The organism is Ferruginibacter sp. (assembly GCF_028288465.1).
Lineage (GTDB): Bacteria > Bacteroidota > Bacteroidia > Chitinophagales > Chitinophagaceae > Ferruginibacter.
In genome coordinates this window covers 57,672-115,342 of the sequence record NZ_JAQBNR010000050.1, presented here as the reverse complement: position 1 = coordinate 115,342, position 57,671 = coordinate 57,672, and the positions used below count along the sequence as shown (strand labels likewise).

General features: G+C 41.3%; 48 protein-coding genes and 1 pseudogene (1 of these 49 only partly in view). 24 read left to right on the top strand and 25 right to left on the bottom strand.

What is annotated here, in order from left to right; all coding sequences use genetic code 11:
* Nucleotides 1-192 precede the first annotated feature (192 nt).
* The 12 genes from JWR61_RS19115 to JWR61_RS19060 all read left to right on the top strand — a co-directional run bounded on the left by JWR61_RS19115 (nt 193) and on the right by JWR61_RS19060 (nt 10,767).
* The gene (locus JWR61_RS19115) at nt 193-1,983 is read left to right on the top strand and encodes a hypothetical protein (protein WP_301929328.1); all 1,791 of its coding nucleotides are present in this window, start codon (nt 193-195) and stop codon (nt 1,981-1,983) included.
* 54 nt (nt 1,984-2,037) lie between these two features.
* Nucleotides 2,038-2,445, top strand: coding sequence for a DUF2251 domain-containing protein (locus JWR61_RS19110; protein ID WP_301929327.1), 408 nt, complete (start codon nt 2,038-2,040; stop codon nt 2,443-2,445).
* Nucleotides 2,446-2,769: 324 nt separating this feature from the next.
* Complete coding sequence (locus JWR61_RS19105; protein ID WP_301929326.1) at nt 2,770-3,390, top strand: Crp/Fnr family transcriptional regulator; 621 nt, start codon at nt 2,770-2,772, stop codon at nt 3,388-3,390.
* A gap of 104 nt (nt 3,391-3,494) precedes the next feature.
* Nucleotides 3,495-4,154, top strand: a complete 660-nt coding sequence (locus JWR61_RS19100) for an NADPH-dependent F420 reductase (RefSeq protein WP_301929325.1) — start codon at nt 3,495-3,497, stop codon at nt 4,152-4,154.
* Nucleotides 4,155-4,517: 363 nt separating this feature from the next.
* Entirely contained in the window at nt 4,518-5,105 is a 588-nt protein-coding gene (locus JWR61_RS19095; RefSeq protein ID WP_301929324.1) for an ester cyclase, read from the top strand.
* Nucleotides 5,106-5,220: 115 nt separating this feature from the next.
* Nucleotides 5,221-6,135 (top strand): pirin family protein, encoded by a 915-nt coding sequence (locus tag JWR61_RS19090; protein ID WP_301929323.1) that lies wholly within the window; start codon nt 5,221-5,223, stop codon nt 6,133-6,135.
* Nucleotides 6,136-6,247: 112 nt separating this feature from the next.
* A complete protein-coding gene (locus JWR61_RS19085; RefSeq protein WP_301929322.1) occupies nt 6,248-6,916 on the top strand; it encodes an alpha/beta hydrolase in 669 nt (222 codons plus the stop codon).
* Between the two features lie 21 nt (nt 6,917-6,937).
* Nucleotides 6,938-7,807 carry an alpha/beta fold hydrolase gene (locus JWR61_RS19080; protein WP_301929321.1) on the top strand — a complete coding sequence of 290 codons (870 nt, stop codon included), beginning with the start codon at nt 6,938-6,940 and terminating at the stop codon, nt 7,805-7,807.
* Nucleotides 7,808-7,849: 42 nt separating this feature from the next.
* Nucleotides 7,850-8,404 (top strand): PPC domain-containing DNA-binding protein, encoded by a 555-nt coding sequence (locus JWR61_RS19075; RefSeq protein ID WP_301929320.1) that lies wholly within the window; start codon nt 7,850-7,852, stop codon nt 8,402-8,404.
* 19 nt (nt 8,405-8,423) lie between these two features.
* Entirely contained in the window at nt 8,424-9,044 is a 621-nt protein-coding gene (locus tag JWR61_RS19070; protein ID WP_301929319.1) for a hypothetical protein, read from the top strand.
* Between the two features lie 193 nt (nt 9,045-9,237).
* Nucleotides 9,238-10,110, top strand: coding sequence for a hypothetical protein (locus tag JWR61_RS19065; protein ID WP_301929318.1), 873 nt, complete (start codon nt 9,238-9,240; stop codon nt 10,108-10,110).
* A gap of 408 nt (nt 10,111-10,518) precedes the next feature.
* Nucleotides 10,519-10,767, top strand: coding sequence for a YtxH domain-containing protein (locus JWR61_RS19060; protein WP_301929317.1), 249 nt, complete (start codon nt 10,519-10,521; stop codon nt 10,765-10,767).
* A 188-nt stretch (nt 10,768-10,955) separates the two neighbouring features.
* Here JWR61_RS19060 and JWR61_RS19055 read toward each other — a convergent pair whose 3' ends face one another.
* Both JWR61_RS19055 and JWR61_RS19050 read right to left on the bottom strand, forming a co-directional pair.
* Complete coding sequence (locus JWR61_RS19055) at nt 10,956-12,005, bottom strand: YncE family protein (RefSeq protein ID WP_301929316.1); 1,050 nt, start codon at nt 12,003-12,005, stop codon at nt 10,956-10,958.
* A 239-nt stretch (nt 12,006-12,244) separates the two neighbouring features.
* Nucleotides 12,245-14,716, bottom strand: coding sequence for a glycoside hydrolase N-terminal domain-containing protein (locus JWR61_RS19050; protein WP_301929315.1), 2,472 nt, complete (start codon nt 14,714-14,716; stop codon nt 12,245-12,247).
* 290 nt (nt 14,717-15,006) lie between these two features.
* On the opposite strand from JWR61_RS19050, the gene JWR61_RS19045 reads away from it, so the two are divergent.
* Both JWR61_RS19045 and JWR61_RS19040 read left to right on the top strand, forming a co-directional pair.
* Entirely contained in the window at nt 15,007-15,624 is a 618-nt protein-coding gene (locus tag JWR61_RS19045; protein ID WP_301929314.1) for a class I SAM-dependent methyltransferase, read from the top strand.
* Between the two features lie 105 nt (nt 15,625-15,729).
* Complete coding sequence (locus tag JWR61_RS19040; protein ID WP_301929313.1) at nt 15,730-16,302, top strand: AAA family ATPase; 573 nt, start codon at nt 15,730-15,732, stop codon at nt 16,300-16,302.
* Between the two features lie 221 nt (nt 16,303-16,523).
* On the opposite strand, the gene JWR61_RS19035 is transcribed toward JWR61_RS19040, so the two are convergent.
* The 7 genes and pseudogenes from JWR61_RS19035 to JWR61_RS19010 all read right to left on the bottom strand — a co-directional run bounded on the left by JWR61_RS19035 (nt 16,524) and on the right by JWR61_RS19010 (nt 21,407).
* A complete protein-coding gene (locus tag JWR61_RS19035; protein WP_301929312.1) occupies nt 16,524-17,966 on the bottom strand; it encodes an ATP-binding protein in 1,443 nt (480 codons plus the stop codon).
* A 305-nt stretch (nt 17,967-18,271) separates the two neighbouring features.
* Entirely contained in the window at nt 18,272-18,601 is a 330-nt protein-coding gene (locus tag JWR61_RS19030; protein ID WP_301929311.1) for a hypothetical protein, read from the bottom strand.
* Nucleotides 18,589-18,837 carry a hypothetical protein gene (locus JWR61_RS19025; RefSeq protein ID WP_301929310.1) on the bottom strand — a complete coding sequence of 83 codons (249 nt, stop codon included), beginning with the start codon at nt 18,835-18,837 and terminating at the stop codon, nt 18,589-18,591. The genes JWR61_RS19030 and JWR61_RS19025 overlap by 13 nt, the downstream gene beginning before the upstream one ends.
* A gap of 229 nt (nt 18,838-19,066) precedes the next feature.
* Nucleotides 19,067-19,267 carry a glycosyltransferase gene (locus JWR61_RS19020; RefSeq protein ID WP_301929405.1) on the bottom strand — a complete coding sequence of 67 codons (201 nt, stop codon included), beginning with the start codon at nt 19,265-19,267 and terminating at the stop codon, nt 19,067-19,069.
* A gap of 104 nt (nt 19,268-19,371) precedes the next feature.
* Complete coding sequence (locus tag JWR61_RS19015) at nt 19,372-20,736, bottom strand: TrpB-like pyridoxal phosphate-dependent enzyme (protein WP_301929309.1); 1,365 nt, start codon at nt 20,734-20,736, stop codon at nt 19,372-19,374.
* Nucleotides 20,737-20,933: 197 nt separating this feature from the next.
* Nucleotides 20,934-21,098 (bottom strand): annotated as a pseudogene (locus JWR61_RS28305) (hypothetical protein); the annotation flags it as partial.
* A 15-nt stretch (nt 21,099-21,113) separates the two neighbouring features.
* Nucleotides 21,114-21,407: a hypothetical protein gene (locus JWR61_RS19010; RefSeq protein WP_301929308.1), complete on the bottom strand. Its 294-nt coding sequence runs from the start codon at nt 21,405-21,407 to the stop codon at nt 21,114-21,116.
* Between the two features lie 470 nt (nt 21,408-21,877).
* Here JWR61_RS19010 and JWR61_RS19005 point away from each other — a divergent pair, with 470 nt between their 5' ends.
* Nucleotides 21,878-23,440, top strand: a complete 1,563-nt coding sequence (locus JWR61_RS19005) for a PAS domain-containing sensor histidine kinase (RefSeq protein ID WP_301929307.1) — start codon at nt 21,878-21,880, stop codon at nt 23,438-23,440.
* An 11-nt stretch (nt 23,441-23,451) separates the two neighbouring features.
* Here JWR61_RS19005 and nhaD read toward each other — a convergent pair whose 3' ends face one another.
* Together nhaD and purT are read right to left on the bottom strand one after the other, a co-directional pair.
* A complete protein-coding gene (gene nhaD / locus JWR61_RS19000; protein WP_301929306.1) occupies nt 23,452-24,723 on the bottom strand; it encodes a sodium:proton antiporter NhaD in 1,272 nt (423 codons plus the stop codon).
* 201 nt (nt 24,724-24,924) lie between these two features.
* Nucleotides 24,925-26,088, bottom strand: a complete 1,164-nt coding sequence (purT, locus tag JWR61_RS18995) for a formate-dependent phosphoribosylglycinamide formyltransferase (protein WP_301929305.1) — start codon at nt 26,086-26,088, stop codon at nt 24,925-24,927.
* Nucleotides 26,089-26,372: 284 nt separating this feature from the next.
* Here purT and JWR61_RS18990 point away from each other — a divergent pair, with 284 nt between their 5' ends.
* Both JWR61_RS18990 and JWR61_RS18985 read left to right on the top strand, forming a co-directional pair.
* The gene (locus tag JWR61_RS18990) at nt 26,373-27,779 is read left to right on the top strand and encodes a sialate O-acetylesterase (RefSeq protein ID WP_301929304.1); all 1,407 of its coding nucleotides are present in this window, start codon (nt 26,373-26,375) and stop codon (nt 27,777-27,779) included.
* 561 nt (nt 27,780-28,340) lie between these two features.
* Nucleotides 28,341-29,537 carry a hypothetical protein gene (locus tag JWR61_RS18985; RefSeq protein WP_301929303.1) on the top strand — a complete coding sequence of 399 codons (1,197 nt, stop codon included), beginning with the start codon at nt 28,341-28,343 and terminating at the stop codon, nt 29,535-29,537.
* Nucleotides 29,538-29,615: 78 nt separating this feature from the next.
* Here JWR61_RS18985 and JWR61_RS18980 read toward each other — a convergent pair whose 3' ends face one another.
* Nucleotides 29,616-30,113, bottom strand: a complete 498-nt coding sequence (locus tag JWR61_RS18980) for a DinB family protein (protein ID WP_301929302.1) — start codon at nt 30,111-30,113, stop codon at nt 29,616-29,618.
* A gap of 120 nt (nt 30,114-30,233) precedes the next feature.
* Nucleotides 30,234-31,193 (bottom strand): YafY family protein, encoded by a 960-nt coding sequence (locus JWR61_RS18975; protein ID WP_301929301.1) that lies wholly within the window; start codon nt 31,191-31,193, stop codon nt 30,234-30,236.
* Nucleotides 31,194-31,457: 264 nt separating this feature from the next.
* Between JWR61_RS18975 and JWR61_RS18970 the strand changes: the two genes are divergently transcribed.
* Nucleotides 31,458-32,549, top strand: coding sequence for a serine hydrolase (locus JWR61_RS18970; protein ID WP_301929300.1), 1,092 nt, complete (start codon nt 31,458-31,460; stop codon nt 32,547-32,549).
* Nucleotides 32,550-33,194: 645 nt separating this feature from the next.
* Here JWR61_RS18970 and JWR61_RS18965 read toward each other — a convergent pair.
* The 7 genes from JWR61_RS18965 to JWR61_RS18935 form a co-directional block, all read right to left on the bottom strand.
* Nucleotides 33,195-36,005, bottom strand: coding sequence for an SUMF1/EgtB/PvdO family nonheme iron enzyme (locus JWR61_RS18965; protein WP_301929299.1), 2,811 nt, complete (start codon nt 36,003-36,005; stop codon nt 33,195-33,197).
* 608 nt (nt 36,006-36,613) lie between these two features.
* Complete coding sequence (locus JWR61_RS18960; RefSeq protein ID WP_301929298.1) at nt 36,614-37,675, bottom strand: hypothetical protein; 1,062 nt, start codon at nt 37,673-37,675, stop codon at nt 36,614-36,616.
* Nucleotides 37,676-37,940: 265 nt separating this feature from the next.
* Nucleotides 37,941-38,720: a prolyl oligopeptidase family serine peptidase gene (locus tag JWR61_RS18955; protein WP_301929297.1), complete on the bottom strand. Its 780-nt coding sequence runs from the start codon at nt 38,718-38,720 to the stop codon at nt 37,941-37,943.
* A gap of 70 nt (nt 38,721-38,790) precedes the next feature.
* Complete coding sequence (locus tag JWR61_RS18950) at nt 38,791-39,546, bottom strand: rhomboid family intramembrane serine protease (protein ID WP_301929296.1); 756 nt, start codon at nt 39,544-39,546, stop codon at nt 38,791-38,793.
* Nucleotides 39,547-39,692: 146 nt separating this feature from the next.
* Nucleotides 39,693-42,149 carry a TonB-dependent receptor gene (locus tag JWR61_RS18945; protein WP_301929295.1) on the bottom strand — a complete coding sequence of 819 codons (2,457 nt, stop codon included), beginning with the start codon at nt 42,147-42,149 and terminating at the stop codon, nt 39,693-39,695.
* A 490-nt stretch (nt 42,150-42,639) separates the two neighbouring features.
* The gene (locus tag JWR61_RS18940) at nt 42,640-43,401 is read right to left on the bottom strand and encodes a class I SAM-dependent methyltransferase (RefSeq protein WP_301929294.1); all 762 of its coding nucleotides are present in this window, start codon (nt 43,399-43,401) and stop codon (nt 42,640-42,642) included.
* A 168-nt stretch (nt 43,402-43,569) separates the two neighbouring features.
* Nucleotides 43,570-44,265 (bottom strand): hypothetical protein, encoded by a 696-nt coding sequence (locus tag JWR61_RS18935; RefSeq protein WP_301929293.1) that lies wholly within the window; start codon nt 44,263-44,265, stop codon nt 43,570-43,572.
* Nucleotides 44,266-44,487: 222 nt separating this feature from the next.
* On the opposite strand from JWR61_RS18935, the gene JWR61_RS18930 reads away from it, so the two are divergent.
* Genes JWR61_RS18930 through JWR61_RS18920 form a run of 3 tightly spaced genes read left to right on the top strand, consistent with a single transcriptional unit; the run spans nt 44,488 to nt 48,064 of the window.
* Nucleotides 44,488-44,979 (top strand): biotin/lipoyl-containing protein, encoded by a 492-nt coding sequence (locus tag JWR61_RS18930; protein WP_301929292.1) that lies wholly within the window; start codon nt 44,488-44,490, stop codon nt 44,977-44,979.
* A gap of 33 nt (nt 44,980-45,012) precedes the next feature.
* The gene (gene accC / locus JWR61_RS18925) at nt 45,013-46,485 is read left to right on the top strand and encodes an acetyl-CoA carboxylase biotin carboxylase subunit (protein WP_301929291.1); all 1,473 of its coding nucleotides are present in this window, start codon (nt 45,013-45,015) and stop codon (nt 46,483-46,485) included.
* Between the two features lie 37 nt (nt 46,486-46,522).
* The gene (locus JWR61_RS18920) at nt 46,523-48,064 is read left to right on the top strand and encodes an acyl-CoA carboxylase subunit beta (RefSeq protein WP_301929290.1); all 1,542 of its coding nucleotides are present in this window, start codon (nt 46,523-46,525) and stop codon (nt 48,062-48,064) included.
* A 20-nt stretch (nt 48,065-48,084) separates the two neighbouring features.
* On the opposite strand, the gene JWR61_RS18915 is transcribed toward JWR61_RS18920, so the two are convergent.
* On the bottom strand, nt 48,085-49,143 hold the full coding sequence (locus tag JWR61_RS18915; RefSeq protein ID WP_301929289.1) for a trans-acting enoyl reductase family protein: 1,059 nt from the start codon (nt 49,141-49,143) through the stop codon (nt 48,085-48,087).
* Between the two features lie 208 nt (nt 49,144-49,351).
* On the opposite strand from JWR61_RS18915, the gene dctA reads away from it, so the two are divergent.
* Nucleotides 49,352-50,614, top strand: a complete 1,263-nt coding sequence (dctA, locus tag JWR61_RS18910; protein ID WP_301929288.1) for a C4-dicarboxylate transporter DctA — start codon at nt 49,352-49,354, stop codon at nt 50,612-50,614.
* 4 nt (nt 50,615-50,618) lie between these two features.
* Here the strand turns inward: dctA and JWR61_RS18905 are convergent, their stop codons facing one another.
* The gene (locus JWR61_RS18905; protein WP_301929287.1) at nt 50,619-51,707 is read right to left on the bottom strand and encodes a phosphotransferase enzyme family protein; all 1,089 of its coding nucleotides are present in this window, start codon (nt 51,705-51,707) and stop codon (nt 50,619-50,621) included.
* Nucleotides 51,708-51,795: 88 nt separating this feature from the next.
* Nucleotides 51,796-52,842, bottom strand: coding sequence for a LacI family DNA-binding transcriptional regulator (locus tag JWR61_RS18900; protein ID WP_301929286.1), 1,047 nt, complete (start codon nt 52,840-52,842; stop codon nt 51,796-51,798).
* Between the two features lie 266 nt (nt 52,843-53,108).
* Between JWR61_RS18900 and nagB the strand changes: the two genes are divergently transcribed.
* Complete coding sequence (nagB, locus tag JWR61_RS18895) at nt 53,109-55,028, top strand: glucosamine-6-phosphate deaminase (protein WP_301929285.1); 1,920 nt, start codon at nt 53,109-53,111, stop codon at nt 55,026-55,028.
* Between the two features lie 292 nt (nt 55,029-55,320).
* A complete protein-coding gene (locus JWR61_RS18890; RefSeq protein ID WP_290339575.1) occupies nt 55,321-55,581 on the top strand; it encodes a YtxH domain-containing protein in 261 nt (86 codons plus the stop codon).
* Nucleotides 55,582-55,667: 86 nt separating this feature from the next.
* Here JWR61_RS18890 and JWR61_RS18885 read toward each other — a convergent pair whose 3' ends face one another.
* Both JWR61_RS18885 and JWR61_RS18880 read right to left on the bottom strand, forming a co-directional pair.
* Nucleotides 55,668-57,449, bottom strand: coding sequence for a chloride channel protein (locus tag JWR61_RS18885; protein ID WP_301929284.1), 1,782 nt, complete (start codon nt 57,447-57,449; stop codon nt 55,668-55,670).
* A 174-nt stretch (nt 57,450-57,623) separates the two neighbouring features.
* Nucleotides 57,624-57,671, bottom strand: partial view of a hypothetical protein gene (locus JWR61_RS18880; protein ID WP_301929283.1) — the end only. Its footprint extends 654 nt past the window's final position; 48 of the gene's 702 nt are visible here — the last part of the coding sequence; the start codon falls outside the window, past its right edge; its stop codon occupies nt 57,624-57,626.

The window sequence follows — 57,671 nt, the reverse complement described above, 5'->3', positions numbered from 1 at the left end:
GTATGACAATCGCTTTTTTATTTCGGTTATAATTTAAAATGTTGATCTGACGAGGAAGAAGTCTTTTTATAAATGCAGTCACCTCCTGTACAACATGATAATCACACATTGCAGATTCATTCGATTTCGTGTTGTAGCAAGCAGCTTTTTCGTCTAAATCAATATCTTTATTTTTAGTAACCCAAACTTTCGATGAGAACAATTCTATTTTCTGTTACCTTTCTGTTTTTGACGGTCATGGTTGCTGCGCAGCCGGCCACCAACACAGATACTATTTTCAGGGCCACCGCCAACGCTTTTGATCCGCAGAAAAATCCCTTTCTGCCGTATGCAGGTAAAATCATCCGCCAGGTAAAGATTAAGAATGTAGGTTTTGAAGGCGATATCAAAGACACTACAAAAGTGAACGGCGGCTTTGGTGTTTGGATTGGTGATGCCTTGCACAAAAACACCACCCGTAAAGTAATTGGCAATAATTTACTGTTTAAAGAAGGTGACAAACTAAACCCGTACTTACTTACCGATAATGAACGTTACCTGCGGGATCTTGATTATATCCAGGATGCACTCATCATTGTGCAACCAACCAGTGATGCCTACGAAGTTGACCTGCTGGTGCTGGTTAAAGACGGGTTCTCTGTTGTACCTGGCGCTGGCATTGGCGGTACAAAAAAATATAAGCTGGAACTGAAAGAACAGAACCTGGCGGGAACCGGATCTTTGCTGGCCGTGAGTTCATTATACGATGCTGACAGAAATCCGAAATTTGGTTTTAGCGGCGATTTTTTACAACGCAATATAAGGGGTAGTTTTATCAACTGGGGCCTTGGTTTTAAAACTTATAACAAATCATTTACGAGCGGCAGGGATGAAGAAAACGTCTATTATATGCGGCTAGAGAAACCGCTTGCATCGCAGTACCTGAGCTGGTTTGGCGCCCTGGATCTTTCCTATAACCATACCACCAACGGCTACATTGCAGATGCGGCCTATAATGATTTTAACCGCTACAAATATTACAATGCAGATGGTTGGCTTGGGTATAATATCGGTGCAAAAAGGTTGTTATATAAAAACAAAAAAAGCCCGCTTCGTAAGCTGATTGCCCTGAGAGGATTGCATCAACATTTCAGTAGTATACCGGATAAGGAAACAGCCACCAGCGATGGCGTATTTGCGAACACGCTGGGCGTGCTGGGAAGCATTAGTGTATTTAAACAGAATTTTTACCGCACCAGTTATATCTATGGCTTTGGCAGAAATGAAGACGTACCACAAGGTTTCACACTGTCATTAATTAGTGGCTACGTGAGAAAAGACAGTCTGAGATTGCTGACCAAAACCAGGCCCTATTTAGGTGGCGAATTTACTTTTGGAAGATACACGAAAAAAGAAGTGTATGGGTTTATGAATGTGAGGCTGGGTGGTTATACCTACAAAGGCAAATGGGAAGATGTTGAGTTGCTGGTAAGCGGCGATCATTTTACAAAGCTGCATAAGCTGAGCACCAAATGGTACCGTCGTTTTTTCTTTAACGGATCTTTTGCAAGGCAGTTCTCCAACACACTCAATGCACCACTGCAGTTTATCAGCAATTATGGCTTGCCCTATTTTACCCTGCCAAAAGATTCCGCGTATGAGTTACCTAAAGGGGACATGCGGGTTACTTCCAAAACCGAAATGGTTTTTTATGGCACCCGAAAATACTGGGGCTTTGGGTTTGCACCGTTTACATTCGTAGATGCATCGCTGATAAAGCCAAAAGGCGTTGGACTTGGCAAGAGTGATCTCTACACGGGCATAGGCGCAGGCTTCCGCATCCGGAATGAGAACCTGTTGTTTGGCACCATCGAAGCAAGGTTTTCTTATTTCCCCAGAACCTTGCCGGGCATGAATTCTTTTAAAGTAAAATTCAATACCAACCTGCGGTACAAGTACAATAACAGTTTGGTAAGAAGACCGGATTTTGTTTCGCCGAATTAGAGATCACCATGATTTACAAACTGGCTGACACATAAGCCTCAAAAACATTGACAAGTGATTTTAGATTTGGAAGAAATATTTACAATAGGTCAGGATACTTTTTTTGACAGTGTTTCACCGATATCATCCTTTGGTGTAACCTTTGAAGACGATCTTACAACAGGCTACTTTTATGCAGTTGATATAAAACCTGAGTTACAAATTCTTGACGCACTTCATATTTACAATGTTGCTGACATTGCAGACAAGGACAAGCCACGTAAAATACAGATTGCATGGAGCGACAATGGCCTAATAGCTTCATTGTTGATCAATAATTATTGCCACGCAATTTTTGACTTTGCCGCTAAGGCAGGTTATTGTAGAAACGGATTTCCTGAAAGTAATGGAGTATGGACAGCAAGGAAAGAAAGGGTTTTGACAAATGATCTGATAGATGATATTTTTAAGGCTGAAAAATAATTTCTTTTTCTCCAATCCAAAAATCTGTTGGCGAGTAGTTAATGATATCAAATCAATTGCACTGCCCTACAGGGCGGTGAATGAATGGTCTTTATGTTGCTGGCTTTAGCCAAAGAAATAATTTGGGCTAAAGCCAATGAAATAAAAATTCATTTTTATCCTTGCCCTGAAGGGCAAGGCAATTTATAATGCATAATTACAACAAAACAATAGTTCAAAAAAAACACCCGGTTTGGTTTACGCTAAAGCTTCGACTATTTTTGCTGGTAGCGAATTTCCTAACTCAATTTGCTGAGTGATTTTTCAGTTTGAACAATATGCAGCATGAAACCAGTTAATGTAGAAACATCACTTGAACCATTGATCAGTTCCTTTGAACGACTGATTCCTTTAAGCAAGGCTGAAAAGGAATTGGTTCATAAATTATTTCACCCACGCCTGTTTAGAAAACGTCAGTATGTATTGCAGGAAGGCGATGTATGTACCCAATTTAATTTTGTTGTAAGGGGCTGTCTGCGATCATATAAAATTGATGAGAAAGGCAATGTTTATGTGCTGCAGTTTGCAGCAGAAAATAACTGGATCAATGACCTGGGAAGCTTTCACAACATACAACCTTCCGCCCTTAACATCGATGCCCTGGAAGATACGGTGGTATTACAAATCAGCCTGGATGACCTGATTGTGCTGTATACAGAAGCACCGAAGTTTCACCGCATTTTCAGGGTGCTTGTAGAAAATGCATTTGTGCGCCTGCAGGAACGCTTGCTGCAAAACATCAGCTCTACGGCTGAAGAACGTTACCAATCCTTCCTGGATCTATACCCGCATTTAGCCAATCGGCTTTCACAAGTGCAGATAGCCGCCTTCCTTGGCGTAACACCGGAGTTCTTAAGCAGGTTGCGCAACCTACGCAGCAAGACTTCGAAGTCCTCAAAACCTTAATCTACATCAAGACTATTTCTTAACCAATGTCATTGGAGCCGGCACCCTCAATGCGTGAGCTTTGCATTACAAATAAATCATGTAATCAAATAAAAAAATAGTTTATGACACAACATTTAAAAGTTGCAGTAATCGGTTTAGGAAACATCGGAACCGTAGTAGCTACCAATCTTGTAAAAGGCAATCGTTCGGTAATTGTTGCCGACAGATCAATCGAAAAAGCAACGGCGTTTGCGCAGAAAGCAGGCAGTCTTGCAAGCCCGGCATCCATTGCGGATGCTGTCAAAGCAGCGGACATTGTGGTACTTGCCGTTTGGTTTAATGCCATCAAAGAATTGTTTACAACGTACGCGGCAGAACTGCAGGGGAAAATTATCATCGACCCATCTAACCCCATTGCGCCGGATGAAAAAGGCGGCTTTAAAAAGATCATTGATAAGAATCAGTCCGCCGGTGAACTACTTGCTGCATTACTTCCTGCAAATGCAACACTTGTAAAAGCGTTGGGCACATTGGGCGCAGCTTCTCTTGCCAGCGCTGCTTTTCAGCAACCTGCCAATGTATTGTTCTATGCAAATGATGATATCAGTATCAATGCAGTCATAGAGCAACTCATTCACGACAATGGCTTTGAGGCGGTACGTGTTGGTGGAATTAATCAATCCATCCGTATTGAAGTTTTTGGCGACCTGCATGAGTTTGGTGCATTGGGCAAGCCCGTTACGTTAGCGCAGGCTGAAGAAAAATTGGTAATACATCAATAAGTATCGTTTACTTAAGCATTTTATTCGATAAAATTGAAGATTCATTTTGCATTCGTTGCTACTTTTCAATTTGTTGAGTTCGCCTCCTCAGCCGGCGGGGCTGCGTAACTGGAACGCTGCTGCTTTTGCTTCTTTCAAAAAATATGCTGCGCATTTTTTGAATCCCGCCTGAGGCGGGACCGAACCAAAAGAGGCAGCTTGTCCAGTTACTGTTTTAGATTCGAAACATGGCTCGTAAACTTCATGCTCTATTGCAAAGTATTAGTACCAGTATAAAAAGTAATGGATTAATTAAACAACTTTCATACATCAATAAAAATTCAACAACAGCATTAAAAATTTATAAAAGAAAATAACATTAATATGAAACTGAAATATTTTAAATCATTCACCATTGTCTTTGTATCCATCATTGTTGCAGGACTTATGCAAAGCTGTAATCAGCATTCATCTTCCAATACTGCAGGCAGCTTTAATATTGATAGCCTGAAAAAAATCGCCCAACAGTTAGTGGCTTCCAACGATACCATTGAAGGTCATCTTAAAACCTTTGATGCATTGGATTTTGATGTATTCAGCAACCAGCAGTGGGACAGGTTCAAAGAAAGTCATGCACAAAATATAAAAGTGTTCTGGCCTGATGGTCATGTTACAGAAGGCCTGGCCACGCATATTGAAGACATGAAAAAGTTGTTTGTTCATGCGCCTGATACCAGGATCAAAGAGCATCCCATTAAATTTGGTTCCGGCAACTATACATTGGTAACGGGTGTATTTGAAGGCACGTTTACCAAACCAATGCCCATCGGAAATGGAAAATTTATTCAGCCAACCGGCAAGGCTTTTAAAATGCCGATGGCCACTGTAGGTATATGGGAAAACGGTGTAATGAAAGAAGAACATCTGTTCTGGGACAACCAGACGTATGCAAAACAAATTGGATTGCAGTAAAGAAAAAAACGGGAACCAGCAGCAGGGATGGCTTTTTAATAACTAAGATTTGGTATGCAAACCGGGATGATTTTTGGACCTTTAAAAAAATATTACGCAATTAAAAAATTCAATTATGCCAGAGATAGTTATTGAAGCCAGAACTGCTGCCATCAGCCCGGCAGTAAAAGTCAAACGCATTCTTCCTTTTCGTCTTCGCAGGATGGTTGGTCCGTTTATTTTTATGGATCACGCAGGCCCCATCATTGAGGCACCGTCGCCACCTTCAGCATTGGATGTCTTGCCGCATCCGCACATTGGTTTGTCAACGGTAAGTTATTTGTTTGGCGGACAGGTAACACACCGGGATAGTTTGGGTGTTCAGCAAATCATCCGGCCGGGTGAAGTAAACTGGATGACTGCCGGAAGTGGTATTGCGCACTCTGAAAGATTTGAAGATCCGTCGGCGCTTTCAGGTGGTTTGGAAATGATACAAACCTGGGTAGCATTGCCGGAAAAAGATGAGGAAGCTTCACCCACTTTTAATAACTACACACCTGAACAATTGCCCGTATTTACAGACAAGGGTGTGTGGATGCGCCTGATAGCAGGCAGTGCATATGGATTGAGGAATGACGTGAAAACAAATTCACCACTCTTTTATCTGCACGTTGTTTTACAAAAAGGGGCAACGTTTGGGCTACCCCGGGAACATGCTGAAAGAGGCTTTTACATCGTAAAGGGAAGCATTGAAGTAGCAGGGATTGGCTATGGCGAAGGCAAGATGCTCGTGTTCAGCAAAGGGGAGGATCCGTTGATCGTTGCTAAAGAAAATACCACGTTGATGTTGCTGGGCGGTGAACCATTGGGTGAACGTTTTATCTGGTGGAACTTTGTGTCGTCCCGTAAAGAGCGCATAGAGCAGGCAAAAGAAGACTGGAAGCAGGGTAGAATTATTCTGCCACCAAACGACAACAAAGAATTTATTCCCCTGCCTGAAGATAAATCCAAGCCGGCAGGAAGTTCACCAACGCCTGGGGCGCTTTCGTAACAATCATCTGTAAAATTGGATAGATGAATATCAGCATACAAACTTGATGCTGTTGCTTTTTTACTTTCATACAGATTTCAATAAGAACAATAAAAAAACGAATACCATTACAATGGAAACAAACAGCAACACGCCAGGCAGCCCGGTATTACAATATCTTGCCAGGGAACCAAAGGTTCAATCAGCAAAGAAGCAAGCAATCATTTTATTGCACGGAGTAGGCAGCAACGAAGCGGATTTGTTCAGTCTGGCTGATCAGTTGCCGGATGATTTTTTAATTATTTGTCCACGCGGCCAATATACTTTAGGTGCCGGAAGATATGCCTGGTACAATGTTGATTTTTCTACAGGTAAACCGGTTTTTGATACAACACAGGAAGCCTCCAGCCGGGAACTTATTAAACAAGTTGTAGCGCAGGTAAAGCAACAATACAAGGTGGATGAAGTTTATCTTGGTGGCTTTAGCCAGGGTGGGATCATGAGTTACAGTGTAGGGTTAACAAATCCAAAAGACATTAAAGGCATCATTGCATTGAGTGGCAGATTACTGGTTGAAATCAGGTCTTCTATCAGGAAGAATGATGAGTTGCAACAATTAAAAGTATTCATTGCGCATGGCGTGCAGGATAATACGCTGCCTGTTCAATATGCAAGAGAAGCAAAATCATATCTCGAAAATCTGGGTATTCAATCAAGCTACCACGAATACAATATGGGGCATCAAGTAAACGGTGCAGTTATAAAAGATTTGAATGACTGGCTGAATCAACAATCAAACTAATAAAAAAAGAAATACTTATAAATGAAATCACTTTTTCTTATCGTTTTAAACTTTTTGTTGCTACATACGTACGGCCAGCAACAAAGGCCCAAACAACTCAGGCATTTTATGCAATCCGTTGCTTCGCCAGCCAATGCAATACAATATGGCAATAACCCCAAAGCAGGGCATTATGTAACAGCTGGTGATGCAAAAATTTATTATGAAGTGTATGGCAAAGGAAAGCCATTGGTGATTTTGCACGGCGGTATATTTGGCTCTATGTACGAGATGCATCAGTTCATCGACAGCCTGTCTAAAAGATACCAGGTAATTGCTGCCTCTATCCGTGGACATGGTAAATCATACCTGGGAACCGAACCCATTACCTATGAGCAAAAAGCGAATGATGTAATGGCGGTGATCAATGCAGTAACCAAAGACAGTGTGATTGTACTGGGCTTTAGTGATGGTGCATATTCCGGTTACAAACTGGCAAGTATGTACCCGGGCACGGTAAAAAAACTGATCGCCATTGGTGCTACTGAATTATATCCGGGGCTTAGAAATTTTTCTTTTGATGTGCAGCAAGCCCTGGCGTTAGACAGTATTTACTGGAACCAACAATATCAACTGATGCCAGAGCCACAACGATTACAGGAAATGTTTACCAAATTGGGCAGCATGTACAATAAATTAACGTTGGATAGTTCATTTTTTAAAACGATACATTGTCCGACGCTGGTGATGGCTGGTGACAAGGATGGAAGCAATCCTCCACAGCGGGTTGTCAGTACCGCACAAATGATATCGCATAGCTTCGTGGGTGTTATCCCCAATTGTGGGCACGGTGTGTTCTTAGAAAATTTTCCTGCGGTGTGGGCTTGTGTTGTACCTTTTTTAAAGCAATGACCCATCCATTAAATCCATTCTGAACTTAATTTTAATAAAGTCATGAAACAATTTATTCTTTTTAGTTTCCTTGCAATCAACGTGGGTCTCACCGCGAAGGCACAGGACTTTGTATCACCAACCCAACCTGTTGAAACTGGTAAGGCACCTGGAGCAAAAGTAAAACTGCTAAGCACCAATGGTGAAACAAAAACATATTCACTTGTTTTTTCACCGGGTGATGAAGTAAGATCAGGCCTGAACGATTTTGCCCAACAATATCATGTAAAAAGTGCCCACTATACAGCCATTGGCGATGTATTTTATGGCAAGGTTGGTTTCTTTAACTATGAAAAAAAGATGTTTAAAGTGATATCCATTGACACCTCAGAGATTGCTTCCTTCATTGGCAATATCGCCATATTCAATGGTAAGCCGGTTGCCCATACGCATGTAAGCGTAGCAGATAAAAACGGGTTAGTACATGGCGGGCATCTGCTGGGACTGTATGTTGGCCCTACGCTGGAAGTATTTATAACGGTTGAACCAACTGCCTTGTATAAAAAATTGGATAAAAGGTATAATGCGGGCGTGATAGATCCGTCATTGGAACAATAGCATTTGTAAAAAAATATTTATGAAGGATATTTGTCTACTCCTGTTAAGCTGTTTTGCTATGCTGGCAAACAACCTGCACGCACAATTAATCAGCCTTAATAAGAACAACGTTGAGCCAGTTCATGTCTACCTATCACTTGAAAAGATGAAGGGAAAAAATGTATTGAAAGTTATAAAGGATTCCAGTGTAAAAGAAGTGGACGAGCCAACTTTTGTGAAGATCAGGGGAATTGATTTTAAGAATGGAACGATTGAAGTAAAGGTATTGAGCAGGCTGTTAAAAAATGCACCAGACTTTGCAAGAGGCTTTATCGGCGTTGCTTTCCGTATCAACGACAGCAGCACAAAATATGAAAGTATTTATATCCGCCCCGTCAATGCAAGGGTGGATGACAAGGTACGACGCAATCATTCCATTCAATGTTATGCTTACCCCGGTTATAAATTTGATCGCCTGCGAAAGGAATCTCCCGAGCGCTATGAAGCCTATGCCGATATGGAAATGAACAGATGGATCACCATGCGTATTGAAGTGAAAGATGCACAGGCAAAATTATTCCTGGATAATAACAAACAACCGTCTTTGGTTGTAAATGATTTGAAACACGGCGCAGATTTGTCCGGTTCTATCGGCCTTTGAGTAGAGGTTGGAACTGAAGGTTATTTTGCTGATTTAAAGATTTATCAAAAAAATTGAAATTGCAAATTCTAGTTTAAACTTCATACAAAGTATCGGCATAATACGCTATTTTCATAGCATAATAAGCTTCTAAAATATCCCATCTCCCTGGTATGTCTATTATGGAGGCTTATGCATACCATAATTATTGCTAATGAGCAGAATAGCCACGATTGCATTATTACTGCTTTTTTTAAACGCGTCTGCCCAGCACCAGGAAAGAACAGTGCTTGCTTACAATGTTGCCTTTGGAGGCTTTAGTGCCGGTATAGGATCTGTAATTAACAAACCAAAAGAGGTGAACTGGAAAAAAGCTTTTGTAAGAGGATTTTGGCAGGGAAGCATTGGCGGACTAATCAATTATTCAGGCAAGAAAGTTGTATACCTGGTAAATAAAAATCAGCAGGATGTATATGCCTGGCCTGCGAAGCTACTGCATGCCGCAGGATATTCCATTATAGAAAATGCAGCAGCATACGCTCCATTGCTGCAAAACTGGACTATTGATGCCGGACTGCTCAGGTTTGATTTTTCGTCAGCGACAAAAAAAATCAAAGCAAGGTTATTACCTGAAGCATTGGTAGCAACTATTATTGCGGCGAATTACGGAAAATTTGATGCAGGTACCAGCCTGCGGACAGGAGAGATTATTTTTAAGAATAACAATCTTTTGAATTTGCCAACTCTTTCGGAAGGCACATCCGGCGTAACATTCGGCAGAGCGATTGTGTATGCCTATGGCCCGCAAAGTGGTTACACAAAAGACAGGATACTTTCTCATGAATTAATACACCGTTTTCAATATAACGAATACCAGGTTTTTAATACCTGGCTACAGCCTTTTTATAAAAAGACAAACTCAACAACTTTGAAAAAAATATTTTCCAGGTACGTGTATGCTGATATTCCTTTTTTATTTCTGCCATATTATACACTCTACAGGGTACGGCTGGGTCAACACTATTACCGGAATTTTTATGAGTTTGAAGCCGAAAGATTTTCAACCAATAGTTATGTACCCCGATAGTAATTTTTTCTAAGAGTATTTAATACCCGGTTAGTTTTTGCCGGGCTTTCCCCGGCTTTAAGAGGGTGTTGTTATTGACGCAAAAAAGTGTGCATCGTTAAGGTATTGATCGTTAAATTATAATGCCGTTGAAGAAAAAAAAGGGGCCTGGGATAAAAATCCAGCCCCGTTTAATCCAATATCCTATGAAAAACCTGCATAAAAATAGTGCCTGGATAAATGCCGGAAAATATCTGCAGTCAGCAAATTGCCTAATTGACATCAGCGTTTTTATAGCGACAAAAATTACATTCAAGACTTTTTTTAATTGTATTGATAACCGTCAAAACTTCGGCTGATAGCGGTCATTTTTCCGGTGCAGGCGCAGCTTTACCTTGAGTTATTATTTAAAATATAAAATTAAAGGCCATGAAAAATTCAAACAAAATATTCACAGCAATTGCCGCAGGGGCCGTCGCCGGACTTATTACAGGAATTTTATTTGCACCGGATAAAGGCACTGAAACAAGAAAAAAAATAAAAAAACAAAAACAAAAATTAGCTGATGAAGTAAAAGACAAAATAAACCAGGGTAAAGAAAAGTTCGCAGGATTTAAAGGCAACGGGGAGTCGAAGATAGTTAAAAGGGCGGATGAATTTGCACAGGAGAGTATGTAAGTGTTAACAATGCATTTTGAAAGTTGATTTAGTGGTATAAGCAATACGCAGCCACCTATTGTTAATGTTGGATGCACCGCCCGTGCCAGATTTGCATACAACACTATTGTAAAAATTAAGTGTCATAAAAAGAAAGAATGCTTTCATTTTTATGACACTTTTGAAGCTATCACTTATTAATAATAATGCTACTGCTGAACCGCCCACGCTAATCCATCGGGCACACCTCCAACATCAAGCCGCCGAATTACTTCCAGCGTTTTTAGGTCGATCAACGCAATATAATTATCTGCGGAACAGGCGACAAACGCACGGTTACCCAAAGGATCCATCAAAATACCTGCGGCACCTTTACCTAGTTTTACTCGTTTTATTTCTTTCCGGGATTGCGCATCAAAAACAGTCAGTTCGCCCGTTTGCAGACTGGAGATAAAAACCTGTTTTCCATCCGGTGTAAACTTCAGCCTGTTGGCACCATTCACCTTACCATCTACTTTCGCAGACAGTTTTTTTGCTGCCAGGTCGATGATAGAAATGCTACCGTCTTCGCTGGAGGCGGTCCATAATTCTTTACCATCGGGCGACACGTCAAAGCCTTCAGAACCTCTTGCAGTTGCAACAACAGTTTGCGTCCAGTCTTCATGTGGCTTTGCATTGGGAGGTGCCATTTTTCCGGGCTGTAGCAATGTATCAATTAAAATGCTCACCGTTCCGGAAGAGACGTTGGTGGTATAAATTCGTTTGGCATCCGGGCTCACATAAATCATATGCGTTCTGTCCTGGCCTGTTCCCATACTCCAGTCGAGCTTGCCGGTGGCGGCGTCATAACGACCGATAGATTTGGAACCTTCTGCAGTAAACCATGCTTTCCCGTTTACAAAGCTCACATCATGCGGACCGTACAATGGTCTTGTATCAATGTTGAGTAAAGGTTTTTGTGCCACCAGGTCAATCACATTCAGCTCATGCAAACTGCCACCACCATAAATGCAAACGTAAGCCGTTTTACCATCGGTGGATGCAACCACTTCGTGCGGATCTTCACCAACAGGAATGCGTGCAAGAATAGCCAGCGAAGCCGGATCAACAATCGCCAGTGTATGGTTGGTTTTTGATAAAGCCAGTAAGGCTCGTTTTGGCGTGGACTGCCCGGTGCATGAAATTGTTGCACACATTAATAATGCAAGGAAAGCAGTTATTACACTCAGCCGGTTTGCAAAGCATTTAAAATCTTCCATAACCAGAATATTTTACTTGTAATATACGATTTTTTGATTCCTGCTGCAGCGCACTACCAGGGTTTTATACCTTATGATTTTCTTACAGCAAGTAACGAATGCATTTGACAACTTATGCAAGTGCCCGTTGATTGAAGCAGTTCAATGTATGGAGGGTATTTTTTGACCGGGCCGAAGTGCTGCTATTAAGCTTCATTGGCGTCGCACACTTTTACTGTATAGCATTTGGGAGCGGCTCATTAAAGCTCAAACACGTAAGTCTTACCTGCTGCTGTAGGCAAATCATATTCGTATACCTTTTTTAAAACTGGTTCCGCAGGCGTTGCGGTGGCTGCAATAACCGGTGCCTTGATTGACAACACTTCATAAAAAGGATTTGAGTTAGTAGTATTCCTTCCTTCAACCTGATGGGCATCCTTCAATTCCATTGGTTCGTAACTCCTGATACGGCAATTGCCGCCAAGGGCAGACGTTATAACAAGCTTTTTCAATTGTCCGTTCTGCCAGTCCATATCAACAATAAATCCACCCCTTGCTTTTAAACCGTGCATCGAACCGTTTTGCCATTGATCAGGTAAAGCAGGTAACACGTGTATCGCACCATCATGCGATTGTAATAACATTTCTGCAATACCTGCAGTGCAGCCAAAATTACCATCAATCTGGAAGGGCGGATGGGCATCAAACAGGTTGGGGTAAGTGCCGCCGCCTTCCTTATTTTCACCCGTTGGCGTAAGCTGGTTGGTAATTAATTTATAAGCATGATTGCCATCCAGCAATCTTGCCCACACATTCACTTTCCATCCCATCGACCAGCCGGTTGAAATATCACCGCGATGCACCAGCGATGTTTTAGCTGCTTCAAATAATTTTGGACTGCGGTAAGGAGAGATTAAACTGCCAGGATACAAACCCCATAAATGAGAGATGTGGCGGTGCTTGTCATCCGGGTTATCCCAGTCGTTGAGCCACTCCTGCAACTGGTTGAATTTACCAATCTGCATCGGTGCCATACCGTCAGCTTTCGTTTGCATTACTTTAATAAAGGCAGGATCAGCATGCAAGATGGTAGCGGCTTTGATGGTATTGTGAAGTAAAGAAAAAACCATTTGATTATCCATGGTTGTGCCTGCTGCAAGACTGTTGCCATCATGTGCATTTTCAGGCGAAGCAGATGGTGATACCACCAGCCAGCCCGTGTGCGGATCTTTATACAATACATCTGCAAAAAACTCGCTGGCACCTTTCATGGCCGGGTAGATGGATTGTAAAAACTGCTTATCGCCGTTGAACAAATATTTTTCCCACATGTGCTGGCATACCCAGGCACCTCCCGTTGGCCAAAGTCCCCACGGCCCATCAATGGCACCCGTTGCCCTGAAGATATCGGTGTTGTGGTGCAGTACCCAGCCCCGTGCCCCATACATTATTTTAGCGGTTGATTGCCCGCTTACGCTCAGGTCTTTCACCATCGAAACCAGCGGCTCGTGCATCTCTGTAAGCTGCGTTATTTCTGCCGGCCAGTAATTCATTTCCAGGTTGATATTATCAGTATACTTGCTTCCCCATGGTGGATTGGTGTGTGGGTTCCAAAGGCCCTGTAAATTAGCCGCCTGCCCGCCTGGCTGCGAACAACTGATGAGTAAATAGCGGCCAAACTGAAAATATAAACTCACCAGTTGCGGATCGTTGCCATCTTTAAATTTAGCCAGCCTTTCGTTGGTAGGCAATTCGGTTGCTTCTGTCTGACCGATATCAAAATAAACCCTTTTAAAATATTTTTGATAGGCTGTTATATGATTGCTTAATAAAGTATCAAATGTTTTCTGTCGGGCCTGTTTATCTAATTCAGCTGATTTTGCAGCAATGATCCTGGCAGCATTTATAGAGTCAGCAATCATGCTATGGTAGTTCTTAAAATTGGTAACCATCGATAAATAGATGATGGCACTGTTGGCGTTTTGTATGCTGATGCTACTGTCTTTTGCCTGCACTATTCCCCCGGTATTGTGCACCTGTACATTTACTGACGCCTGTATCACTCCGGGCAAGCCACTGTGTTCCGGCGCAATTACAGCGAGGCTTAAGGTATTGTTACCAACGATAGCCAGTTTGTGTTTCTGAGGTGTTTTTAAACTGGCCGAAAAATTAATTTTTCCGGGTTGATCTGCTGTCAGTTGAATAATAATTACCTGGTCGCTGAAAGATGCAAAGCTGGTTCTTGTATAATGAACACCGTCCACTTCATAGGTGGTGGTGGAGACTGCTTTTGCAATATCCAGTTCACGTCTTAAATTTTTGTATTGCTGGTGATTGTTGAAATCAAGGTATAAATCGCCTGCCGGCTGATAGTTTACGCCATGTACTTTTTCAGCAATAAAATTGGCTGCGTACTTATCTGCTTTGCCATACTCTCCATCATTGATCATTCGCCGGATTGTAGCCAGGGCTTTTGGTCCTGCATGCTTGTTGTAATTGGTATATGGGCTGCCTGACCAAAACTCATCGTGGTTTAACTGCAGGTGTTCCTGCGCAGGAATGCCATACACCATGGCACCAATATGTCCGTTGCCAATGGGCAATGCTTCTTCCCAAACATGGGAAGGCTGATCATACCACAACTTCATGAGGTTTTTATCTGTATCCTGGCTGTAGCCATTCGTTTGAAACAGTATACAACAGAATAAAAAATACAGGAGGCTTTTTGTCATGGCTGGCTGTGTTAAATGGAGTAACTAATATAAGTTAGTCTGGCGTAAAATGGATTTTATTTTGCCTTCAGGGTATTTACTTCACCTGAAAGCATTCTATTTAGTGAACTGGTAAAATTGCCAGCAGTAGAAGCAAATCAAAGCGGCGCTTTGTTACGTCAATTTTAAATGTGGTGGCGAACACAACTAACAGGTTCATAAATATTTTACATTTGTGCAATTCAATAACGGCTGAACCGTTGTTAGCAACAGCAGCTTTACACCCAAAGTAAAATCAAAGAGCGTCCGCATTGAGAAAATATCTACTGTTCATACTAACTGTTGTATTAATTTCCTGTAGCGTTACCCGCTATAACCGCCAGGAAGTGTATGATAACGAAATCAGCCGCTACGGTTTGATTGATGGTGATACACTGGTGGACATTGGCTGTGAGACGGGTTTTCATGATAACCAGATCGCCTTCTATTATCCTCATATTTATTTTGTACTGGAAGATATTGACACCAGCAACCTGGCCATTATCAAAAAAAACATTGCCAGTCCCGGTTTTGTAAATAATATGCAGGCAGGCTGTGAAACCATCGTTGGGGGTGTTAACAATGTTCCGCTGGCATCAGGGCGATACAAAAAAATACTTTGCCGTAAAACCCTGCATGAATTTGAAAACCCCGATCAAATGATCAATGAATTTAAAAGAATATTGATGCCGGGAGGTGAAGTGATTATTGCAGAGATTAACCCAAAGTATCCCGGGCAAAGATTTCATGATTGTGTGCGCCCCTTCTTAAACAAAACACAAATCATTGACCTGTTTGTTCAGCAAGGCTTTACGTTAAAATCTGCCCATGCCTTCACCTCGAAAAAAACCGATTTGCAGAACGGGAATATTATCGTGTTTACCAGATAGCGCTTTCGACTCTTTTTACAATTGCTATCAGTTTGTTTGGTGACTAAAACAGCGTATTTTACTACTTCATTTTGTCAGTTAAACCATTCATTAAAACTCATCTTTATGAATAAAAAATGCTGCCTGCTATTTTTGTCATTCGCAACCTGTGTATATTCGTCAGCACAGTCTGCCTTAAAAGTAGTGCCGGAAAGGCAAATAAAAGTTGTAGCCGCAGACAGTTTGCTTGCTGTTGAACCGGCTGTAAAAAAACAGCTGTACCCGTTTATTGGCAGGTCCAAAAAAGTTGGTGCAGCTCATTTGTTATTAACCGGAAGTGATAAAGGAATATCAGATAATACCAGCCGGTGGCTGGCGGCCAATATGCAAAAAAATATTTACCGGGTAAACCTGTCGTCGGTGGTTAGTAAATATATCGGGGAAACAGAAAAAAACCTGGATGCTGTATTCAATAAGGCAGCGCAAATGAATGTTGTTTTAGTATTTGATGAAGCCGATGCTTTGTTTGGCAAACGCACCGATGTAAAAGATGCGCATGACAGATACAGCAACCCGGAAGCAGCATACCTGTTGCGGCGAATACAATCACATACCGGTACCGTTATCATTACCTGCATTTCAAATGATTGTATAACACAAGCGGATAAAAGTGGATTGATAAAAATAGGGCTGCAATAAGTTGTTGTCTGCTTTTCGGCGGAAACCAAACCTGGTAAACAATTTTTTAAAACGTGCAAGCAGCTGATGCATTTTTATTGGAGCTTAAAATTGAATTGAATATTTTTTACAACTTTGCCGGGGATAGATTTGGCCGGATATAATTTTTTATATGCGGCCAAATCTCCGAAAGCAAAGTATGTACGATTTGCATTCTGTCATTGTATATCTATGGCTTTATTTTATAACAATTTGAAAAGAGCATTCATATCTAATTGCTGCTGTACCAGCTGGTCGGCATACTCGTTATCTGTAATGCCATAGGTCGTGATCATGGTTAAAAAAAGTGTTTTACGCGGCTTAATTTTTTCGGTAAATACGTCCGTTTTCTGCTTTAATACTTCTGCATATTTCTTATCAATCGTAAATGGCTTATTATAAAATTTCATTTCACAGAGATTAATAATAAGGTCTCTCCTGTCTATTATCAGGTCAATTTGTGCTCCTTTTTCTTTACTTCCTTTTGCCGGGACAAACCGCCAGGCAGAGGTTTCAGCCCCCTTCCTTATTTTCAGGCCATCCATGATCTGGTCAATGTGTTTTAGACAAACTGCTTCAAAGGCAATGCCGCACCACGTAATATAGGAAGGTTCTTCACTTATTTTAGCCCAGGTATCTTTGCCACCCGGCTTGCGCTTATCCATAAACTTGAGGTAAAAAATAGAAAACTCGTCAATAAGCCGGTAGATGGCATCTTTGCTTACCTTACCATAAGGAATGGTTTGCTGAATGAAGCCAGATTTTTCCATTTCATCCAGCACAATGGTTGCTCTTCCGCCGGAGCTTAAACCGCAGATGGTAATCAACTCCTGCCTTGTAAGCCCCTTTCCGCTGGCGCCCAGCGCCCTTACTACCTTGATGTGGTTATCTGCCAGCTCAAATAAAGAACTGTATAAATTATCAAATTCGCCGGTCAGCAAACCCTGTTTGGAAAAACAGGTTCTTTCAATTACCTGTGCGGCACTCTTGTCTTTTCCCACTGTTTTTAAATAATGCGGAATACCACCAAATACCATATAGATCTGTAAAATCTGGTAGCGGTCCAGTTTACAACCGGTGCTCCTGAGATAGGCTTCTGTTTCTGCAAGTGTAAATGGCGCGAGGGGTATTTTGGATGTAATGCGGTTATGCAGGCCGCCTTTATTATTGATGATATTCTTCAGCATCCAGGATGCGGAAGAACCACAAACTACTACAAGCAATTGCGGCTGACGGCTGGCCCAGTTATTCCAAAAATGTTCAAAGGCAGAAAGAAAGCCAGACTTTCGTCCATCCAGCCAGGGAAATTCATCCAGGAAAACTGCCAGCTTTTTCTTTTGCAACAGGGGTATAAGATGTGCCTGCAAGGCACTAAACGCTTCGATCCAGTTGACTGGTGGTTTTAATGCAAGTGTTGAGCCAGTGGCATGCTGAAGTACAATGCTGAATTGCTGTAATTGTTCTTTTAAGGCCGCCTGGTACATGCCTGTAAGGTGAAAAACAATATGATCCTGCAGGCAGGTCTGTATCATAAAGGTTTTCCCTACTCTTCGCCTTCCATAAACGGCTAACAGATCCGCCGTTTTTGATTTTAGTAATTCCTGCAGTATGGCTATTTCTGTTTCCCTGCCGCTTATAGTAACCATTAACCAGTTTTTTATTTATGTAAAACTATAGTTTTGGCCGGATATAAAAAATTATATCCGGCCAAAACGTGCTTTTTAGTTGCTGTTTTGGCCACTTATAAAAATATATAGGTGGCCAAAACTACTCAACGGCCAACACCGATTCGATAAAAGTTACCAGGGGGTATCTTGTACAAGTGTGCGACGCAACGATGTTTAATTGAAAAATAAATGCCCGGTTCAAAATTGTTTTTAAGTAAATATTAGTGCCATTTACCAACGGGTAAAAGATAGCAGAGTAATGAATTAAAATAACCAGCAGTAGATTATTTGCCATCCAATGAAGCCGGTAACGGCGCTGCAATAACTGGCTCAACCGCACTGCTGCACCAGTTAGTATATATATCCGGATCTTCCCGTAAGGTACTGTAGCCTGAATGATCGTACACCGCTGTTTCATATGCAGCAAATATGCCAGCTTTCCAGAAGGCTTCTTTTGAAGATAAACTTTTTCCTGCTTCGCCGGCATTGTAGCCCATATAGAGCGACTGATAAAAAATTGACATCGTACTGATGGCTTGGATGGCAAAGCCGGTAGCTGTATGATCAGGATGATCGGTTGGATTGATTGCCGTATCGGGATTTAAATAGTGCACCCATTTATTGCTGATGCCATGGCTTCAATACTAATAATAGATTCTAGCGTGTTGAGCAATGAAGACCAGCTTTCGTAGCGGGTAGCATGGTCAACTGTTTCAATGACATCTGTTTGCACGGATATAAGTTTGGATAAACGCTGAAAGCCGGTTGCTTCAAATCCATTGCCATCCAGGTTACCATCAGGCAGTCGTAAAAAGTAAGCGGTGGTTGTATTTGCTGACCAGTAATGCACTGTATAATGATTATTTTTCTCTGGCCACCAGATTCGGAAATATCATTGAAAGGTGCGAGGCAAAAACGGGCAGCACTTTTTGGTCCTTCCTCTCTTGCAAGCCAAAAGTGTTCTCCAAAGCCGGAATCACCGGCAGTTGTAACAATGAAAATAACTTTACAACCAGGTGCAATAATATCATTATAAACATTGGGATGCATAAACAAGTGCCAATCGTCTGCATGAGCTACTATATAAAAGGCGATACTGTCAAATTGCTGAAAAGGCTTGTGCGTATTTTTCCCACTATCCAGGGTGCGGTAACATGCATGCCATGTACTGTGGCTACAACCGGTTTGTTCAACAGGCTTCCGGCAATGCCAGCCAGCACGTATGATTTGCGCATATGCGCATGTAATATATCCGCCTGAAGACTGCTGTCTCTGACAATAATTTTAATAGAAGATTGGAGAGGAACGGCAACTCATTTTTAAAACAAAAGGGTTTCAAACTTCGATGTTTGAAACCCTGTGTAATTTTATCGCTGCGGATTATCTAAGCCGGTTGCAATGCTTCTATTTCCGGCAGGTTTGCTTTCAGTTCTTTATCCGTAAAAAAGTGATCGCTTAATTTACCTTCAAAATAATCTGCGTAGGCCTGCATGTCAACAAAGCCATGACCGCATAAATTAAATAAGATTGTTTTTGCAACGCCTTCTTTTCTGGCCTGCTCTGCTTCACGGATTACCTGTGCAATACCATGTGTAGCTTCTGGTGCAGGTATGATGCCTTCTGCCCGGGCGAATTTTACACCGGCGTCAAAACATTCCAGTTGCTGCAATGCCTGTGCTTCTATCAATCCATCACGCAATAACTGGCTGCACAACACACTGGCACCATGATAACGCAATCCGCCCGCATGGATGCTGGCTGGCCTGAAGTTATGGCCAAGCGTATACATTGGCAGCAAAGGCGTGTAACCGGCAGTATCACCAAAATCGTATTTAAAAACGCCCTTGGTTAACTTGGGGCAACTGGCAGGCTCCACCGCAATAAACCTTGTTTTTTTACCATCAAGTATATTGTTTTTAAGAAATGGAAAAGACATGCCGGCGAAGTTGCTTCCGCCACCGAGTGGTGCGATTACAATGTCCGGGTAATCGCCTGCATATTCAAGTTGTTTGATACATTCCTGCCCGATGATGGTCTGGTGCATTAACACATGGTTTAATACAGAGCCTAAAGAATACTTCGTGTGTTCATCACTTACAGCCCGTTCAATGGCTTCTGAAATGGCGATGCCCAAACTACCAGAAGAAGTAGGGTCTTGTGCAAGAATATTTCTGCCCGCCTGGGTGCGATCGCTTGGCGATGCAAAAACTTCTGCACCAAATGTGTTCATCATAAACTTGCGGTAAGGCTTTTGGTCGTAGCTGATACGCACCATATACACTTCGCATCCCAGGCCAAACTGCTGGCAGGCAAAACTCAATGCAGTACCCCATTGGCCTGCTCCTGTTTCTGTGGTAAGCCGTTTAACACCTGCCTTCATGTTGTAATAAGCCTGTGGTACAGCTGTGTTGGGCTTGTGCGATCCGCTGGGGCTCGTTCCTTCGTATTTATAATAAATCTTGGCAGGTGTGTTCAGTAATTTTTCAAGGCCATAAGCCCGCATCATCGGTGTTGGACGCCATATTTTATATATTTCCTGCACCTGGTCGGGTATTTCGATGTAACGTTCCGTACTCACTTCCTGCATGATGAGTTCCATCGGAAAAATGGGAGCCAGGTCATCAGGTCCAACAGGTTGTTTGGTGCCGGGATGGAGGGGTGGTAAAGGTTTGTTGGGCATATCTGCAACAATATTGTACCAGTGGGTAGGCATCTCAGACTCGTTCAGCAAAATTTTCTTTTGTGGCATGATTTGTTTGTTTAAGTATTTTATCAACTGTAAAAATCGGGATTGAAAAGGTAGCAATTAATAGAGTACAGCAAATCAATTCACAGAAAATTATTTAGGTGTAGCCAGGAATCCCCGCTCTTTCATCAAATTTTATTAAGGTTGTTGGTCATTAGAAAAGGTACTTATGCTTTGCTGAAAATAAAATAGCACGAGACTTACCTGATCAAAATTACAGTCCCTTTTTTGCTGATAGCATGACCGTTAAAATCTACGTCATCAACCGTCCATACGAAGGCGCCGGGGTTTTGCCTGATACCGTTTAGTGTGCCATCCCAGCCTTTGTTAGCTTCCGATGTTTTAAAAACCAACTGACCCCACCGGCTGAATACCGCGAATTATTTTAATTCTTTTATACCAATTAATATGGGTTTGAATAAATCATTTTTTGAATCGTTGTTGGGCGTAAATGCATTGGGTACATAAATTTCCGGTCCCTGGTAAAACCTCACCCTGACATCATCTTTGGCAATGCAACCTGCGACGATAGTCGCGGTGACAGTATAAGTAACATCTCTGTCAATGATGGCAACGGGGTTTTTTATAAAGATGTTATTCAACCCAAATGCAGGTGACCATTGATAGTTGCTGAAGCCCAAATTATGCTGGGAATAAAGAGCTGTAGAATTCATTAGCAGGATAAGCAAAAAACCGAACCCTGGATAAAGGTTTAAATAATTAAATTTTGGTTTTTAAAAATGAACCATGTGGGTGTTATTAGTTAGTTGGTAACATGGTTTTTTCACCGACAGTTAAATCAATATCACAAGCAGCAAACATGTGGCTAAGATTGGTAAGCGTCCATTCGTAAAATGTAACCTGCATTTTTAAATTTTATCCGGATAGCTTCGATAAAATTGTTATGTCAGCCTGGCTACAACATAACCGGATAAAATATGCAGAAGGAAACTTCAGTTAACTGACAGTATTGCTGAACAGATTATCCGGGAAAGAAATTTACCGCGTAGAAGAATTACTATTAAAGCGAAATACTGTAAATACTGATATTTGTCAGGATTAGTAATTATATTAATGTTGTAGTTTTATGCATGCTGCCGAACCCCTGTAAAACAATTCTTCCTCAATTATCAATTTTAATTCAATGAATCACTTCGGAAAGACGGAGGATTTTCTTCCGTATGATTCGCTGCTAAAGCTTGCTTTTGAAAATGAGGTAATGGCAACAATTGTTTCCCTCACCGGTGGTAAAATTGTAACGGCAAACACCGCGGCAAAAATATTATTTGGCTATAGTGAAGCAGAATTCGGTTCCCTTATGATAGCTGATCTGCTGGCACCAGGCTGTGGCAGCAATTTGATATCCGGTGAGGTCAAATACGGAATTCCCATAGAAACACTGCCTTTCATCCGCAAAAACGGCGAACTTTTTAATGGTAAAACTTCAGTACAAATTTTAGCAGGCAATAATGGTACTGACTATGTATACATCAGTCTCATTGAAATTAATCAACAGCAACCTGTTGATGCTCCGGTTAAACTTACTAGTGTATCGCAGGATGGTTGGGCACAATTCAAAAATTTGATTGAAAATCTTCCCGTAGGTGTTTTAAAACAAGCTCCTGATGCATCCATCCTTATTTCCAATAATGCGGCTTTGGAACTGTTGGGATTAACGGAAGAACAGTTGTTGGGCAAAACATCCTTCGATCCGGACTGGAGTGTGATTCATGAAGATGGTTCACCTTTTCCCGGTCATACCCACCCGGTGCCTGCAGCTATTGCCACCGGTAAATCTGTGAAAAATGTTATCATGGGCGTATACCGGCCCTTAAAAAAAGACAGGGTTTGGTTGTTGGTAAATGCAGAACCGGAGTTTGACGTGACTGGGAAGTTGGATCATGTGATATGTACGTTCGATAATTTTACGGAACAGATAATTACCCGCAGAAAACTAAAAGAAAATGAAGCGCATTTAATTGCACTCAATGCCAGTTTGGAAGCAAAAACCGCTGCTTTAATCAATAAAAATACCGAGCTGGAAAGCTTTGCCTATGTGGCCTCGCACGACTTACAGGAACCACTGCGCATGGTAAGCGGCTTTATTAAATTATTTGAAAAAAAATACGAAAATATTGTTGACGAAACCGGTAAAAAATATATCCAGTTTGCTGTAGATGGTGCGGAGCGGATGAAAACGCTGATCAATAATCTTTTAAAATATGCGCTGATTGCAAAAGTGCCGGAAACGGTGACCGATGTGGACATGAACGCTGTGGTAAAAGAAGTGCTATATACATTCAGCAGCAACGGCACTCAAACAGAAAGAGAAATTGATGTTGAAAAATTGCCGGTTATACGAGCTGGAAAAAATGACATGCTGCAACTGATGCAAAACTTAATTGGTAATGCATTAAAATATGCAACCGATGAAAGACAGATCATCAGGATATCAGGGACTGAAACAGCAACCGAATATACCATCAGTGTGCAAGACAACGGCATCGGCATCGATCCCATAGATTCAGAAAGAATTTTTATCATGTTCCAGCGCCTGGTTACGCAGGATAAGTTCAGCGGAACAGGTATTGGCCTGGCTACCTGTAAAAAAATTGTTGAATTGTATGGCGGTAAAATCTGGGTAGAATCTGAATTGGGTAAGGGTGCCAATTTTACATTTTCCATTCCGAAAAGGCAAGCCGTTTAGCAGGCTGCTTTTCAAAATTCCAATTGCAAAAGAAATACTCCAATACCCGCAGCAAACCCAATCAGCGCCAGCCAGCTTATTTTTTTCAGGTACCAGATAAAATCAATATTTTCAATTCCCATCACGGCCACGCCTGCGGCGGAACCGATGATAATGGCACTGCCACCCGTTCCTGTCGTGAGCGCAAGAAATTCCCAAAAAGGATGGTCAGTTGGATAGGTTGATAAATCATACATGCCCTGCGATGCCGCCACCAGCGGAACATTGTCCACCAGTGCTGATAACAACCCCAGTGTTGTACCGATTAAATAATCATTTTTCAGCGTGTTGCTCAATGAGCCGGCCAGTTCTTTGAGCAAGCCAGAAGATTGTAAAGCTGCCACAGCCAGCAGAATGCCGAGGAAGAACAACACACTGGGCGTATCTACTTTTTGTAACGCTTTTGTTACGGTATATTTTTCTGCCAGTTCCGGTTCTTTGCCCTTGTGAATAAAGGTGGTAATCAACCACATCAAACCCAACGCCAGCAACATTCCCATAAAAGGTGGTAAATGTGTAAGTGTTTTAAACGCTGGTACAAAAACTAAAAATCCAATGCCGGCAAAAAGAATAACCTGCCCCTCTTTTTTTTCCTTTTCAGTTGTCGCAGGCAATAAAATAGTATCCAGTTTTTTTCCTTTGAAACGGGCCGCAATAATCAACGAAGGAAAAATACACACGGCTATCCCGGGCAATATCAGTTGCTTCATAATGTTGAGCGCTGTTATTTGACCGCCAATCCACAGCATGGTAGTAGTAACATCTCCCAAAGGCGACCATGCACCGCCGGCATTGGCTGCTATAACAATCATTCCGCAAAACCATAATTTATCTTCTTTATCGCTCAGGATTTTTGAACACAATGAAGCCATCACAATTGCCGTAGTTAAATTATCAAGCAAGGCGGAAAGAAAAAATGTAATGGCTGTTACAATTAGCAGCAGGCTACTTTTGCTGCTGGTAGTTATTTTTTCGGTGATGATATCAAAGCCATTGTGCGAGTCAATCAATTCCACAATTGTCATGGCACCTAATAAAAAAAATAAGATAGACGCGATTTCGCCCAGGTGGTGTAATAACTGTTCGCTTACCTGTTGTGGTGCATCGCTTTGTACGATGTAGATTGTCCAGCAAAGCACGCCCGTTATTAAAGCACTGGCGGCTTTATTCAGTTTTATCACATGCTCAGATGCGATGGCAATGTATCCGAGTATAAATACGGTAATAAGTAACAGTGCAATCATAATTTTTTTGAGCTTGAGCTTTATAAATGTTAAAACAGTATTTAATTTTTAGCCAGTCATTGTATGATACAAAACAGGCAACAATTATTTTTACTTTCTTCCTGCTACTGTAAGGATGTGTTGTTCTGGTTCGCCTCTTTAGCATTACTGAATATTGAGATGCAGGACAAAAGTGATTGATTGCAAATGAAAGAAACAGCGTTATTCAATGATAATACAATCGGCTGCGGCTTTCGCTTTTTTACGGAGCTCATTTATATCTGAATCCGGTTCACCATACGCCAGGGCAACGCCCATTCTGCGGTAAGGACGCGTGGTTGGCTTACCAAAAATGCGTATATCCATGCCATCCAGTTGCAGAGCTTTCTCCATTCCGGAAATATTAAAATTGGTAGCAGCTTTATTGGCCAGCACCACGGCGCTTGCCCCGGCCCGTTCCAGTTGTATAGAAGGAATTGGTAAGCCCAGTATAGCTCTTGCGTGCAATTCAAACTGCGATAAATTTTGTGTGCCTGCCAGTGTAACCATGCCGGTATCATGTGGCCGCGGACTTAGTTCAGAAAAATATACGCCTTTATCTGTAAGAAAAAATTCAACTCCCCAAATGCCGACGCCCGTTAACGCAGCGGTAACTTTTTTGGCCATGTCGCAGGCATCGGTATAATCTTTTTCGCTGATGGCAACCGGTTGCCAGCTTTCCTGGTAATCACCCCGTTCCTGCCGGTGCCCTATCGGCGGACAAAATAAGGTAACTCCATTTTTTTGCGTAACAGTAAGCAAAGTAATTTCGGTGTGAAACAAAATGAATTCCTCAATAATTACTTCCTGTATATCGCCTCTTGAACTGGTAATGGCATATTCCCAAACCTGTTGCTGATCTTCCAGGGTTTTTAAAACGGATTGTCCTTTACCGCTTGAAGACATCAGGGGTTTTACAACACAGGGCAGCCCGATTGCCTGCACTGCTTTTGTGAATTCAGTGAAGCTGGTTGCATAAAAATAGGCGGCTGTTTTCAACCTCAATTCTTTACTTGCCAAATCGCGGATCAGCTTGCGGTTCATGGTAAAGTTGGCCGCCCTTGCGCTGGGCACAACCTGGATCTGTTGCTGTTCGTATGCATACAAACGTTCTGTACGGATGGCTTCAATTTCCGGTACAATTAAGTGGGGCTGGTGCTTGGCCACAACTGCATCCAGTTGGGTTCCGTCCAGCATATCTGCTACTTCATAATCATCTGCTACCTGCATGGCAGGCGCACCGGCGTAGCTGTCAACTGCAATAACGGTTTGGCCCAGGCGCTTTAATGCAATCACCAGTTCTTTACCCAATTCGCCACTTCCGAGCAGTAGGATTTTTTTATGCATGCCGCAATATAAATTATTTGATGAATAAAGTTTAAAGGAGGATTTTTTAATGGTGTGAGAATGCGGGCTGCATTTTTAAAGTAAATTTTTACTTTGCCGGGATGAATTGGTAAACTGATACAGACTGGCAAAGTGAAAGTTTGTTCATCAGGTACGTTGAGCGTACAGCAATACTGCCATTGTAAACAATACCGGTTAAAAGCGTAGAATTGGTCATTAAAATTTCAATAAATGCTTCGTACATTTAAACTCCAATACATACAACAAACACCTAATAATTTCTCATGAAAAAATGTTTTGCCATTGTTACTGTGCTTCTCTTTACCCTGGCGTTAAAAGCCAATATCCGCTTGCCGAACGTAATCAATAATAATATGGTGCTGCAGCAGCAATCGGCTGTAAAATTATGGGGTTGGGCCGGGCCAGCTGAAAAGATATTTGTTACCACATCCTGGGATAACAAAACAGACAGCGTTATCGCTACCCGGGACGCCGTTTGGTCACTGAGCGTAAAAACACCTGCTGCCGGCGGGCCTTATACCATAACTTTAAAAGGTCAGAATACCATTGTGCTGAACAATGTGCTGATTGGGGAAGTGTGGGTTTGTTCCGGCCAGTCAAATATGGAGATGAATGACGGCTGGGGCGGTATACCGGATATTAAAGCTGCGTTGCCTGCCTGTGCCAACAGCAATATCAGGTTCTTCACCATTCCAAAAACTACCTCTCAATATCCGCAGGATAATTGTGGTGGCGAATGGGTTGCCTGCGACTCCAATACGCTGAAAGTGTTTAGCGCCGTGGCCTACTTCTTTGGTAAAAAACTGAATACAGATATGAACGTACCTGTTGGGTTGATCAGCACCAACTGGGGCGGCACACCGGCAGAAACATGGACGGAGGCAGGAGCAATTAACAATGATCCGGAATTAAAAAATGCCGCCGCAAAACAACAACCGTACGACTGGTGGCCGTACTTACCGGGTGCTGCATTTAACGGAATGATTGCACCTGTTACCAATTACAATATTGCCGGCGCAATTTGGTACCAGGGCGAAGGCAATACCATTGCGCCAGACACATACGGTAAACTATTAACTACCATGATTGGCAGCTGGCGCAAAGCATGGAGCAAGGAACTGCCATTTTATTATGTTCAGATTGCCCCCTTCACTTACGAAAATAAATTTATCTCCTCTGTAATAAGAGAGCAGCAGACAAAGGCCATGATATTTCCCAATGTTGGTATGGCTGTTATTACTGATTTGGTAGATAATGTAAAAGACATTCATCCGAAAGGTAAACGGCTGGTAGGCGAACGCCTTGCCAACTGGGCACTGGCACAAACTTACCATAAGGATGGCTTGCTGTTTAGAAGCCCGATGTATAAAAGCATGGAAGTGCAAAAAAATAAAGTCGTGATAACATTTGACAATGCGCCCAATGGCCTTATGACAACTGGTAAAAATATTACCGAAGTATACATTGCCGGAGCCGATAAAATATTTGTACCGGCCACTGCAAAAATCGATAAAGATAAGTTGATTGTGACAAGCACTAAAGTGCCACAGCCTGTAGCAGTCAGGTTTTCGTTCAGCAATGCCGCCATGGGCAATTTATTCAGCAAGGAAGGATTGCCGGTAAATCCTTTCAGAACAGATGACTGGGAACTTGACAGAAGTAAAGAATAAATTATCCGCATTTGTATCGAATACATCTTTTATTTTTATGCGGCTGGTAATTACCGGCCGCTTTTAATTTGTACCCATTACTGCCATGTTTTAATTTGTATTAAACATATAGTTATAGTCAATCCCTGTTACTAATTTGTTATTCTACATAAACACGGTTGTTGTAAACCAAATTGCGCATTGCCATTTTTACTTTCTTCAATCCTTCTAAATAGGCTAGAGCAAGAGGTTTCCCAATACGGGACTTATTTGTACAATGCCTTATAATCTGTGAGCAATTATTTACTCTCACCATTACAGACTCAGCGTTAAAAAAAGCGGTAACTCAGGAAAGTCGCCTAGTTACAAAGCAAAATCAAAATAACCTTGCACACCTGATAAATAATCTTAAATGGGATCAAAGTTTGATGATTGTAAGATTATCAAAGCCAGTAAATTTCATTACCAATTTTTAAAAAATATCACTGCTCATGCCCCCTGTCTTTTCATAAATTTCCGTGCGACATATTATATTATCCAGAAACTTATTTACAAGCTAGATTAAAAAATCAACCCCAAAAGATGAAAAATTTTAAACTGATTTCAACATCAATTGTTTTGTGCGCCTTCATAATTACCAGCTGCACAAAAGAAATTGGTACCAGCAACAATCCCAACTTACAAAGCGAAAGTACTTTATCAAAGCAACCAGCATTGATAGCTGCAGATTTACAGCTAAAGCTCACCAAATTACGTGCATCTATGCCCGCAGGCTATGAAAAACGGGTGCAAAAAAATACTGCATTATTATTAAAAATGCATCCTGAATACCGGGCCATGGTACAACGGGCGTTGAATGCAAGTTCTCCAGCAAGCTGTAATGATAATACGCCATTAAATCAGTTATTGGCCAGCCAGCTGGCAGACTGGAACAGCGATATTATTTACTTTGCGCTGGCGACTGGTATGCTTGATTTTCCTACCTACGATGCGCTGTTATTTGAAAATACCGCAGCCACACAATATTTTGGCGTGAAAGGAGAATACACCCAAATAATGGCAAAGACTTTTAAAGACCTGAAACGCTTTTGGAATATTCAATCAAACAATATTGTGTTGGTGGGAATGCACGGAAGTATGTTGCTGAACCGGGATAAATTGATCAGGATTGATATGATTCTTTATGGCGACAGCCAGGTAACAGCAGCATATACTGCAGACCTGATTATATTATTGTTGAAAGATGTACCTCAGTATCAAAACGGCAACCATCCGATTTTTACGTTTAATTCATTTGCGCAAAATGCTTTTACTTTTTCTCCCTATGGAACAATACCCGCCAAAATTGTGATGGGAGATGGCATTATGCAGGACTTTACTGCGACAGGTTATGGAGACGTAGCGCCGCAGGCAATACTGGCCCATGAATTTGGCCACCAGATTCAGTTCCAGCTGGGCGTATTTGGAACTGTAAGCAGCCCCGAAGCAACAAGAAGAACTGAGTTGATGGCTGATGCATATTCAGCTTATTACCTTTCTCATGCCCGTGGTGCGTCTATGCAGTGGAAAAGGGTGCAGCTATTTATGCAGGTGTTTTTCAATATTGGCGATTGCCAGGTTACAAATGATGGACATCATGGAACGCCAACACAAAGAATGGCTTCTGCACAATGGGGTTACAGCGTTGCCAACGATGCACAAAGACAGGGACGTATTTTAACCAGCCAGGAATTTACAGCGCTTTTTGAAAAGCAGTTACCGGCGATTTTACTGAAATAATGCTAGCGGAAAACCTGACAATAAATGACAAGCGGCTGAATATTTTCAGCCGTTTGTCATTGGTAATGCCTGCATTCGCTATAAACCCATTTCATCCGCACTGGGCCCATAACTTCCGGGAATGGGAATATTTAGTAACCGGAGATAAACACCCAGTTGCGCCCGGTGATGAATGATTTGCGAAAAACACATTCTAATTACCTCTCCTTTTGGATCTTTTACCCAAATCTCTTCCCCATTGCGCAGGGTCCAGATGTCATTCAGCTGTTCATCTTTTCCATTGGCTAATGCGGTTCTTGCCTGAACAAGGTTTTTTTCGAACAAGGACAGCAACTCCGCTGTGTTGTCAACATCTTCGGGCTGGTACGGGTTCGTGGCGAAATCAAGTTCGCTGGTGTTCAGCGTCATGCCAAACCAGGTAAATATATCAGCGATGTGAGTTGCCAATACTTTAATGGTCATACTCTTTTGATGTGGTTTCCAGTCGTATTGATCGTCGGGAATAACGGAAAACATCTTACGGGTAGTAATTGCTTCTTTTTCTAGCTCTTTTTGGAATGTTGCAATTTGTGACATGGTATAATCGTTTTGTTTATACCACAAAGAAAATCCGGGCTTGTGACAGCCTTATGTCAGCAGGAAAAATTAAATTAAAAAAAGTATAGAAAAAAACAGTTGCCTTGCTTTGATGCGACATCAATTAGCCGCATTTACTTTTTTTGAAATGGAAGCCAGCGCAACTTTTACTTCATCCATCAAAGCTTGCGGACTTTTAATAATCGCATGATCACCGAATAAAAGGAACCATCTTGCAAAACCAATTAGTGAGCCGGTTAAAAAAGTCATTTCAATGGTGTTGGCATCTGCTTCTTTTTGCGATACAAAACCATTGTAATATTTCTGATCACCAAAATAAGGAAGCACATTTTTATCAATCAGCAGCACCACAGTCTGCAAATTTTTTTCTTTGGATACCTTATTCAAAAAACTTTTTAAAGATGGGTGCTGCTTTTCGAAATGTACATCCATTACAGTAAGCTTAGTAATACTGCCGAATTTAAAAGTGCGATAGTCTTTACGCAAACGGCAGTAGGCTACCATATACCAGTTTTCGCCTAAATAATAAATGCCTACCGGCTCCACGTCCCGGTTGCTTTGTTGTTGATTGTGGTTGGCAAAATAATCAAGCTGCAATACTTTTTTGGCAGCAATACTTTGCAATACCTGCTGCAGGTGAATGGTATCATTGCTGCGTTTGGGAACATATTGATTTTCGATTACCTCAATATGCTGCTCCATATCTTCCAGGTAATCTTTTTCCGTAAGCCGCAGTACTGCTTTAACTTTCAGCATGGCGGTGCCATAATTTTTCCTGGTAGAGACATCGGTTAATTTTTCTACCAGCTTTTCTGCGGTTAAAAAAGCGGTGGCTTCATCCCGGGTAAACATTACGGGTGGCAGCCGGTATCCCTCCATGATTGAATAGCCAACACCTGCTTCGCCAATTACGGGCACACCTGCTTCATCCAATGCTTTTACGTCGCGGTAAACCGTGCGCAAACTAATGTTAAACCGGTCGGCAATTTCCTGTGCTTTTACAACACGTTTAGATTGTAGCTGAATGAGGATGGCAGTGACACGATCAATACGGTTCATTTTTTTATTTGTGTAAGCGTAAAAATAGAACTTGCCCGTAAACAAAATCTATAAAAATACAATTTTAATTCAGCGGAAAATGCTGAATAAAGATCTTATAATGGTTAATAGCAGACGATTCATTCTGCATAAGCTGATTTTCTTAATTATTCAGGATTAAATTGCGGGCATAATTATCTTTAAAAAACTTCCTCCATTTTGAGCGAACTTTAATAAACTGACGCCAGAAATATTTTTCTTTTTAAAGTGATGCAATCTAAGAATATGTTGAAAATTGTTACGCTGAAAGCTTTCCTGTTTTGCACATTGTGCTGCAATGCACAGTTGGGTAAAAAACTGGATAGCCTGTTGTTTCAGCAAGCGAAAGATCAGCCTGGGTTTGCCTTATTAATAGAGCAGGATGGAAAAGCATTGTATAACAAGCAGGCTGGGCTTGCTGTGCTGGAAGGAGCTAAAGCAATTGATGCAGGCACTAATTTTCGCATGGCTTCAATCACCAAGCAATTTACAGCAATGGGTATTTTGTTGCTGGAGAAGAATCACCAACTTTCAATAAATGATGCTATTGGCAAATGGTTGCCGGGGCTGCCTGCTGGTGTTGGCAACAGGGTGCACATCAGCCACCTGCTCACTCATTCATCCGGCATACTGGATTATGAAGAACTGATGCCTGCATCACAAACAAAACAGTTGCTTGATGCAGATATACTGCAATTATTGCAATCACACGATACAACTTATTTCACGCCGGGGACCCAATTCAGGTACAGCAATTCGGGTTTTTGTTTGCTGGCGCTCATTATTGAAAAAGTGTCGCATCAGCATTATGCAGCATTTATAAAGCAAAAAATTTTCATACCATTGCATATGGATTCGTCAATTGTGTATGAAGCGAATGCATTGATAGTACACAGGGCTATGGGCTATGCCAAAGACAGCAGTGGAAATGTTTTTTTCAGCGACCAAAGTATGACAAGTGCTACCAAAGGTGATGGAGGTGTCTATACATCCATCAATGATTATCGTAAATGGATGAAAGGCATTCAGAATAATACCTTGCTGAATTTACCGAAAATTATGCAACGCATGCATGTTGCAGCGGGAGGTGTAGCCAATGCATATTACAGTGCCGGCTGGTTTTATAAAACTTCGGATTCATTGGTTTTGTTTCATTCCGGCAGTACCTGCGGGTTTAATAATTATGTGATCACTGTACCATTCAAAAAAATATCTATTGTATTTTTTTCCAACCTGGCAGAAAATGCCAGCCTGTTCCGGCATATTCTTAAAACCCTTCACCAGTGTGGCTTTGCAGATTATACGGGCTTGTTTGCGTTGCATGAATTAACCAGATAACACCAGCAGTAATTTTTTTGTAATAGCTAATTGTCTTCAAATTACTCAATCTTAAAAAGTGTTTAGATAGCAGGCTTCTTTTTTCTAAACCTACATCTCATCAAAACGAAGTTTTTTAACCATTCGTCGAAACAACCTGCACGTTAAACGAAAAATCCAAAACAGCCTGATAATTCGTTGCATTTTTACATCAGATAAGAACAAAAGCTAAGCTTACAAATCAAGACCAACATCCAAATCCCTTAAAAGACCAAAAAGACCAAATACTAAGAAGAATTAAAAACCAACATCCAAATCCCTTTAAAAGACCAGTAAGAACGAGATCCTGAGAAGAAATAAAGAACCAGCATCCTGAGAAAATAAAGTAAAAACCAATAATCCGATCCTTTAAAAAACCAACAAAAACCAAAACCAACAAAAGAATTAAGAATCAGTATTCTACAAAAGATTTAAAACCATTTTTTTTAATAGACAACTGGCTCCAGTGATTGCAAACTTTGAAATAATAAAAAAAATTATTCAAAAGCAGTTGCAATAAAATGATCATTACAAACGCTAATATAAAAGTTTAACGTACCCGAACCCCTACACTTTACATGCCCCATTTTTTGGGGCATTTTTTATAACGATAACTGATCAGGCTAATTATTTTTTATCCTTCACACAACGGAAACCAACAGTTGCATTTCGTTCAAAGCCCGGGCTAACCCGTAACAGGTATTGCCGGTAATGCAATTCTCTCGGTCCGCTTTGTACATACCACCAGCTGCTGGAGGGTTTAAAATAAGAACCGCCTTTCATCATAATGTAACGGTGACTGCCGCTCATATACAAATCGTTTGTTAACTGCCATACACAACCTACCAGATCATTCAGGCCGTATGGATTGGCTCCTGCAGGATAGCTTCCAACAGGATATAATTTTCCATTACCCAGGTTGCAGCGGGAAGAATCAATGCCCTGAAGCTGGCTAACGGTAAGGGTAGCATTGACCACTTCTTCTTTTCTGGTTACAGGTTGCTGCTGTAGCCACGGCCATTCCCGCAAATCGAGCGTTTGCGCTGCATACTGCCATTCCAATTCAGAAGGAAGGCGTTTGCCGCACCATGCTGCATATACTTTTGCATCTTCATAACTGATATACACTACAGGAAAATTCTCCTTTCCCTGCGGAATAGTGCCGTTTATCCAGTGCTTTAAAAAATTCGCTTTATCGGTCGGCCGGTAGGCGGTCGCATCCAGGAATTTTTTAAACTCCCGGTTGGTAACGGGATATCGATCCATAAAAAAAGAAGGCATTGAAAATACGCTGTCCTGGTCCTGTTTTGGATAAGCAATGAACTCATCTCCATTGGTAGCATTGAATTTAAATTTTCCGGCTGGTATTACGACCATTCCGGCAGGTGTGCTAACTGACGGTATAGTTGGCTGCATTACAGACACACGTCGTGGAGTACCTGGGGCAATCGTAACAATTGTTTCGTCCTGCAAAATTCCGTCCTTCATTAACTGGATCACAAAATCGCCTTCATAACGCCCAAAATATTTACTGATGCTTATTTTTTGCCGACCAGGTTTAAACAGCACAACCTGCTTGTCATAAGCAGGCATGCCAGCCCATATGCGAAGTTCAGTTCCTTTGTTTGCTGCCTCAAGTGTGAGCTCATCACCATTCAGCTTTGCCTGTATTAAAATGGGTAAACGTGCAATGCAATCTACTTCACCTTCGTTGTTGGTGCCGAGATCACTTGCATTAAATGCATCCGTGGCGGCTTGGATAAACCATTGATTGTTGTTACTAGCGGGCTCCAATAAACGATGTTGCCACAGGTCAGCATAATGAAAGTTTTTGGCAGGTTCCACAGTAAAAAGATTTCCCTTATAACCTGCAGGGATGGTGCTGTAAATGGTATAGATAATTTTATCATCGTGTTCCCACTTGTTTACCCAAATGCTGTCTGCAGTTACGGGTATGAGCGGAGTATAGCCACGATTGACAAAGTTGTCTGTATTTTCTCTCAATATCCTGCTGGTGCGGCCCAAATATTTATACTGTTCTTCCACCCACGCAGGCTGACCGGGCGCCATGATATTGATCTCTGTTCCATAGCCATTGAAAAATGAAGTGGCAAATTCTCTTTTTATTTTTTCCTTAAACAATTCGGCCACACGGAAGATGGTAAATTCAGGTTTAATAAGCTTGTTCAAATTGAGCATGGGCGGATAATACAACGCATTGTGCACCCTGCCCGACACGATGTTCGGCATGTCTTTAGGTACCGCCATTCCTTCACTGTACATGATTACGCCCGGCCTTATTTTATCTGCTGTTTGCTGCAATTCCCTGCTGGATTCTCCTTTGGTATCCAGGACTACACCATCTGCTGTAACTGAGCCTATCAGGTCTGCCAGACCTTCAAAATGATTTTTGCTGTTGGTGCTTTCATCCCAGGGATTATAACAAATAAAAAAACGGGCGCCCATTTTTCTGCTCATTACAGCCTGCTTTTGCATGGCTTTTATGCCACCGGGCAAATCATGAAATAAATCAAACTGGTTGCGCTGATCAAGACCCAGCGTTGGCCAGGTGGGCCATATGCTTACTACGTCATCACCTCCATATAACTTTTTACCTCTTGCTAAAAAATCCTTCAGCTTGTATTTGCCTTCATTGCTGTCGTAATAAAATTTATCCCATGCATCCATCAGGTGCAATACATAACTATGCCGCATCCATTGCAGATCCTTTCGCTGGTACAAGCTGTCGTTGAATGTATCCAGGTCATACAGCCAGCGCTGCTGAAAAGCCAGGTTCAATCCCTGTTGCCAGTTGCCTGTATACATTTCCCCGTAGATAATATAGTCTACGCTGCCTCCCGGATACAGGACGGTTTCGAATCTTTTTCGTTCGCCCTGTTTTATGGAGCTGCGGTTGCGCCGGCTCAACAGCATTAATTTTTTATCTGCCGAAACAGGAAACCCATTGTAGCCAAGCTCCCAGGCATTGTCAGGTACAATTACATTCACCGGCAATTTGCCCGGTAGGAAAAGATTCGTGCGGGAAAGCGGGTGCGATCCCAGCCCGGTGATATATACTTCGCTCCCCTGCCGTTGCAGCGGAAGCACGTTGCTTAATTCAATGGTATCTGCTGAAGTATTGGTGAATGTTACGGTAGCTTTTACATAGGGAGCCACTGTATCTTTAAAGTTTACGCTAACCTGAACCAGGGGAGAACCTGCATTGATGGAATACTGTTGTTGGTTGATGCTATAACCCAACAGGGCAACAGGTTTTTGAAGCGATAAAGTTTTGTCTCCTGTAACAACGGAAATAATTTGTTTGTTTTCATTGAGGACTATTTTACTCAAGCCCAATTGGGCATTGACTGCTGGCGGAAAAAAAATAAACTGTATTGCGAAAGAAAATATGAGGAAGCAGGTTTGATATTTGTTCATATTGGATGTATAAAAATAAAGTGACTAAAACTGTAATTTAAATTACTACTGGTTAGTTATTACAAGATAATATTTTGCAACCTCAGTTTGTTACAATTTTATTACCATCTGATTTGTCTGTAATCAATTTGAATCAATGTTTTTCTAAAAGATTTGTATTGCTTCGTTTTATCAAAACGAGGATTTCTATTCATTCGTCGAAACAAGTGATACATTAAACGAAAAATAAAAAACCAGCCAGATATTCGTTGCATTTTTACATCAGAAGAAAACAAAGCAGCTAAGTTTTAAGTAACAAATCCCGAATCCCAATTCCTTTAAAAAGCCAGTATGGCAGCCAATATCCTAAGAAAAAAAATCAAATCCTACAGAATTACCTGAAACCTTTTAAAAACCAACAACAACTATTTGAAAGAATTTTTTCATGATTTTGAGCATTAAAAATTCAACTGCAGGAAAAACCGATGTTAATAAAACAACAGTAAAAAGCACGATAAAATAGTTAAAGAAAGCTCCGATGATACTTTAACGTACCCTGAAACCCTACATTTAAAATGTCCCGTCCGCGGGACATTTTTCCTTTATTGAACGATGACATATTGGAAAAATCAGTTGAAGATACCGTTGGCTATAGGGTAAAGTACCATCGTTAAAACAAATAAAATTCTTCCATCCAGCATAGCTTTGTCGGCGTTGAGTTTTGGCGATGCAAGGAACTTATCGTCCGTACAATTCATACAGCCCAGTATAATGTCTGTATTTTTAAAATCAACTTTTCCCTCCGAATCGGAAAATATTAAACCGGGGTTGGGAGAGTTTCCGCCGCAAAAAGTAAAATTGCCTTCATTTAATGTGCGCAGCTCAAACAGGGGCATGCCGGGATGTATACCACTTTTTGTTAACCAGTCATTTTCAGCGGTAAATTTATCATAACCTTCCTGGCTTTTTAATTTGTGCGCTCCGCCAATGAGTATATTATCGAGGTTGCGCCTGTTCAGGCCATCCCGCCAAACAAAAATTACCTGGCGTTTGGTATTATTAAAAAGTACGGAACATTTTACAATATCATTTTTTGAAAAATAGTACACATCTTTTTTTACATGTTTTTCACCAAAATAATAAACCAGGTATTCGTGTGAGGTAAAATCCAGCAGGTCCTCTGCAAAATGTACATCGCGGGTTAACGGAAATTCTTTTTTAAAAAATGTAATTCCATACCAATTGGTGCCATCTTCATTTATTACAGTTGCATCTGCTGTATAATCTTCATGCTGATATAAATGTGATTTTACCGTGCTATCCTTTTCGTATTCGCAGTAGAAGGAATCTTTTTTTAATTTGTCAATTATGCCGGTATATTCTGCGGGCGAAGTGGTTTGGTAAGTAAGTGTAAACGTTTCTTTGAGGGACGAGATTTGCATCCTTCTCGCTATCGAATCAGCCGTCTTTTTTTTGCTGTTTTTTATAACGGGGCGGTATTGATAGGTTCTGACGACGGTATCGCCAAATGATTCGGAGCCAGTGAAACGATATTTTTTACCTGTTACCTGTTTTTCTATTTTATAATGGTCGCCGGACAACATGTCAATCAACCTGGATGCAGAAAAATCCTGGGCGTTTGCGGACGTAAAAAATGCTATGCAAATAAATACAAGTAAAAATCTTCTCATTGAGGTTAGCAGTTATCTTGAACAAAAGATGCAGGGTATGGATTGTAATTGCATTCGATCACTTACTCAATAAGTAATTAACCGGGCTAAGAAATTCCATACACCCCATCCGGATTGGTTTTTATACTGCCAATTTACAATAAAAAAAATAACCCGCTTTGTGATGAGCTAAATTTGAATTTTGGAAGAAGAAATAGGATGGTTGAGGTTTCACTTTGGGACCTCCTTTTACAGACTTTCAAAGCGATGGATCAATAAGACAGAATTATTTGTGTTGCCTGAATAACCATTCCATCATCAATGGATCTTTATAGGCGGCCAGCCAGGAAAAATGCCCGGTTGAAGGATATTGTGTAAACCCGGGATGAGCACCAGCTTTTACGAGCGCTTCCAACATACTTACCGAGAAGGCGGGGTTTACCGCGGGGTCTTCTGCACCGTGAAAAATCCAGATAGGCATTTTCGCAATCAGCGGTGCCTTGGAAACATCGCCACCACCACAAACAGGAACTGCGGCAGCAAATAAATCGGGGTATCTTTCAATTGCATCGTAAGTGCCAAAGCCCCCCATTGATAAGCCTGTTATGTAGATGCGATTGGTATCAATGGCAAATTTTTTAATCATCTCATGTACCAGGTCAATCACAAGACCCATTACTTTTGAAGGGCTGGGCTTTAGTTTAAGATCAGTACTTTTATCTCTTCCGTCAAAATTGCTCCAGCCTTCCTTTTCAGGGCATTGCGGGGCAATTACAAAAGCAGGATGCATGGACATGGCCTCGTCGGTAGCAAAATTTTGTGCACCCCATTTGAGCTGCGCTTCATTGTCATTTCCCCGCTCGCCGCTGCCATGTAAAAAAATTACCAATGGGTATTTTTGCATGTTGTCTGCATCCGGAAAAAGCATGCGGTATCGCAGTGTATCCTGGTGGTTGATGTATTTTTCAAAACTGAACCGACCGCTTTGCGCCTGTAATGATTGTATACCTGCCAGTAATAAAAATGCCAGGCAGCAAATACCTGTTTTAATGTTGCGAGAAATCATGGTACTGTTTTTTAGAAACTAAATATAAGATAATAGCAGCAATAGATTTATGGGTATGGCCAGCTCATTTTTACCAAACCCGTCGCCTGGAGTTGACAGCACTTTCCGGTAAAAATTTTTTCACCAGCAATAACCCGGCAAAGAAGCCGCCGATATGCGCTGCATAGGCAATGCCGGTCGCCTCATTGCCCCCCAGGTAGCCGGTACCGTTGGCAAGCTGCAGCAGTATCCAGGAGCCGAGTACAATAAAGGCCGGCACATGTATAAAAAAGAACAATAGAAAAACGGTCACTCTTCGCGTTGGAAAAAATAGCAGGTAGGCGCCCATTACACCCGAGATAGCACCGGATGCACCCAGGCTTGGGATGAGGTGATTTTCACCAAACAGGTAATCCGTAAACACATGAGTTAACGAGGCTAGAATGCCACATAGTAAATAGAAGAAAAAATAACGTACATGTCCAAGCCGGTCTTCGATATTATCGCCAAAAATATACAGGTACAGCATGTTGCCGCCGAGGTGTGCAATGCCGCCATGCATAAACATACTTGTTAACAATGTAAGCCAAACTGGAATGGCTGTAATACCCAGACCTGGAATTTGCATGGTTCGCCCGCTCACGGGATCATGTACAATTACCGCATCAGTTACTATATCGTGGCCTGATAAAATTTCTGCCGGTACCGTGGCATAGCTGTAGGTAAAATTGGTGTTGGTGCCCCACTGCTGATAAACAATAAACACCAGTATGTTGAGTACGATGAAAATTAAATTTACAACAGGAAATGTTTTACGGTCTGAATTGTCGTCGCTGATAGGGAGCATGAAAGTGGTTTTATTTTTCCGGCAAAATTTGTTGCATCCAATACAAGTGCTATATAAAAAGCATTGCACAAATGTACATATGGCCGGTGTGGAAATTACCCTTGCCAGAACAATTATTAAACCAAATTTTGCTGAAAAAATATTCGTTATTCTATTGGCGCACGCTCTTCATTTTCGTTATTGCTCTTTTTAAATTCCAGCTTGCCAAACTTCCAGGTAAAATTAAGGGCGATGGAACGGAAAGGTATTTTTCGCTCACTATTTACCGAAAACCCAGGGCCAAATAATTCTGTTTTTTGACTTACATATTCCTGCAGAAAATTATTTGCACTTAATGCAAGGCTTCCTTTCTTTTTCCAGAACTGTTTGCGCATCGCAAAACTGTAAGTGGTAAAAGAAGGATACCTGCCCTGCGCCTCGTGCCGCGGCGAATTGAAGTTGCCGAAAAATTCAGCTACCAGCGTATTGGTAAACTGGTAGTTGGCGTTCAGGTTAAAACGATAATTAAAACTGTTATAATCGTAGCCCTTGTCCAGTGTATTGATGGTATGCCGTCTGAATATAAATACATTGCTGCGCAGGCCAAATTTGGTATTGATGTGTACATCTGCAAAAAGGTTCATTCCCACGTTTTGCTCCTTGCCAATATTTTGGCGGGTGCTAACTGTTACGTTTGTGTAGGTGGTATCGCCCACTGTAAATGAAGGATAGTAAACCAGGTAAGGTTGTATATCATTTTCATTCAGGCGGTAAAACAAATTGGCCATAACTGATCCTGTTTTGCCCATATCACGGCTATAACCTAACTCATAGCGGTGACCGATTTCGGGCTGCAGATTGGAATTGCCTGCAGTGAGATTTTTAGGATCGTTGGTATTTACAAAAGGGTTCAGGTCATCATATCCCGGCCGCTCAATTCTTTTGGAATAGCTGAGTTTAATGGTATGATGATCGCCGATTTTTTTTGATAAAAAAACCGAAGGAACCAGTGTATTATAGCCCGGTATTTTTACCTGGTGTTGCGCATTGGAATAATAAGAATTGATTTCTGTACGCTCATACCGTTCCCCAATTTTTGCCTGGAATAGTTTTGCCACGTGGAAGCTGATTTCGCTGTACAGCGCATATACCTTTTGATGGTATTTTAAATTATTACTGAGCGAAGCATCCGGCTGGTATAACTGCAGGTCCGCAAGATAACCATCCACTAGTGAAGTACTGTTGATATTATAAAAAGACGACTTGCCACCAATACCAAAGTTGACATCTTTCATAACGGGCTGCGCATAATCTATCCTTATTTCTGTTTGATTTACTTTGCCGGGGTTACTGCTTTTGCGGCCGTAAAACAAAGAGTCCTGCGGCAACAGCAATTGTTCATTTGCAGAAGTATTTTTATTGGTTTCCGAACTAGTGTTGACATTTATTTCCAGCTCCTGGTCTTCCTTCGCAAATGTTCTCTTATAGTTTAAACCAGCATCAACATTACTGGATTTATAAAGAGAATTGGAATTGATGCCAGAAAGTATAGGTGGTTGCCCGGCAACTTTATCTGAATGCAGCACCTGGTTGTTATGCCCGGTGCCTGTGTAACCAAAATCGTTATAAGACAGGGAGCCGGAAAAGTTATTGTGTTTTTTATACGTCCAGTCAAAACCGGTACCAGCCTGCAATCCGTGGCGCTCAAACCGGCCTGTTCCTTCCTGGTGCAGGGTACTGTTGCTGATACTGTCTGTTGTTAAACGGTCACTGGTGGAATGTGTAGTTGAAGTAAGGCGCTGATTACCGCTGATAAATGCATTGACACCAAAATTGTTTTTACGGGCATTTAAATTAAAAGAACCATTTTCATTCCTGGTGCCTGCGGTTAAGGATAGATTGCCATTATATCCTTTTGCCGTACTGGTTTTTAAAATGATATTAATTATGCCGCCCATGCCCTGTGCATCATATTTAGCGCCCGGATTGGTAATTACTTCGATGCTTTTTATCTGGCTTGCCGGGATGGCTTGCAATACATCTGCAATGCTGCTTCCAAAAGCGGTGGAGGGTTTTCCATTAACCAAAAAACGAATGCCCGAACTGCCCGCCAGCTGCACATTGCCATCTACATCTATAGAAACCTGCGGTACTTTTTTCAGCACATCTGTCGCTACGCCGGACTGAGAGCTGATGTCCTTCTCGGCATTGTACACCATTTTATCAATCTTATTCTCTACCAGTTTGCTTTGTGCAACCACCGTTACTGATTGCAGGTTCGTTTTTTGCGGATCAAGCGCAATGGTTTTTACATCCATTACGGGGTTGGTTTTATCGAGCCGCACATCTTTTATACTGACCGATTTGTAACCTATAAATTCAAACACAATCGTGTACACGCCGTCTTTAATTTCATTTATTATAAAGTGGCCTTTATTATCTGTAACTGTTCCGTTCACCGGTTTGGTACTTCCTTTTGTAAATAAACTCACGGTAGCATATTCCAGTGGAAGATGAGAGATTGAATCCCGGATGTTGCCAGAAACGGTATTTGTTCTTTCATCCTGGGCCTGCACCATTAATATGGACACAAGTATAATCAACGACAGTACTATTTTTTTCATTCAACTTATTTAAGTGGATGCAAATTTCTCATCTAAAGCTCAAACATGACCGATAATAAAAAAGTTGTGGCATATTTTATTTAAACGGCAACTATAACTGATAAATTAACCCTACATTCATGGTCTTAAAATGCTAACCCCCTAAGCAACGATTTCCAATACTACTTATGCCTGACCGAAATCAAGATGTTCGGTCATAACCGTCATACTTTCAGAATATTTAATTGACTTGCTTTATAAAAAATAAAAAAATTGTAATGTCTTTAATCCGGTTTATTATGTTTTGCTTCTTTTTTGTTGGACTTACAATCATTGTAAAGTCTATGAAATCAAGCTAATACTTCCCCAATTTTAGTTGGTTTGGATAATTCCTATAACAAGAAATGACTTTAATTGAATATGAAATTGTTTGCCGATTCTTTGCCGGCCAATGCCGCACGGCAATATTTTACAATTAAGATGCCAGTAAATGGCAATAATTAATTGGTATCTATTCAGCCTTATCTGAGGGCTTCTTTATTTTTTCGAACAATAAAAAATGCTGAATCGGTAAAAAATCACCTTTAAAACTCAGCTTAAAGCCATTTGCATTGAGTTCTTTATTCAGCTGGGTCACGGTAGTTTTATGCAATGCTTTGACAGGAATAGACGCATCTTCACCACGGTACTCGATCAGTAATAATTTGCCATCGCTTTTTAGTGCGGTATAAATGGAACGTAACATTTCTGCCGGGTATTCCAACTCATGATATACATCGGTCATTATCGCCAGGTCGGTACTGTTTGGCGGCAGGTTGGGAGAAAGAACTGTGCTCTTGATGATGTCTACCACACTGTCTTTTAATTGTTGTTTTTTGTTTTTGAGGAGGGCAATCATTTCATCCTGTATCTCCACAGCATATACTTTTCCTTGTGGTACTTTAGCCGCCAACCGAAAACTGTAATACCCCGTGCCAGCGCCGATATCAGCCACTACGCCGGTTGCAGGCAATTGTATTTTTGCTATGGCGAGCGATGTATTTTCTTCTTTATCGCGATCATCTCTCTCCAGCCAGTCGCTGCCCGAGGCGCCCATTACATGTGCAATTTCACGCCCAAGATAAAATTTTCCAATACCATCCTCCGAAGCCTTGCCAATAGTATAATCCGGTTTTTTTGCTGTTGATTTTAATACAGCGTCATTCTGTTGCGGGTGGCAAGCTGAAAAGCAACAACTGAAATAAACAAAAAAAAGTACAAGTTTTAATTTCATGGCTTCAAAATTATTCGTAACTGTTTGGTACAACAAGGAAACAACATGCAACAGTAAAATGTTTTATCAAAATAACCATCAAATAAACTTCCTGCAATCCGGCGCATCCAGGCAACCGGGCAGGCTATTTATTTTCGCTGAAATTAACTTCAAGTTGCGCTTAGTAAACTATCGGATATCTGCTTCGGTTGGCATAGGTAAATCAATCAGCAGCTGATTAAAGTAATTTGATTTTACGGCATGATAAAACCAAATCACATCTGAAATGTTTTCATGACCGTGAACATCTGCCAGTTTAAAAATCAACAGGTAAATAATGCCCGCAGCAGGCAGTATGTGTATTTTATGATTAATATAAGTCCATCGGTCATGTGGCGGAATAATCAACGTTGCCTGGTATTCCCGGAATAAGCCGTACGACATATCATGCAGTTCAATGGTACGGTAAATGCGGTCTCTTTTTTCAGGTATTTCATCAAGGCTGGGTGCCAGTATTTCCATGGCTGCCATCAGGCCCGCAAGACCATGACGTTTGTGGGCCGGTTTGCCCGTGAGCGGATGTGGCATCACCATTTTTTTATCTTCCACCGGTTTACCAATATCATGCAATAAAGCAACTACTTTCAGCTCATTTTTTAATTCTTCCTTGTCTACATTTAACTGCTTTAAAAGATTGAATAAGTCTCCGTAAAAACCTGTTTCAGGTTGCTTGAAGATGGTTTCCACATTGTCATACACCTGCTGCAAATGATCTGTCAGCATAATACCACTGTTATTGCTGTAATGATTGTCCAAAGTGACAGCTGCCGTTTGCCACCAGTGAGATTGTTTAATGATTTGTTCTATTTGGGGCAGGTTAAACATAGCAGAATTTATAAAAAGTAAAAGTACATTTTTGATAAGTAACATTTCGTAAATGCATCTCCTTCTTAAAGCACTTGCGGCGATATTTTGAAAGCGGATGTTTTAGGTCACGCTTAGTCAATTGATGCTGGTTATTTATTATTTCGTAATTTTCATCATAACAATTGCCAGGCAATTCAAAAATAGATTTTACCCAAATGCCCAAGGCGAAAAACTTGCACTATGCCCGATAAAAAAAAATTATTAAAAGTGAAGGCGAACGGGTTTGAATTTTCCTTCACTGAAGCCGAAGCGGCTGCTGCCGATATAATACAAACCGCCCCGGGTGAGTATAGCCTGTTGCACGAAACGCAATCGCTGAATGTAAAAATGCTGCAAACTGACATGGCTTCGAAAAATTTTACCGTAGAAGTTGACGGAGAAAATTTTGAGGTGTCTGTTAAAGATGAGATGGACGAAGTACTTGACAAAATGGGCTTTGGTTTAGCAACGAATAAGCACATAAAGGAAATAAAAGCGCCTATGCCGGGCAAGGTGCTGGAGATTGCTGTAACCAATGGCCAGTCTGTAAATGAAGGGGATAAAATGCTGATTCTGGAAGCTATGAAAATGGAGAATTGTATTGTAATCAGCACCGCAGCCATCATAAAAAAAATAGCCGTAACGGCCGGGCAAACGGTAGAAAAAGGCCAGGTTTTAATAGAGCTGGAATAAGTTTTTGTGCAGACCTTTAAAATAACAAATGCAATGCAAAAAATATTAGTAGCCAACCGCGGAGAAATTGCGTTGCGTATCCTTCGCACCATCCGTAAAATGGGCATCCGGTCGGTAGCCGTTTTTTCAGAACCAGACAGAAATGCACCTCATGTACTATACGCTGATGAAGCGGTTTGCCTGGGAGCGGCGCCATCTACCCAATCTTACTTAAACGGTGAAGCCATCATTGCTTTTGCCAAACAATTGAATGTGGATGGTATTCACCCCGGATATGGTTTTTTAAGCGAGAATGCTGCGTTTGCACAAATGGTGGAAGACGCAGGCATCGTGTTTATTGGACCTTCGCCAGAAGCTATGCGTATAATGGGAAGTAAACTTGCAGCTAAGGCTTGTGTTAAAAAATACAACGTGCCCATGGTGCCAGGTGTTGATACGGCTATTGAAGATGTAGCAATGGCAAAAAAAACAGCCGCAGCAATTGGCTACCCGGTTTTAATAAAAGCCTCCGCGGGCGGTGGTGGTAAAGGAATGCGGGTGGTAGAAAAAGAAGCAGATTTTGAGGAACAGATGCAGCGGGCTTCCAGCGAAGCAACCTCCTCTTTTGGTGACGGGGCTGTTTTTATTGAAAAATATGTTGCCTGTCCACGGCACATCGAAATACAAGTGCTGGCGGATAAAGCGGGCAATACCGTTCACTTATTTGAGCGGGAGTGCAGCATTCAGCGAAGGCATCAGAAAGTAGTGGAAGAATCACCCTCCTCCATTCTGACACCAGCATTGCGCAAAGCCATGGGAGCGGCAGCTGTGATGGTGGCAAAATCCTGTAATTATTTCAGCACCGGTACAGTTGAGTTTTTGATGGATGAACAACTCAATTTTTATTTTCTTGAAATGAATACCCGGTTGCAGGTGGAACATCCCGTAACCGAAATGATCACCGGCATTGACCTTGTGGAAGAACAAATAAAAATTGCCCGGGGAGAATTATTAGGATTTTCACAAGAAGACATCACCATTAACGGACATGCACTGGAACTACGGGTTTATGCAGAAGATCCGTTCAATAATTTTTTGCCATCGATTGGAACGCTCACTACCTATTCGCCACCATCAGGCGATGGGATAAGAGTAGATGATGGATATAAAGAAGGAATGAGCATCCCTATTTATTATGATCCCATGATTGCAAAACTGGTAACGCACGGAAAAAACAGGATAGAAGCCATTCAAAAAATGAAGGAGGCTATAGCTGCATATAAAATTGAAGGTGTGTCCACCACATTACCTTTCGGCAGTTTTGTTATGCAGCACGACGCTTTTGTTTCAGGAAAATTCGATACTCATTTTGTAAAAACTTTTTACAGCCCTGAAAAGATAAAAGCGCAGCAGCAGGTAAAAGCGCATGCCGCAGCGATTGTCGCATTGCATTATTGGATAGAAGAACAAAAAATTACAAGAGCGGTGGAAAATAAATCTACCAGCTGGAAAAGAAGGCTGGCCTGAACCAAACACCGGTACAATTATTTTTAAATTTTTTTTGATGAAATCAAAAACGGAACTGTTACAAAAAAAGATAGCGGAAGGCAAAGCGGGCGGCGGTGCTGAAAGGAATGCGATTCAGCATAAAAAAGGAAAATTGACGGCGAGAGAACGGATTAATTTATTGATGGACTCCGGATCATTTGAGGAGATTGGTGCGCTGGTCTTGCACCGCACAAAAGATTTCGGTATGGAAGATCAGCAGTATTACGGCGACGGCGTAATCACCGGCTATGGAACTGTCAATGGCCGGTTGCTGTATGTTTTTGCGCAGGACTTTACCGTGTTTGGCGGCGCTTTATCTGAAACACATGCGGAAAAAATTTGCCGCATTATGGATCTTGCCATGAAGACGGGAGCGCCCATGGTTGGATTGAACGATTCAGGCGGCGCAAGGATACAGGAAGGGGTACGTTCACTCGGAGGCTATGCCGATATTTTTTACAGGAATGTGATGGCTTCCGGCGTTATCCCGCAGTTATCGGCCATAATGGGCCCCTGCGCCGGTGGTGCTGTATATTCGCCTGCCATTACAGATTTTACACTGATGGTAGAAAACAGCAGTTACATGTTTGTTACAGGTCCGAATGTTGTAAAAACCGTTACCAATGAAGCGGTAAGTTCAGAAGAGCTGGGTGGAGCCTCTACGCATTCAACCAAATCGGGCGTAACACATTTAACCGCTGCCAACGACATGGAATGTATTGCGCAGATGAAAAAATTACTGAGCTACATGCCGCAAAACTGCGAAGATGTTGTGCCAAAGTACGCCTATACACCGCAGGATGAAACCCGCGGGTGCCTGGAAGAAATTATTCCTGAAAGTACCCATCAGCCTTATGACATCCGCCAAGTGATTGATGGCATTTGTGATACCCAAAGTTTTTTTGAAATTCATACCAACTATGCCCAAAATATTGTTGTTGGTTTTGCAAGGCTGGCTGGCAGAAGTATTGGCATTGTTGCCAATCAGCCGATGTGCCTTGCAGGTGTGCTGGATATTGACAGCTCAAAAAAAGGTGCCCGCTTTACCCGCTTTTGCGATTGTTTTAATATTCCTTTACTGGTGCTGGTAGATGTGCCGGGCTTTTTACCGGGAACCGACCAGGAGTGGAACGGCATTATTACCAACGGTGCCAAATTATTATTCGCTTTGAGTGAGGCCACTGTACCAAGAGTGACCGTAATTACACGTAAGGCTTATGGCGGAGCTTATGATGTGATGAATTCAAAACACATTGGTGCTGATATGAATTTTGCCTGGCCTACTGCGGAGATAGCAGTGATGGGCGCAAAAGGCGCCAGCGAAATTATTTTTAAAAAAGAAATTGCGGAAGCTGCAGATCCGGCAAAAAAATTACTGGAAAAAGAGGCGGAGTATGCAGAAAAATTTGCAACGCCCTACCTTGCCGCTGAGAGGGGTTTTATTGATGAGGTAATTGAACCAAAAGATACCCGGAAAAAATTAATCAAGGCATATGCCATGCTGGAAAATAAAGTGGCGAAGCGGCCGAGAAAAAAACATGGCAATATTCCTTTGTAAAAAACGGCGCCATTGCTCTTTTATTCAATAACCTCTCTGTTTACACCCGGGATTTCCATTACCAGGTTTTCGCCATAGGCGCTGGCGGGGGTTTGATAGCCGGGAGAAAAATTACCATTTAATATTTTTTGTACAATTATCAAAGCGCTGTGCGTAGTTAAGGTATATCCTTCCGGAGCACTCATACGCACAATAGCCGTTTTTCCATCTTCATTTATCACCTGCCCCCAAACCAGGCTGCGGGCATTAGTTCGCTGCTCGTCAGCCGGACCAGCCGGCTGGCGGTTAATTTTATTTTTAATGATTTTACGGATGCTGCTTCTGCGCAGTACCCAGTTAAATAGCCATTGCAATTTTAATAAAGTAAAAGTTTTTTTAGCAACCCCGGTATAAGTTTCAATATTGGGAATGCCTGTGGTAAACCATGCAGTGGATACGTCGCCCCATGGAATGCTCATTACAAACAATTGCTTAGGGCCAAAGTCAACCCACATGCCTTTTTTACCCAGCGGAACTTTTACTATTTTTCCGTCTTTTCTTTCAGCTCCGCCCTCGCCTAATTTATCCGTCATTGTAGTGGCTGTTCCGTGGGATAATGAGCCGCCTGTAGTGGCAAAAGCCAGCTGAAGCCGCACGGCATTAGGTAATAAATTTTTTAACTGCAGCGCAATACAGTCGGTAGGCACCACATCAAAACCGGCACCTGGCAACAGCATCACACCTGCTTTTTTGGCTGAGGCATCATATTGCTTTATCATCTCAAAAACCTCAATGCTGCCATTGATATCAAGGTAATGTGTGCCCGTAAGCAGGCAAGCCAGTACCATTGGTTTTGCTGTATACTCAAAAGGTCCGGCAGCATGTATTACGGCTTTCACTTCTTTAAGGGCGGCCAGCAAAGCACCTCCGTCATTCATGTCAAAGATTCTATAAGGCAATCCTAATTTAGCAGCCAATGGAGCAATCTGTTCCTTTCGTCTGCCTGCTAGTATGGGCAGCAACTTGTATTGCATGGCATGCCTTGCAATTAACTCACCCGTATATCCATTTGCACCATATAAAAGAAACTCGTGTTGCATGATTAAAAATACGATAAACAAGAATACTATTTAATTTAAGCAACAGTTATTCCGGCAACTAAACCGAAATCCTGGCAAGCCATCACTTTTACAGCGTGCGTGTACAAACGTGTTTTTAAACCGTCATCCCTTTAGGAACCTGACACTATCCGTTTTTGCAATGTGTAGTCAATAAAAAATGCTAATTTACCCATCTTAAAAACTAATTGTGAAGTATTTAAAGGTTTTATATATACAGGTAATCATTGGCATTTTGGCGGGGGTATTGGTTGGGTTTTTGTTCCCTGGTTTTGCAACTACAGCACAGCTGATCAGTGAAACATTCATTAACATGATCCGCATGGTGATTGCCCCGGTGATATTTTTTACGATCGTAAGCGGTATTGCGGGTGCCGGCGAATTAAAAAAAGCAGGCCGCATAGGCGGCAAAGCTATTTTGTATTTTGAGATAGTAACAACCCTGGCACTTATAATTGGGTTAATAGTTGCTAACCTTGTAAAACCCGGTGCAGGTATAGTGTACAGCAATATGCAGGCAGATAAAGTGGCGCAATATGCAACGCAGGCAAAGGCAATGAACTGGGGAGAATTTTTTTCGCATATTGTTCCAACCAATATTGTGGAATCATTTGCCAAAGGCGATATTTTACAGGTCCTTTTTTTTAGTGTGCTGTTTGCTATAGGACTGAAATGGATTGGTAACAAGGGAATCCCCTTGTTGAATAGTTTTGAAACCATCAATAAAGTGTTGTTTAATATCTTAAAGATCGTGATGCGGCTTAGTCCCATCGGGGCCTTTGGTGGTATGGCTTTTACAATCGGCAAATTTGGCTTTACAAGCCTTGCTTTGCTGGGCAAACTAATGCTTGCTTTTTATATTACGGGCTTGCTGTTTATTTTTGTGGTGCTGAATTTAATAGCCCGTTATTATAAATTTAGTTTATGGAAATTGCTGGTTTACATCAAAGAAGAAATTCTAATAGTATTGGGTAGCAGCAGCAGCGAAGTAGCCTTGCCGTCAGTTATAAAAAAGCTGGAAGATGCCGGATGTGATAAGGAAGTAGTAGGATTAATTATCCCGACCGGTTATAGTTTTAACCTGGATGGAACTACCATTTATTTAAGCATGAGTGTAATATTTCTGGCCCAGGTATTTCACGTGGATTTGTCGCTTGGGCAACAGTTAACTATTATCGGCATATTACTGTTAACCAGTAAAGGTGCTGCAGGCGTTACAGGCAGCGGTTTTATTGTATTGGCATCTACATTAACTGCATTAAAAGTAATCCCGTTGGAGGGACTGGGTTTGTTGATTGGGGTAGATCGTTTTATGAGTGAGGGAAGGGCACTGATCAATTTTATTGGTAATACAGTTGCCACCGTTGTGATAGCAAAAAGTGAAAAAGCCATTAATGAAAACGTTTACAAGCATGTAGTTACGCTGGGCAGGAATGCTTCAAAAGAAGGATAGCCGCCTATGCAGCCGTACTTTTATCTTCAACATTTTTTTGTATAAAAGAATGTACCTGCTGTTGCAGTTTAACTTCTTTTTCTATTAATTTTTTCAGCAGGGTTATTTGATTGTTTGTCCTGTACAGGTTGTGATTCGGGTAACTGGCGCCGTAATAAATATTATTCATCAGGTGATCTGCAAGAAAACGGATGGCCTGCATATAGATCATAAACTTACCTGCATAAACAAAATGGTCAATTTCTTCTTTACTTAATTCGTATTGCATCTCACCCAGGTAACCCTCTACAATAGCAGCAAAATAATCTTCTCTTATTTCAATTTTTGAAAAGTCTTTTTCTTCTTCGCTCACCGGGCTCACATAGGTTCTGATCATATCCCCCACGTCGCTGATGAAATAGCCGGGCATGATAGTATCCAGGTCAATAACACATAAACCATTGTTGTCTTCATCCAGCAAAATATTGCTGATTTTGGTATCGTGATGTGTTACCCTTTTTTTGAAAGCAGGGCTCTTTTTGATGGATTTAAATATTTCAGTAAGGTGATAATTGGCTTTAATAAAGTCAATTGATTCCTTTGACTGTTCGATCAATTCCGGCGTAGTGCCGGCCAGCGCATTTTCAAACTGGTGATACCTGAAAGATAAATTGTGAAAATCGGGCAATGTTTCCTGCAGTTGGGTACAATCAAAACCGGCAAGCAATTTTGTAAACTTGCCAAATTGTTTGGCTGCTTCATAAGCCTCTGCCGTACTGTTTACTACATCGACGGTATGCGATCCGGCAACAAACGGAAACATCCGAAAATAACCGAGTTCCGTATCATGTACCAGTTCCTCATTACTGAGTGTTTTTACAGGTGTTGTAAATAAATATCCGGGTGCATGCTTATTTAAATAAGTTGCCAGCAATTGTATATTGCCTGCTATTGCCTGCGGATTTTTAAAAACCTGGTGATTGATGCGTTGAAGTATAAAAATTTTGCCGCCGGCTGTTACTCGCCATGTACTGTTAATAAGGCCATTGCCGAATAATTGTACACTACAATCTTTTATATTGATACCGTATGCTGGTAACACTTTTTGCCACATATTATTAAGATAGAAAACAAACCTAAACAAAAGCCTGCGAGTAGCGATGTGCAAACGATTGCGCCGGTTTGCGGGTAAAAATAATATTTTATAACACCTGGTCTGCTATGTTATTTTCTTTAATCACCAGCTGAGATTCAAGAATTATTTTATAGTACGTATTTGTTCCTTCCTGTCCGCTGTCCTTATTGCTCAGCAGTTCCAGCAAAGTTTCGGTTGCTTTTTGGCCCTGCAGGTAGGGAAACTGTTCTACCGAAGCCATGGGGGGAAAGGCCGTATAATGGCTGATAGGCAAATTGGCATAGCTCACAAAGCAAATGTCTTTGTTGATGCGTAACTTTTGCCTGCGGGCATACTGCACCGCATCCAAAGCAACATAATCGTTGAAGACTACAATGGCCGTGGGTTTACGTTTCAGCTTTAATAAATGTTCAGTTGCAGCGTAAACCTTATCGGTACTTAAATCGCAGTTTACCACCAGGGTAGGGTCAAATTTCAACCTGTTTTTTTTCATAGCTTGTATGTAGCCTTCTTCTCTTTCTTTGCTGGCAGCCAGTTTTTCAGGTCCGTTTAACATACCGATTATACGGTGGCCTTTCTTTATTAAAAAATTGATTGCCTGTATAGTGCCCGAGATTAAATTGCAGGCGACATAATGAATATCGGGCATGTCTGGTATCCTGTCGAAAAAAACAACGGGTATATTATATCTTTTTAAGGATTCAAAGTGATCGTAGTTATTGGTTTTATTGGCGATGGAAACCAGCAGGCCATCCACGCGGTGGCTTTTCATAGTTTCAATAATTTGTTTTTCTTTTTCTTCACTATCATGCGATTGTCCCATCAGCACCGTATACTTATTTTTATAGGCACAATCTTCAATACCACTGATGGCTGCCGAAAAAAATGCTTCTGACAATTCGGGTAATACAACACCAATGGTAAATGTTTTTCGCTGTTGAAAAAAAATAGCTGTTTGGTTGGGTTCATAGTTCAATTCTTTCGCCAGCTCCTGCACCCGCATTTTTGTACGCAGGCCAATGCTGCTGTGATTATGCAGAGCCCTTGAAACGGTAGAGGCAGAAATATTCAATCTCCTGGCAATTTCGGTGATGGTCGGCAGTTTGTTTTCCATTTTGCAACTTATTAAAATTTATGCAGGCAGGGAAATATTTGTGCAAACGATTGTCATCAGCAACAGCGCATTTAACAGGCCGCGGCGATTTTTTACATAAAAATTTTTGCTTTACTTTAGCGGCAATTAAAAAATCAATCTCTTATTAAATAACTGTCCAATCTATTTCTTAATCATGGTTATGGTACACAGCCGGGCTTTGCCAATTTATTAATACTTTAAAATACAGGTAAGAAGGCTAACAACTCACCACGCAAAAAATGTATATGAAACATAAAATTGACTTTACAGATTCACTCGAAAAAATTGCCGTAAAAATATTCCCCAACTCTGCGTCCGGATCGGTGTATGTGGCACAGGTAATTGCAGATTTGATCAGGACAAAAGAGGCCGAAGGAAAAAAATGTATCATTGGTTTGGCCACGGGCTCTTCACCCAAAACATTGTATGCCGAACTGGTGCGTATGCATAAAAACGAAGGGCTAAGTTTTAAAAATGTAATCACATTTAACCTGGACCAGTATTATCCCATGGAAGCCGATGCATTACAGAGCTACCATTACTTTATGCGCAAAAATTTGTTTGAGCAAACTGATATTGATCCCAATAATTATTTTTTGCCGGATGGTATGGTGCCAAAAGATAAAGTAAAAGAACACTGTGCAGCATACGAAAAAAAGATAGCAGATGCCGGTGGATTGGACCTGCAAATATTGGGAATTGGTGTAAACGGGCACATTGGTTTTAATGAACCCGGCAGCGGCATTTATTCAAAAACAAGATTGATTACTTTAGATAACAGTACCCGCATTGCCAACAGCTACGAATTTGGTAATATGAGCCAGGTGCCCCGTATGGCCATCACAATGGGAATTAGCACCATCCTAAAATCAAAAAAAATAATTTTAATGGCCTGGGGGCATGCTAAAGCGCCTGTTATACAAAAAGCAGTTGAAGAAGATGATACAGAAGAAATACCTGCTTCTTTATTACAGAATCATGATGACTGCACTTTTGTAGTAGACGAAAGCTGTGCAAGTGAACTTGCCCGTTTTAAAAAGCCCTGGCTTACGGGCGAATGCGTTTGGACCGACACCATGATTAAGCGTGCGGTAGTCAACCTGGCGCTGGAGTTGAAAAAGCCGGTATTAAGCTTAACCAACAATGACTATAATGATAACGGATTGAGCGATCTGCTGGTGGAAAGAAACGATGCATATGAAACCAATTTAAAAGTGTTTTATATGCTGCGGGATAGTATAACCGGCTGGCCGGGGGGCAAGCAAACAGAACAACGTTTTCACCACCCGGAAAGAAGTGAGCCGTTTCCAAAAAGATCAGTTATTTTTTCTCCTCACCCTGATGATGATATTATCAGCATGGGCGGTACTTTCATGCGTTTGCACGACCAGGGCCACGAGGTGCACGTCGCTTATCAAACCAGCGGTAATATCGCGGTTACCGATGAATTTGTAACCAGGTTCATCGATTTTGCAGTGGGCTTCGAAAGCATGTTCGACATTGATGAAACAAAAAGTAAAACCATCCTGGAAAATGCAATCGCTTTTTTAAAAACAAAAAAATCTACAGAAATAGATACAGCCGAAATAAGGGCAATCAAGGGGTTGATCAGAAGGTGCGAGGCGAAAGCTACCTGTAAATATGTAGGTCTTACAGATGCGCAAATACACTTTCAAAACCTGCCATTTTACGAAACAGGCACTATTGAAAAAAGTCCGATGGGAGAAGGAGACGTAGCGATAACTATTGAATTGCTAAGAAAAATAAAACCTCACCAGATATTTTGTGCAGGCGATTTCGCAGATCCGCATGGTACCCATAAAGTTTGTTTTGATGTTGTGATAGAAGCTTTGAAACGAATCAGAGAGGCTGGCGAGCCATGGCTGGATGACTGCTGGCTGTGGCTTTATAAAGGAGCCTGGCAGGAATGGGATATTACTGAAATAGAAATGGCCATACCTATGAGCCCCGACCAGGTGGTTAAAAAACGCAATGGCATTTTTATTCATCAATCTCAAAAAGATACCATACCATTTCAGGGAACAGACGACCGGGAATTCTGGCAGCGGGCTGAAGAACGCAATGCCAATACCGCAACATTATATGCGCAATTGGGATTAACTCAATATGCGGCAATGGAAGCTTTCGTGAGATGGCATTATTAGAATATAACCAACTTAAATTATAACAAATGGGTGCAGCAAGGCACCCATTTTTGTTATTGTTTAAGCATCAAAGACGGAAAATATTTCTACAGTCTTTTTCCCACTCCATAATTTTATCCGCTGGTTGTGGAAATTGATTCCCACCTTATAAGCAATTTTATACTGAAACCATTCTGGCACAATTATTAATCTTATAGTTTCGGTTTTCATAGGATATTGGACAAAAAACGAGGCTGGATTTCTATCCTGGCTTCTCTTCTTAAATCCTTCTAACAATAATTAATTAAGAATCATGAGCGCAAAAAGGAATTTATTAATCGGAGTCGGAATAGGAGCGGTATTAGGGATATTGTATGCGCCACATAAAGGTTCCAAGACCAGAAAGCTGATCGCTAAAAGAGGATCAGAATTTCGGGACGGATGGGAAAATTTAAAAGAAACTGTTGGTAATGTATTTGATAAGGGTGAACAAACTAAAGACGAATTGTTAGATGAAGGTTCCGCCACTACTTCCTATGCAAGCGCTTCACTTCATGATCAATGGGACTTATAACAGTCATTATTTAAAAGTATTTATTCTCCGTTTATATCCATATTCCCCTTCCTTAATCCTATTTATATCTCGGTTTTTATTTATCCTTATTCATAGAGGTCTCCCTGCGATGCAAGTATTTCCCGGTATTTATTAAACAATTTTGTTTTTGAAATAAAACCAGCAAACTTTTTATCTTTATCCAAAATAGGCAGGTACCAGCTTTGTGTTACGTCAAATTTTTCCATTACGGTATGCATATCCTGGTCTGTAGATAAGATCGCTGCAGGCTTTTTCATCATAGACTTGATGGATACTGAATTATAACAATCCGGCTGAAAGAGTTTCTGTTTAATGTCATTCAATTCAACGATTCCCATAAACCGTTCTTTATTATCTACAACTGCAAAAATATTTTTTTCGCTTCTTTTTATTACCTCAATCAAATCCTTTAGTTTTTTATCAGGCCCAATACTCTCATATTGTTCCTGTAGCATATCTGCCAGCACAATAGAGGTTAGAATATTCCTCTCCTTTTTATGCGTAAAAATTTGTCCTTCAAGTGCCAGCTTTTTTGTTTCCATCGAATATGGCTCATAGCTTTTTACAATAAAAAAAGAAATGGAAGAAACAATCATCAGAGGGATAAATAATTCATAGCCATTGGTAATTTCTGCAATCAGAAAGATAGCTGTCAATGGACAATACATTACGCCGCTTAAAACGCCGGCCATTCCGACCAAACTAAAATTACCTTCCGGTATTTTAATTACAGGGATAGTATTAATCAGCTTAGAAAAAAAGAAACCCAGGTAGGAACCGGTAAACAAGGAAGGCGCAAAGTTACCGCCATTACCGCCGCCACCAATTGTGATGGCCGCAGCTACTGGTTTTAATAAAACGATAAAAGCCGTAAAGGCAATCAGCGCCCAGTTTTCATTTAGCAAAGAAAACAGGGTAGTATTATCACTGAATTGTCTGAAATCGCCATTGGCAACAATTTTTACACTTTTGTAGCCTTCTCCAAAAAGTGGTGGAAAAATAAAATAAATCAGCATAAGTATTCCTCCGCCCAGTAAAGCCTTTGCATAAGCATTGAGGGTACTGCTGTGCAATTTTTTTTCTACTTTTTTAAATGTTCTTGCATAATATAAAGAAACAAAGCCGGCCAGCAAACCCAGTAAAATGTAGAAGGGAACATTTTCGTAATTGAAAGTCTGTTTCAAAACAAAATTAAAAAGCGATGCTTCCTGCAAAATTATTTTGGAACACAGCGCACCTACTACTGATGAAATAATCAATGGAATAAAATAGCTAACAACTGTTTCTGTCAGTAACACTTCAATGGCAAAAATAACCCCTGCGATGGGTGCGTTGAAGACCGCAGAAATTCCCGCTGCCGCGCCGCAGGCAATCAGCAAAGTACGTTCCTGGTAATTAAAATCTGTTATGCGGGCAATGTTTGATCCTACTGCAGAACCGGTTGCAACAATGGGCGCTTCCAATCCAACAGAGCCGCCCAGGCCGACTGTTATTGAACTGGTAATAATATGCAGATAACTGTGTTTTAAAGGAATGAAAGAAGATTTCCGGGCTATGGCTTGTAAAACCATAGCAATCCCTTTTTCAATATGGCCGCCAAAAAAACGCTTTACGATAAACACCGTCAGCAACAACCCGAATGTGGGAAACAGCAGGTATGCAAACTTGGTAACAGGTATATGTTCTATCCAGTGCTGAATATAGTGCACCAGTGTTTTCAACAGGACAGCAACCATCCCTGATACAAAACCTGTCAGCGTGGCGATCACCATCAAAAACTGCATCCTGGTAACTTTAGTACGCAGAAATTGAAATATATATTGATAGAGTGCTTTAAAAAGTGCCAATTAAAAAATTTTAAGTCAAAATTTTATCATGCAAAGATAGGCTGACCTCAAGGTAATTCTTCACGGGATAATAAGGCCGGTTGATCAAAAAGAGTAAAATGTACAGCTGATCGTTTAGCCGCCTATTTTTTTATTTATACCTGGTGATAGTTTTAATAATTCTTGCATGTTTTTTCACCATCCCATAAATAACATACCTGCACCGCATACAAAAATTGTTAA

Excerpts from the sequence above, each read along its gene's own strand:
- JWR61_RS18915 (WP_301929289.1), bottom strand. The coding sequence starts at position 49,143 with ATGCAACACGAGTTTCTTTTATATGGTGCAAATGGATATACGGGTGAG.
- JWR61_RS19075 (WP_301929320.1), top strand. The coding sequence starts at position 7,850 with ATGAAACAATTTATTCTTTTTAGTTTCCTTGCAATCAACGTGGGTCTC.
- JWR61_RS19040 (WP_301929313.1), top strand. The coding sequence starts at position 15,730 with ATGAATAAAAAATGCTGCCTGCTATTTTTGTCATTCGCAACCTGTGTA.
- JWR61_RS19005 (WP_301929307.1), top strand. The coding sequence starts at position 21,878 with ATGAATCACTTCGGAAAGACGGAGGATTTTCTTCCGTATGATTCGCTG.
- JWR61_RS19055 (WP_301929316.1), bottom strand. The coding sequence starts at position 12,005 with ATGGAAGATTTTAAATGCTTTGCAAACCGGCTGAGTGTAATAACTGCT.
- JWR61_RS19015 (WP_301929309.1), bottom strand. The coding sequence starts at position 20,736 with ATGCCACAAAAGAAAATTTTGCTGAACGAGTCTGAGATGCCTACCCAC.
- JWR61_RS19050 (WP_301929315.1), bottom strand. The coding sequence starts at position 14,716 with ATGACAAAAAGCCTCCTGTATTTTTTATTCTGTTGTATACTGTTTCAA.
- JWR61_RS18950 (WP_301929296.1), bottom strand. The coding sequence starts at position 39,546 with ATGCTCCCTATCAGCGACGACAATTCAGACCGTAAAACATTTCCTGTT.
- JWR61_RS18940 (WP_301929294.1), bottom strand. The coding sequence starts at position 43,401 with ATGAAATTAAAACTTGTACTTTTTTTTGTTTATTTCAGTTGTTGCTTT.
- JWR61_RS19090 (WP_301929323.1), top strand. The coding sequence starts at position 5,221 with ATGCCAGAGATAGTTATTGAAGCCAGAACTGCTGCCATCAGCCCGGCA.
- JWR61_RS18965 (WP_301929299.1), bottom strand. The coding sequence starts at position 36,005 with ATGAACAAATATCAAACCTGCTTCCTCATATTTTCTTTCGCAATACAG.
- JWR61_RS18970 (WP_301929300.1), top strand. The coding sequence starts at position 31,458 with ATGTTGAAAATTGTTACGCTGAAAGCTTTCCTGTTTTGCACATTGTGC.
- JWR61_RS18935 (WP_301929293.1), bottom strand. The coding sequence starts at position 44,265 with ATGTTTAACCTGCCCCAAATAGAACAAATCATTAAACAATCTCACTGG.
- JWR61_RS19115 (WP_301929328.1), top strand. The coding sequence starts at position 193 with ATGAGAACAATTCTATTTTCTGTTACCTTTCTGTTTTTGACGGTCATG.
- accC (WP_301929291.1), top strand. The coding sequence starts at position 45,013 with ATGCAAAAAATATTAGTAGCCAACCGCGGAGAAATTGCGTTGCGTATC.
- JWR61_RS19060 (WP_301929317.1), top strand. The coding sequence starts at position 10,519 with ATGAAAAATTCAAACAAAATATTCACAGCAATTGCCGCAGGGGCCGTC.
- JWR61_RS19080 (WP_301929321.1), top strand. The coding sequence starts at position 6,938 with ATGAAATCACTTTTTCTTATCGTTTTAAACTTTTTGTTGCTACATACG.
- JWR61_RS19105 (WP_301929326.1), top strand. The coding sequence starts at position 2,770 with ATGAAACCAGTTAATGTAGAAACATCACTTGAACCATTGATCAGTTCC.
- JWR61_RS18945 (WP_301929295.1), bottom strand. The coding sequence starts at position 42,149 with ATGAAAAAAATAGTACTGTCGTTGATTATACTTGTGTCCATATTAATG.
- JWR61_RS19095 (WP_301929324.1), top strand. The coding sequence starts at position 4,518 with ATGAAACTGAAATATTTTAAATCATTCACCATTGTCTTTGTATCCATC.
- purT (WP_301929305.1), bottom strand. The coding sequence starts at position 26,088 with ATGCATAAAAAAATCCTACTGCTCGGAAGTGGCGAATTGGGTAAAGAA.
- JWR61_RS18905 (WP_301929287.1), bottom strand. The coding sequence starts at position 51,707 with ATGTGGCAAAAAGTGTTACCAGCATACGGTATCAATATAAAAGATTGT.
- JWR61_RS19065 (WP_301929318.1), top strand. The coding sequence starts at position 9,238 with ATGAGCAGAATAGCCACGATTGCATTATTACTGCTTTTTTTAAACGCG.
- JWR61_RS18920 (WP_301929290.1), top strand. The coding sequence starts at position 46,523 with ATGAAATCAAAAACGGAACTGTTACAAAAAAAGATAGCGGAAGGCAAA.
- JWR61_RS18900 (WP_301929286.1), bottom strand. The coding sequence starts at position 52,842 with ATGGAAAACAAACTGCCGACCATCACCGAAATTGCCAGGAGATTGAAT.
- JWR61_RS18930 (WP_301929292.1), top strand. The coding sequence starts at position 44,488 with ATGCCCGATAAAAAAAAATTATTAAAAGTGAAGGCGAACGGGTTTGAA.
- JWR61_RS18890 (WP_290339575.1), top strand. The coding sequence starts at position 55,321 with ATGAGCGCAAAAAGGAATTTATTAATCGGAGTCGGAATAGGAGCGGTA.
- JWR61_RS18960 (WP_301929298.1), bottom strand. The coding sequence starts at position 37,675 with ATGAGAAGATTTTTACTTGTATTTATTTGCATAGCATTTTTTACGTCC.
- JWR61_RS19010 (WP_301929308.1), bottom strand. The coding sequence starts at position 21,407 with ATGAATTCTACAGCTCTTTATTCCCAGCATAATTTGGGCTTCAGCAAC.
- nagB (WP_301929285.1), top strand. The coding sequence starts at position 53,109 with ATGAAACATAAAATTGACTTTACAGATTCACTCGAAAAAATTGCCGTA.
- JWR61_RS18990 (WP_301929304.1), top strand. The coding sequence starts at position 26,373 with ATGAAAAAATGTTTTGCCATTGTTACTGTGCTTCTCTTTACCCTGGCG.
- JWR61_RS18985 (WP_301929303.1), top strand. The coding sequence starts at position 28,341 with ATGAAAAATTTTAAACTGATTTCAACATCAATTGTTTTGTGCGCCTTC.
- JWR61_RS18975 (WP_301929301.1), bottom strand. The coding sequence starts at position 31,193 with ATGAACCGTATTGATCGTGTCACTGCCATCCTCATTCAGCTACAATCT.
- JWR61_RS19070 (WP_301929319.1), top strand. The coding sequence starts at position 8,424 with ATGAAGGATATTTGTCTACTCCTGTTAAGCTGTTTTGCTATGCTGGCA.
- JWR61_RS19085 (WP_301929322.1), top strand. The coding sequence starts at position 6,248 with ATGGAAACAAACAGCAACACGCCAGGCAGCCCGGTATTACAATATCTT.
- JWR61_RS18980 (WP_301929302.1), bottom strand. The coding sequence starts at position 30,113 with ATGTCACAAATTGCAACATTCCAAAAAGAGCTAGAAAAAGAAGCAATT.
- JWR61_RS18955 (WP_301929297.1), bottom strand. The coding sequence starts at position 38,720 with ATGATTTCTCGCAACATTAAAACAGGTATTTGCTGCCTGGCATTTTTA.
- nhaD (WP_301929306.1), bottom strand. The coding sequence starts at position 24,723 with ATGATTGCACTGTTACTTATTACCGTATTTATACTCGGATACATTGCC.
- JWR61_RS19100 (WP_301929325.1), top strand. The coding sequence starts at position 3,495 with ATGACACAACATTTAAAAGTTGCAGTAATCGGTTTAGGAAACATCGGA.
- JWR61_RS19035 (WP_301929312.1), bottom strand. The coding sequence starts at position 17,966 with ATGGTTACTATAAGCGGCAGGGAAACAGAAATAGCCATACTGCAGGAA.